Source organism: Streptomyces cirratus (assembly GCF_014650775.1).
Classification (GTDB): Bacteria; Actinomycetota; Actinomycetes; order Streptomycetales; family Streptomycetaceae; genus Streptomyces; species Streptomyces cirratus.
The window spans coordinates 57,672-98,430 of sequence record NZ_BMVP01000018.1; the positions used below are offsets into that span (position 1 = coordinate 57,672).

Here is a 40,759-nt window from a genome sequence, read left to right on the forward strand (position 1 = left end):
CCTGACGGCCGCGCTCGACGCCCGCACCTTCGACGTCGTGGTGGACCAGATCTGCTACACCCCGGTACAGGCCGCCATCGCCGCCCGCGCCTTTGCCGGCCGCACCCGGCGCTATGTCATGACCTCCACGATCGAGGTCTACGACCCCGCGACCGCCGCCCTGCCGGCCGTGCCCTCGGGGACGCCCGTGTCAGAGGAGAGCGTGGACCCGAGCACCTGGCAGGTAGCCATGGACCTGCCGTGGCACGACGACGCCTACCTGGAGGCGCACTACGCCGAGGGCAAGCGGCAGGCCGAGGCGGTCTTCGCCCGCGCCGGCAGCTTCGCCTTCGCCACGGTGCGCAGCGCCCACGTGCTCGGCGGCGGCGCGCAGGAGTTCACCGGCCGGCTGGCGCACTATGCCGGGCGCATCGCCCGGGGCGAAGAGGTCACCGTGCACGCGAAGGCGCTGCCCACGGTCTTCATCCACTACGAGGAGCTGGCGGACCTGCTGTCGTGGGCGACCACTGCCGACTTCACCGGCCCGGTCAACGCCTGCTCCGACGGCCCGCTCGATGTGTACGGCCTCGCCGGGATCGTCGCCGCGCCGGCCGGCCGGGAGGCCGTCTACCGGACCGTCCCGGCGGGCGAGGAGGCTTCGCCGTTCTCCTTCGACCGCCATTACGCCATGAGCAACGCCCGTGCGAAGGTGCTGGGTTTCTCCTTCTCCCGCACCGCCGACTGGCTGCCCGGCGCCGTCGCCGAAGCCCTCGCCCTATCCGTCGCTCCCACCGACTGAGGAACAAGGCCACCATGCAGTACCGCACCATCGCCAGCACCGCCGTCAGCGCCATCGGTCTGGGCGCCATGCCGCTGTCCATCGAGCACCGCCCGGACCAGACGCGGGCCGTCGCCACCGTCCACGCCGCGCTCGACGCCGGTGTCACCCTTGTCGACACCGCCGACAGCTACCACTGGCACGCCGACGAAGCGGGTCACAACGAGCTGCTGATCGCCCGCGCCCTGGCCCGCTACGGCGGCGACACCTCCCATGTCCTGGTGGCCACCAAGGGTGGCCGCGGCCGTCCCGGCGACGGCAGCTGGACCGTCACCGCCACACCCGCCCACCTCAAGCAGGCCGCCGAAGCCTCCGCCAAGCGCCTGGGCGTCGAGGCGATCGGCCTGTACCAGCTGCACAAGCCGGACCCGACCGTACCCTGGGCGGAATCCGTCGGCGCGCTGCGCGAGCTCCTCGACGCCGGCACCATCCGCGCCGCCGGTATCTCCAACGTCACCACCACCCAGATCCGCCAGGCACATCAGATCCTCGGCGAAGGGCTCGTCTCCGTACAGAACCGGTACTCGCCCGCCGTCCGCGACAGCGAGCCGGAGCTGCGGCTGAGTGAACAGCTGGGGCTGGCCTTCCTGCCGTGGGGCCCACTCGGCGGCATCTCCCGCAGTTCCCTCGACGGTCCCTCCGGTCCCACCTCCATCGGCACACCCTTCCACCGCATCGCCGCCGAACGCGGCGTCAGCCCGCAGCAGATCGCGCTGGCTTGGCTGCTCGCCCGCTCGCCGGCAGTGATCCCGCTACCGGGAGCCAGCCGCCCGACCTCCATCACCGACTCCGCCAGGGCCGTGGAGCTCACGCTGAACGCGCAGGAACTGGAGGAACTCGAGGACGCTCTGCCGTGTCAGTTGGGGCTCTAGGGACCGGCTGGGGCAGGACTTGCCGGACCCCCAACCGGCCGCAGTTCCCAGTGGGGAACTGCGGCCGGGCGCGGTGTACCGCTCGGAGACGGTGTACGGCTTCGGCGTCCGCGGCTGCCGACCGCGCACGCCCCGCCCCACTACAGGTCGTCGGAGAGCACCGTGTCTTGCGCCTTGCGGCGGCGTCCCCAGCGCTTGTTCGCCATTTGGACGTCGGCCTGCGCCGATGACGACTCCTCCAGGGGGGTGAGCGTGAGGACCTCCGTCTTCGCGAGCGGCTCCGGGGACGAGGAGGCAGCGGTAGCCGTGGGTGCCGATACGGCCGAGGATCCCGAGGGGATGTCCACGATGAGCGGTACCAGACGTTCGCCGCGAGCCTTGGCGTCACTACTGGCATCGCCCCTGGCGTCGTTCTGGCCCTTGGCCTCGCTCTGGTTCTTGCCCTTGCGCACCCGCCACAGCCCCCGGGACTGGAGGGCGGTGCCGAGGTTGTTCAGGACCCGGCCCTCGTCGTCGCTCATCTCGGCGAACCGGGCGGCGGCCTGCTGGTGTGCGTCGATGGCCTCGTCGAACCGCCGCACCTGCTGCAGGGCCATGCCCAGGTTGTTCAGGGCCCGGCCCTCGCCCTCGTGGTCACCGAGTTCCGTGAACCGGGCGGCGGCCTGCTGGTGCGCGTCGATGGCTTCCTCGAACCGCCGCACCTGCTGCAAAGCCGTACCCAGGTTGTTCAGGGCCCGGCCCTCACCGTCATGGTCACCCAGCTCGGCGAACCGGGCGGCGGCCTGCTGGTGAGCGTCGATGGCTTCCTCGAACCGCCGCACCTGCTGCAAAGCCGTACCCAGGTTGTTCAGGGCCCGGCCCTCACCGTCATGGTCACCCAGCTCGGCGAACCGGGCGGCGGCCTGCTGGTGAGCGTCGATGGCCTCGTCGAACCGCCGCACCTGCTGCGAAGCCGTGCCGAGGTTGTTCAGGGCCTGCCCCTCGCGGTGGTGGTCGCCCAGCGCGGTGAACCGGGCGGCGGCCTGCTGGTGTGCGTCGATGGCTTCCTCGAACCGCCGCACCTGCTGCGAAGCCGTCCCCAGGTTGTTCAGGGCCTGCCCCTCGCGGTGGTGGTCGCCCAGCTCGGCGAACCGGGCGGCGGCCTGCTGGTGTGCGTCGATGGCCTCGTCGAACCGCTGCACCTGCTGCAAAGCCGTGCCGAGGTTGTTCAGGGCCTGCCCTTCGGCATGGGGCTCGCCCAGCTCGCGGCATGTGACGAGGTCCTGCTGGTGGGCCTCGATGGCCTCGTCGAACCGCTGCACCTGCTGCAAGGCGACGCCGAGGCTGTTCAGCGCCCGGCTCTCGCCATGGCGTTCGCCCAGTTCGCGGCAAATTATCAGATCCTGCTGATAGCTCATGGTGCCTCCCAGGAGTCGCGCCGTTCTTGGCGACACTCTCAGCAACCAGCCAAACGCGGACGACCGCAACCGGTTCGGGGCCGGTGGCACCCAACCGAATGGTGCTTTCGCCTGTCTGGCGGAGGCGGCTGCCCCCAACTGCCCAGCCGGCTCCCTGCCGGCCCCGCGTCCGGACGGAGGCGGCGATCACGGCGCGCCGGGAGGGCAGCCGGAGGTCAGCGCATGCGGACGGTGATCCCGGGGAGCGGTATGTCGGACAGGTCGAGCTGGAGCCCCGTCACGGTCAGGTAGGTCTGGGAGTCACTGAGGGTGTCGGACGGTGCCTGGGTCTTCCCGCGGGTGCTCACCAGCAGGTACCAGCCCCCGCGCTTGTAGCTGCGTGAGGCGTCGGCGCTGTCGCCGTTCGGGTTCAGCACCCAGCCCTGGCGCTCCAGGTCGGCGCAGATCGCGTGCATCTCCGACTGTGCGGCGGTCTTCTCGCGGACGGCCGTCCAGCCCGTCCTGTTCGAGTCGGCGCCGGCCGCGACGGTCGGACGGCCCTGTGCGGGATCCAGGCCCGCCGCGCTGACCGCGGTCCGGATCACCTCGTCCACGGCCTCCCGTGTGAGGGGCGGTGACGTGGACTCCGGTGTGGGCGCCGCCGTGGACGGGCGGGGCGTGGAATCGGGCGCGCCCAGGTGAACGCGCCCGTCGTCGTCTATCTGGATGTGGTCCGGCAGGGCCACGGCGGCCAGACTCACGATCAAGGTCGCGGCCAGCCCGATCCACACCCTCCTCAACAGCGCGTTCAACGCGAGACTCCCCCCCGAGTGATCATTCAGAGGAAGTCTCACACATACTGCTCGGCGCCCGGCGGCCGTTGCAGGTGCCCTTCGCTTCAAGGTGGCCGACAGCAACGCGAGGGCGGCACGTTCAACTGCCGTGGGGATACGCGCTGTTCGAAGAGCCGGCCGCGAAGTCCGGCAATGCTGCTGATCGCGGACCAGCACGCCTCCACCGGCGCCTTGCCCCTGGCCATCGGCGGGGATTGCCGGCTGCCCGCAGCACGCGTGAGAAAGGCAAGGAGGTCATTGCCCACTCCTTGCCACTACCAACATATAGCGCACAGGGGGTCTTGCGGCAAGGCCCCGGTGATGCCGCAGAATCTGCGACCGCCCCGGAAACTGCCGGTCGGCGGCCACACAGCAGCCGGGCGTTGCAACACGCTCGATGGGGGTTTCTCATGACGAACACAGACATGGCCGTGAACGCAGACCTGGACGCAGAAGTGATCGTGGCCGGTGGAGGCCCGACCGGCCTGATGTTGGCGGGCGAGCTGCGCCTGCACGGCGTGCGGGTGCTCGTACTGGAGAAGGAGACGGAGCCGATCAGGCAGTCCCGCGCCCAGGGGCTCCACGCCCGCAGCATCGAGGTCATGGCACAGCGCGGTCTGCTGGACCGGTTCCTCGCGCTCGGCAAGCAGTACACGGTCGGCGGCTTCTTCGCCGGGCTCGCCAAGTCCTGGCCGGAGCGGATGGACACCGCGCATCCGTACGTCCTGCACATCCCGCAGACCACCACCGAGCGGCTGCTGACCGAGCACGCCGTCGAGGCCGGCGCAGAGATCCGGCGCGGCTGCGAGGTGACCGGGCTGGAGCAGGACGACCAAGGGGTGAGCGTCGAGCTGGCCGACGGTACGTGGCTGCGCTCGCGCTACGTCGTCGGCTGCGACGGCGGCCGCAGCACGGTGCGCAAGCTGCTCGGTGTCGCCTTCCCCGGCGAGCCGTCCCGGGTCGAGACGCTGCTGGGCGTGATGAAGCTGGACGTGGAGCCGCAGACGCTGGCCGCCGTGACGGCCGAAGTGCGAAAGACCCAGCTGCGGTTCGGTGCCATGCCCATGGAGGACGGGGAGTACCGGGTCATCGTGCCCGCCGAGGGGGTGGCGGAGGACCGTGTCGCCGCGCCGACCCTGGGGGAGTTCAAACAGCAGCTGCGGGCGTACGGCGGCACCGATTTCGGCGCACACTCGCCACGCTGGCTCTCCCGCTTCGGCGACGCGACCCGGCAGGCCGAGCAGTACCGGGTCGGCCGGGTGCTGCTGGCCGGCGACGCGGCGCACATCCACCCGCCGACCGGCGGCCAGGGCCTCAACCTCGGCATCCAGGACGCGTTCAACCTGGGCTGGAAGCTGGCCGCGGAGGTCTGCGGCTGGGCACCGGAAGGCCTGCTCGACAGCTACCACGGCGAACGGCACCCGGTGGCGGCCGACGTGCTGGACAACACCCGCGCGCAGATCCAGCTGATGTCGTCCGAGCCGGGGGCGCAGGCGGTGCGCCGGCTGATGGCGGAACTGGTGGAGTTCGAGGAGGTGAACCGGTACCTCATCGAGAAGATCAGCGCGATCGCGATCCGCTACGACTTCGGTCCTGGCCACGACCTCCTCGGCCGTCGGCTGCGGGACGTCCGGCTGAAGCGGGGCCGTCTGTACGACCTGACGCACGAGGGCCGCGGCCTGCTCCTCGACCAGAGCGGCCGCCTCTCGGTGGCCGGCTGGGCGGACCGCGTCGACCACGTCGTCGACGTCAGCGAAGAACTCGACGCGCCCGCGGTACTGCTGCGACCGGACGGCCACGTCGCCTGGGTCGGCGAGGACCAGCAGGATCTCCTCGCCCACCTCCCCGCATGGTTCGGCACTGCCACGACCTGACCCGCACCGCCGCACGCCTCCCAGGTTCGTGGCCGCCGCCGGCCGGATCATGCGCTCTCCTCTCACCGCGTGGGGGTTTTCGACGACGACCGCACGTGCCGGGGCGGTCACGCTGCGCGTTCCGCGCCGTTGCCGCGCCGCCGGGGCCGGTCGGCCGGACGCCGGGAGGGCCGGAAATCGTGTGCCCACGCCACCTGCCCGCGGTTACCCTGCTTCGTCGGAACAGGCCGCGGAGGAACCCATCATGACCAGCACGAAGTCGTCGTTTCCGGAGCGGATCGAGCTCAAGGGAGAAGGTCTCGTCCTGCGGGACTGGACGGAGGCGGACCTGGCCGCGATGCCGGGACTCTTCGATCACCCCGACATCGCCTACTGGACACCGATCGTCTCCCCCTTCGACGACGCGGCCGCCCGCGCGCGCCTGGACCGGGACCGGAAGCTGCGGGCGGAGGGCACGACGATCCTCCTCGCCATCACCGTCGACGGCGGAGCCCCGCTCGGCGAGGTGATGCTGAGGCGTGCCCCGGAGGGAACCGAGATCGGTTACGCGGTGGGCCCGGCGCACCGCGGCCGAGGCCTGGCGGCGCGAGCCGTCCGGGTCATGTGCGCCTACGCCTTCGAGCAACTGGGCGCGGAGCAGGTGATCCTGGAACTGGAGGCGGAGAACGCCGCCAGCGTCGCCGTGGCCACCAAGGCGGGTTTCCGACTGCTCGACGTGCCGCTGATCACCGGTGAGGAGAAGGGACGGCCCTTCAGCCTGCAGACATGGGGACGCACCCGCTCCTGAGGTCTCCCCGCCGCGATCGACGCCGTACAGCCGGCGACCGTCACCGCCCCTGCGTCCGGCTCCCGCGCCGTTGTCCTACCCGTTCCGTACGCTGGCAGCATGCGTACGCGCCCCACTCTGAGCTGGACGCCCACCGAGGACCCGCCACCCGGCACCACGGAGCCGGCGCCGGTCGTCGACGCGCTGAGGAGCGGTGGTGTGCTGGTGCTCAGCGGGGCCGGCATCTCCACGGAGTCGGGCATCCCCGACTATCGGGGAGAGGGCGGGAGCCTGAGTCGGCACACCCCGATGACCTATCAGGAATTCGCCGCCAGTGCCCGTGCCCGGCGCCGGTACTGGGCACGCAGCCACCTCGGCTGGCGCACGTTCGGTCGGGCCCTGCCCAACGCCGGGCACCGGGCGGTGGCGGCGTTCGGGCGGCAGGGCCTGCTCGCGGGTGTGATCACCCAGAACGTCGACGGGCTGCACCAGGCCGCCGGAAGCGAGGGCGTGGTGGAACTCCACGGCAGCCTGGAGCGCGTGGTCTGCCTTTCCTGCGGCGCCCTCACCTCGCGCCGTGAGCTCGCCCGCCGGCTGGAGGAGGCCAACGCGGGCTTCGGGCCGGTGGCGGCGGCACTTAACCCGGACGGCGACGCCGACCTCACCGACGAGCAGGTCGGGGACTTCTGCGTGGCGCCCTGCCACGCGTGCGGGGGCGTCCTCAAACCGGACGTGGTGTTCTTCGGCGAGAGCGTTCCGCCGCCCCGGGTCGAGCACTGCCGCGACCTGGTCGAGGCGGCCACGTCGCTGCTGGTCCTGGGGTCCTCGCTGACGGTGATGTCGGGCTTGCGGTTCGTCCGCCAGGCGGCCCGGGCCGGGAAGCCCGTCCTGATCGTCAACCGGGATCCGACCCGGGGTGACCGGCACGCCGTCACCCGGGTCGCGCTGCCCTTGGGGGCCACCCTCACCACGGTGGCCGAGCGTTTGGACGTCCCCGTGGACGTCGGATCGGAGGGACCGGCACGGCGGCCTTGAGGGGGAACTCAAGGCCGCCGGCCCCGGCCCCGCGCGGCACGGCACGAGGCCGGCGGCTCGGCCGGGAACGGACTGCCGCAGCGTGGTGAGGGTTGTCGTCGCGCCCCGTCTCGTCAGGGCGCCATCTCGTACGCCCCTGCCAGTGCCTGCACGCGCGCCCAGACGCGCGCCGAGCGGTCGGCGTCGACGACCGGGCGCCGAACCGCCCCGAGCGCCCAGCTCTGCTGGTCCGCCGTCGCGGAGTCCTTGCCGTACAGCTCCACCGCGTGGGCGGAGAAGTCCCGCACGAGGACGGCGAACAGTTCGTCGAGCACGTCCTCGTCCAGGCCCGACAGACGTGCCTGCTCCAGGATCAGCTGGCCGTGGACGACCAGGGCGAAGAGCTGGCCCACGGCCAGGAGGAGGTCGAGGTCACGGCTCTGCTCCTCGTCGGGGGCGGCCGTCTTGACGAACTCGCACAGGGCGTCGGCCTGCTCGCGGAAACGGCCGACGTTGGGCAGGGAGGCGTACGCGTCGAAGGCAGGCCGCCAGTCGTGGAAACGTACGGAGCCCAGGCCGCGCGCGGGCCCCTGGCGGAAGAGGAACGCGTCGTCGGCCGCGTCGAGGCGGGTCGGCACGGGCGCGTAGTCGGCGGACTCCAGCAGGTGGTTGCGCATGAACTTGAGGATCAGCGCGAGGTTGACGTGGACCGTGCCCTCCAGCTTCGGCAGGCTGCGGATCTCCACGGCCGCCTGGGCGAAGTAGGTGTCCTTCTCGAAGCCCTTGGCGGCGATGACGTCCCACATGAGGTCGATGACCTTCTCGCCCTCCGTGGTCACCTTCATCTTGGTCATCGGGTTGAAGAGCAGGTAACGGCGGTCGTCGGGGCCGGCGGAGCGGAAGTAGTCGACGGCACGGTCGCTGAACAGCTTCATGCCGACGAGTCGGACATAGGCATCGGCCAGCTCACGGCGCACGTGCGGAAAGGCGGTGACGGGGCGGCCGTAGAGGATCCGGTTGTCCGCATGGGTGACGGCCTCGTACATCGCGTGCTCGCAGATGCCGATCGAGGCGGTGCAGAGGTTGAACTTGCCGACGTTGACGGTGTTGAGCGCGGCGTCGAAGGCGGCCCGGCCGGTGTGCAGGACGTCCTCGGACCGGACGGGGTAGTCGTCGAGGCGGAACTCGCTGACGTACTTGGACGAGTCGACGACGTTCTTCACCAGGTGGTACGCCGGGTGACGGCTGTCGGCGGCGAAGAAGACGTACCCCTCGGGCCCCTCGACGTCGGTGCGGCGTCCGAAGACGGACACGAGGCCGGCGGCGTTGCCGTTGCCGATGTAGTACTTGGACCCGCGGGCGCGGAAGCCGCCTTCGCCGTCGGGGTCCAGGAGCATGTCGGTGGAGTAGATGTCGGCGCCGTGGGTCTTCTCGGACAGGCCGAACGCGAACACCTCGCCCTCGCCCAGGAGTTGCCCCGCCCGGGCGCGGGCGGCGGCGTTGTCGCTCTGCCAGACCGGGCCGAGACCGAGGATCGTCACCTGCCAGGCGTACCAGTAGTCGAGACCGTAGAAACCGAAGATCTCGTTGAGGGCGGCGATCCGCGCGGTGTCCCAGCGCTTGTCCGGATCGTCGTCGCCGGCCTCGGGCGCCGGGGTCAGGAAGGTCGCGAAGAGGCCCTCCTTCGCGGAGAACGCGAGGAAGTCCGCCAGCCAGGCCCGCGAGCGGTAGTCCTCGATCAGCTTGCGCTTGCCGCGGTCCTCGAACCAGTCGACGGTGGCGCGGAGCAGCCTGCGGGTCTCGGGGTCGAAGTGGGCGGGGTCATAGGTGCGCGGGTTGAACAGCAGCGTGTCGGTCATGAGGGTTCGCCTTTCGGGCCCGGGTGCGGTCCGGGCTCTGTCGGGGTCTGGCACACGGGGGTACGGAAGTGTCGGGGAAGTCGCGTCGGGCGGTTGCGGCGTCGCGGGAACGGTGGCGAGGGGGGCGGGCCGGCGAGGGGGCGCCGGAGCGGCCTGGTGGGGCGGACGGCTCGCGCGCCCGGTCGGCGGACTAGGCGATCCGGCGGAGCGTGGCAAGGACGTCCTCGAGCCAGGCGAGCATCATCCGCTCGTAGGCGATACCACCTCGCAACACGACGTGTTGCAGTTCCTCACCGGCATCCGGCGCGGCGGGAGCCTCGGGGCCGGTGAAGTCCCGCAGCTCCCCCGCGAGGTAGTGGGTCAGCCGGTCGGCGTGCGCCTGGTGGTGCCTCTCGACCTCGGTGATCAGCGCGGACGGGTCGTCGAAGGCCGCGCCGCGGATCTTCACGGCGATCTCGTGGCGCACGCTGTCGGGCTGGACGGGGTCGCGCAGCCAGGCCGAGAGCGCGGCGCGGCCGGCCGGGGTGACCGAGTGTTCCTTCTTGTCCGGTCTGGCCTGCTGTTGAACAGCGCGGACCTCGATCCAGCCGTCGTTCTCCATGCGCCTCAGCACGCGGTAGATCTGCTGGTGGGTCGCGGTCCAGAAGTAGCCGATGGACCGGTCGAACCGCCGGGCCAGCTCATAGCCGGAGCCCGGCTGCTCCAGCAGGGAGACGAGGATCGCGTGCTCAAGCGCCATGCCCCGATCTTTGTATGCAACTCGTTTCATAGACAAGCGTCACCGGCCGGATGAGACACGCCTCACCCCCGGGCCCGCCCGCGCCGGGCTCTCCCCTACTGGCTCAGCCCCACGTCCCGCAGCTCGGCATGGACCATGTCCCCTTCTGGGACAGCCGGCCTCGGCGGCCAGGGTGACCACGCGCTGCCCACACGCTTTTCGACACCCTGTGGCGTCCGTGACTTGCCCAGTTCCGCCGGCGCCCCGGTGAGCTCGCCTGGGCCCACGACGAAGAGCACGTCGATGCCCTCGCCGCCCACGTCGGCGCCCGGCTGCGCGAACGTCAGGCCCCCCGCGAGGTCCACGTACGGCAGCCTGCCGTTCCGGTCGGAGTCCGCAGGGAGGCCGTAGCGAGGTACCGGCCGGCGCTGGCGCCCTCCCTCGGCGAAGACCGGGGAGTCGCACCCACCGCGCCGGCACCGAGCCGGCGCCCACCGGTATCGCCCGGCTGCGTAGCCCGTCGTCCGTGGGGTAAGCGCGGCGTAACGCCGGCGAGTAGAGGAGGTCCCGCATGTCGACGCGTCCGACTTCGGCCCACGCAGTGCAGACCCCACTCGGCTCCCTGCTCGGAGGCCGCTACCGGCTTCGAGCCCTCATCGGTTCCGGCGGGACGGCGGACGTGTTCCGCGGTGTCGATCAGGTCCTGGAACGAGAGGTGGCGGTCAAACTCTTCCGCCCCGGAGCCGACACCGTCACAGCCGACCACTTCTGTGACGAGGCACAGACCCTGGCCCGGCTCTCTCACCGCGCCCTCGTCACCGTGTACGACATCGGCCGCCACGGGCAAGTGGCCTACATGGTGACGGAGTTGATACCCGGCATCACGCTGCGCACCCGCATAGACGCCGGCCCTCTGAGCCCCGTACACGTCATCCGGCTCGGTACCGAGATCGCGTCGGCCCTCGACCACGTCCATGCGCACGGCATCATCCACCACGACATCAAGCCGTCCAACGTCCTGCTCAGCGACGACGGCTCTCCCTTCCTGGCCGACTTCGGGCTGGCCCGTGCCGTCGACGACCGTACCCGCAGCGAACCGGAAACGCTCGTCGGAACCCTCGCCTACATGGCTCCCGAGCAACTGCGCGGCCACGGGGCGGGCATGGCGAGCGACGTCTACGCCTTGGGCTTGACACTTCTGGAGGCACTCACCGGCGTCCGCGAGTACGTGGGCACGCCCGCCGAGATCGGCGTCGCCCCGCTGTTGCGTGCCCCTGAGGTGCCCGAGCAGATACCCGACGCTCTGGGGAGGCTGCTGAGAGCGATGACGGATCCGGACCCGCAGGCACGGCCCGACGCCGCCCGCATACACCAGACCCTGCACAGCCTCGGGGCGGCGAAAAAGCCGCCCCTGGGCACCGCGTCTGGCCCGGCTCCCGCCGCCGTTCCGGCGAACCCGGCGTCGGACACGCACCGCGCCCCCGCCCCGCTCGGTCACCTCCCGCGCGTTCCCGGTCCGCAGAAGCGCCCGCGCCGCCCGTCCCCCCGTACCGCGGGAGTCGTCGTGATGGCCGCGAGCGTGGTCGGCGCGTCCGTGCTCCTGGTAGGGGCTACCGACTCCTCCCACGCGCCCTCCGGCAGCCGGCCGACGACGCCCCAGGCGGCCGCGCGTCCGTCGCTCACACCCACGACGCCGGCAACGCCGGCCCCCTCCGCACCCGGGGCCACGAGCTCGGGCGCCACCACCCCGGTCCCCGCGACCCAGGGCACCGCGACCCAGGCCGGCGCGACCCAGGCCGGCGCGACCCAGGCCGGCGCGACCCAGGCCGGCGCGACCCAGGCCGGCGAGGCCCGGGTTGCCGAGGCCCAGGTTGCCGGGGCCCGGAACCGGACATCCGGTCCCGGTACTGCTGCCTCGCCCCCCGCCGCCCCCCCTCCAACGGACCACGGGCCGGCGGCCAAGAACAAGGAGCAGCAGGCCGGAAACAAGGGAAACAACGGGAAGAAGGAAAAGGAGAAGGGCAAGGAGAAGGAGAAGGAGAAGGCCCCGTCGAGATGAGGTGATCCGGCGCTCGGGGTCGGACGCCGGGACGGCCCGGTTCTCGTCCCCACGCTGATGTGCGGGGGTGAAGCCCGGCGCCGGCCCACTTATCCAGTGGGCCGGCGCCGGTAGTGAATCCGTACAGGTCAGCGCGTGGCGTCTCTCCGTCGGCGGCGCGCGTACACCACCGCACCGCCGGTCGCCGCCAGGGCCGCAGCCCCGGTTGCGGCTGCCGGCTGCCAGGACGCGTCGGCTGCCGGTCCCGCGAACGCGGCTACGGGCTCGGCCGGCTGGTCCCCCACCAGACCGTCGTACCCACCGGCCAGGCCCTTCCGGTCGTACTCCGAGCCGGGCAGCTTGTCACCGTATCGGGTGGTGACCAGCTTCTGGTAGGCAGTGAGGGTGAGTGAGCGCTTTCCGCCGAGGCCGGTGGTCGCCTCATCGTTGAGAGGTTCGACCAGGCCTTCGGCGGTGAGCCGGTACCAGGCGTGGATCTGCGGCTCGGTGAAGGTGCGGGCCTGAGGGGTGCCGCGTTCGGCAAGGCTGAGCTCGGTGTCCCCGTCCCTGATGCCGGCCAGTTGCCAGCCCTCGGCGCCGACGGCCTGCCCGCCGTTTGCCGGTGCAGCCGGGTTTCCCTGAGGCGAGAGCAGGACGGCTGCCTGGTGGCCGTCGGAGGCGGTCACCCGTGAGGCCAGATAGGAGAGCCGCAGCGCGGTCTGCGGGGTCGCCTGGGTCTTGCCGGCCACGAACTCGGGGCTGACCTCGAACATCGGCACCGGGTCCTTGAGATCGAACTTCGGCGGCGCGGCGACTGCGGAGGGGGCGTTTCGGGGAGTGCCGACGGCGCCGCCGTCCGCGGCGGCGGCACTGCCGGGCGGCCGGGCCGAGACCAGGAAGCGGGAGACGGTGCCTCGGAGCTGGTCGCTCCGGAGCGTCTGCTGGGCGGACTGGTAGCCCGCGATGCCGTCGCCGTCCGCACCCTGCGCGGAAACGTTTCCGCACAGGGTGGCGGCGAGAGCGGTGGTAGCGAGGACAGCGGCACGGACTGCCGCGCGCCTGGTGCGTCGCATGCTCTGCATGGTCGGTCTTCTCCTCAGCCCTGGATGCCGACGCGGGAGTGCGTCCACTGGAACGAGTTGTTGTTCGCGTAGGTGGAGTAGTTCCACCAGGTATAGGTCTGGGTGGTCTGCCACGGGTCGCCCACCGCGATCATGCTGCTGGCGCTGTCGTAGCCGTAGATGACGTTCATGTGGCCGCCGCCACTGCGCCAGCCGATCCGTACGGCGAACGGCCGGCCCGCGGCGATCTCGGTGGTCGACTCGCTGAACGAGGCGTTGCGGTACAGGCTGCGGCCGCTGTTGCCCAGCCCCACCCCGGCCAGGCCGTTGGCCATGTCTTCCAACGTCGCGGGCTGGTTGTTGCAGTCCACCCAGCTGCCCTGGGCGGCGAGTTGGCAGAACCGCTCCTGGCTGACCGTGCGGCCCCAGTATTTGGCGATGGTCACCCCGGAGGCGTCCCAGCACCACTGGGTCCTGACCTGCTTCTGCATGTCGATCTGGAGCGTCTTCGCGGTCGTGGGAGTCGGCTTCGGGTTCGAGCCGCAGACCGGCAGGGCGGTGGTGTTCTCCCGGATGAACGCGTCCGCGATGTAGTACGAGCCGGTGTAGATCCACCGCGGGTCGTTCTCCACCGTGTCGCCGGTGGTCCGGCAGGACATCTGGATCCTGTCACCGACCCTGGAGGAGCCGTTGACCTGGGCCGACAGGGACGGCTTCGTGCGGTGGTTGACGGTGCTGTAGTTGCCCTGCCCGCCGATGACCGTGCCGCTGACCACATCGGCCTGGGCGAGGGCACCGAAGCCGAACAGCAGACCGCCGGAGAGTGTGGCGGTGAGTGCGGCTATCAGCGCCTTCTTCCGGCGGGACGTGCGACGTTTGTGCATCATGCTCCTTGATTCGGGAAGTTCCGGAACTCGCTCGCTCGGCACCCGGCCCCGGCCCCGGCCCCCGGTTCCGGGCTGGGGGCGCGTACGGACCGTAAGTGCCGGCCGTGGCCGTGGCCTGCACCCGGGAGGCCGGCGCGGCACTCCCCCGGATCCGCCCGCCACCGGGCGTAGAGCGGACGCCGCTGCGGCGTCGCCCGGAGAGGCGTGAGCCGGGGAAGCGCCTCGTTCGGCGGTGAAGGCGGTTACAGCCGACGGCGCACGGGTGCCGTACTGCGGCTTGACGCGCTTCTGCGAGCAGGCATAACCACATCGCTTCCTCAAGTGGATTGGGTGCGGGAATCCTGCCAGACGGATAAGGAGAGATTTAAACGCCGTCGCTCTACGCGCAAAGATGTCTCTAGTTCAACTACATGAGAGATTCCTGACGGTCTCTCAATTCACCTGGCGATAGGCACACTTGAGTGCCGTGCAACCATTGGTCCAGGCCATCCCGATGGTTCGACGGACGCGCGGACTTTGCAGAAACTTGACAGTTGATCACTTCATTAGACGCGGCGTCAAATAGCCGAAATAGCCCAGCGTATAGCGCATGTGACTGTCAATCATTTCACGAGTAGACAATCGCGAACCCCCGCATGCGTGCAAGAGGGCTGTAAGCGAAGATGCCCCGCGGCGAATACCGACCGCTCTCACCGCGGACGTGGGGGTGGATCGCGCCGGTCGGCCGTCGGTCGCGGGATGGGTGCCTGCGTCCGGCCGTGCCCGATCCTCGGACGCACACCCCGCACGCCCGCGCGGGGGAATGTGGGCCGCGGGCTGCTCGGAACGCGCGGCGCCGTTCCCGCGTCAGTGGACGCGGCGGATACGGATCGGACCGCGGGTCTTCGTCGGCTCCACGGCGCGGCCGCCCTGGGTGATCTCCACCTCACCTGACTCCACGAGCCGCCGGGCCGCACGCCGGACCGGTTCCATGAGGGCGCGCCAGCCGTCGTCGTCCCCGTCGTACACCGCACGCGCGGCGTCGGAGGGACAGATCGTCGCGGTCGGACCGCGACGATCCAGCAGCTGCAGGATGACCCGTTCCAGGTGTCGGTCCGTCTGCCGTTCGCTGTCCGTCACTCCGCCAGTGTCGCACCGCTGCTACGAGCCGACGGCCCGCGACGCAGGAAGATCACCGCACAGGCCTGTCCATACCGGTGTCAAGGACGGCGTGGGCGGAATCGGCGGTCTGGCAGTCACCGTGCAGCGCGGTGCTCGGAGGTCGCTGTGGATGAGCGCCGGCCCCTCCTCGTAGTCGACTGCCCGCCGACGGCGGTGTGCGCGTACGGCCTCGCTGCAAGCCGGGGGGGTCGGGTACTGCGTGCCGGCTGCGATCCGGGCCTGGAGCACGGCCGGGTGCTGTGCAGGACAAGGGGGTGGAAGGGGCCGGTCTCGCGCCGCGGGTCGAAGAGCGCGGCGGCGTAGGCGGCGTAGCGGTGTTGAGGACGGTCATGGGAACGATTACGGCCCGCCGGTGTACCGGGCGATCCCGTCGGTGCAGGCGGGGTCGGGTGCCGCGAGGGTCGCAATGGTTCTGGTGGTCACGCAGTCTGCCGGGTCTCCCGTCCAGGGCGCGGCGCGGAAGGTCGCCGATGTCTTCCCCGTCGGCGATCACCGCACCGTCCGGGGCCTGGTTCAACCCGGCTGCGCGTGCTCTTCCTACCGGGCAGGCCCCTCCCTGCCGCCGTACACACGTGCAGAGCAGCGCGTCCTGGGGCACCGCGGCGGGAAGCGCGGGTCACGCGCCAGGGACGTTCGATGCTGCGACCCTGGGCGAGAGGATCGGTCGGCTTCCTCGCCGCGTGGGCGGACGGGCCCGGAGCCCGGTGTGTCAGCCAAGGCGGCGCCCCTCCCCGTGTGGTGCCATGAGGTGTCTTCCCCCTCGGGCTCCGCGCCCCGCAATGCCGCGGACCCGGGTGCCACCTCTTGGAGGAAAGCATGCCGCAGCGCAATCCCTTGGCGGGCCGCACAGCCGTTGTCACGGGTGCTGCACGCGGGCTGGGAGAGGGGTTGTGCAGGCAATTGGCGAAGCGGGGTATGCGGATCGCCTTGCTCGGGCGTGAGGCCGAAACGCTCGAGCGGGTGGCGCGCTCGCTGCCGGTGGAGTCCCGCTGCTACGAGGCGGACGTCACAGATGACGAGGTGATGGGCCGCACCGCGCTGCGTGTCTCCCGCGACATGGGAGACCCGGCGGTCGTCATCGCGAACGCGGGAGTCGCCGAAGGCGGACCGTTCGGGGCGTCGAATCCGAAGACGTGGCGTCGTGTCATCGAGGTCAACCTCGTCGGCAGCGCCGTGACGGCACGGGTCTTCCTTCCGGCGCTCTTGAGGTCACGGGGCTATTTTCTCCAGGTGGCCTCGACAGCCGCGTTCGGAGCGGCTCCCATGATGAGCGCCTACTGCGCCTCGAAGGCGGGAGTGGAGTCCTTCGCCCAGTCCCTGCGTGCCGAACTCGGTCACCAGGGAGTGGGCGTGGGTATCGCCTATCTGCATTGGACGGACACCGACATGGTTCGCGACGTCGACGCCCACGATGTCCTACGCGAACTGCGTGCACACATGCCCGCTCCGGCACGGAAGGTGTATTCGGTCGAACAGGTGGCCGCGTGGCTGGCCAAGGCGGTGCACCACCGGGCGGCGACCGTGTACGCGCCGCCCTGGCTCCGGCTCGCGCAGCCCGTCCGCCCGGTGCTGCCCCTTCTTGTGGCGAGGGCCTCGGCCAGAACGCTGCCCCGTCTCGCACGCCACGGCCCCCTGAACCCGACCGGGTTGCTCGGCGCCGGCGGCCTGGCCGACACCCAGGCGCACGACCGGAAGAACGCCCCCTGACAGGAAGCCGGGCCGCTCGCCGCGTCCACGGAGATCGACGTACTGCGAGAGCCGGCCGACGACGGGCTCACCGGGTTCATGCCGTCGGCGCTGCCCGACGCGGCCTGGGTGCTCCACACCAGGGCGCGCCTCGCGGTTTGCCCGAGCGCCGGCCCCGCCCGCCCGGAGCCGAGCGGCACGTTCGGAGCGCTGCCTCCGCCTCCGGCCGGTGACAGGCCGTACGCGCGGCGACTGCCGCCCGACCATGCCGGTCAACCCCCGTCCGGGCGCGCCTCCCGCTCCCGCAGGCCACGGCACTGGCGCGAGATCGAGCTGACACAACCGCTGTGACCTGCGACGATCTGCGCTGCTGCGGTACATCCCCTGCCCAAGCCGGCCCTGAACCGCAGACTGCGACGTGTTTGCCGATACGGACAGGATCGCGACGGGCACCCGCTATCACCTCCGGAGCGGCCTTCGCCCGGCGCCCGGCAGGGCGGCGCCGATCGCGACGGATGCACCTTGACCTCAAGTTGGCTTGAGGTAGGAGACTTCCGTCATGGATACCGACGAAATGCAGCGACAAGTGCGGGCCCTGACCGACCGTGCGGCGATCACCGATCTGATGGACCGCTACCTGCGTTCGCTCGACGACAGGGTCTTCGACGAAGCGTGGGCACGTGCCTTCCACACCGAGGACGTCACCGCGGAGATGCCCATAGGCCCCGTCCGTGGCCGCACTGCCCTGCTGGGCCGTATCCGGCGTGGAATGGCACTGTTCGACCGGACCGTTCACATGGGCAGCAACAACGTCATCGAGGTCGACGGTGACCGGGCGACCGTCCGCGGCGCCCAGTTGAGCACCCACGTCCTGGCCGGCGACCCCGGTGGTGTCTTCGTCTCCGCCGGTCATACCGAGACGGAACTGACCAGGACCGCCGACGGCTGGCGGATCTCCGCCTCGGCACTGCGAGTGGTGTGGACCCAGGGCACCCCGCCCCGGCTTCCGGAGGACCTGACCGCGGTCTCCGCGGAGTAGGCGTATCGACCCGCAGGGGCGGGTCAGAGGTTTGAGGGAGGCGGCACCGGATCCTGATGCCCGAACAACTCCGGCAGGACCCCCGGGCACAAGGAACGAGCCCCCGCTCTGCACGGGGACGCCCCGGAGGAGTTCCGCACGGCTTCGGCGCCGAACCGGCCGACCCTGGCCCACGCACGGTGCGAGCCGACGCCGCTTCGTCTACCGGCACGTCAACAGGACGGTGACGGCGCGGTGCTCGGGGAGCTCGGGGCCCGGCGCGGCCGGATCTCGGGATCCGCGTCCGGGTCGGGGACGGCGCTGGTCACGGCGGTCGTGCCGCTGGCCGGCCTGTTCGGCTACGCGCCCCGGCTGCGCGGGCGGACTCAGGGCTGCGGCACCTTCACCACCGGCCCGTGGTCCGAGCGCCGGTTCCGCCTTCGGTCACCGCCACGGCGTCGACCCGCAAACCGGAGGGCTCCCGCTCCACTCCGTGGCACCGGGGCGGAGCGGGGACGCGGACCGGCCTCTGTGGCCGGATCGAGGGCTCGTGGGGCGGGACGGGGACGGCCATGATGGCCCGATGGACAGACGGGTGGACATACGACCGGCCGAACGCGAAGCGCCGCCGGAGCACTGTGGCCGCCCCGGCGTCCCCGGCGTCCCGGGGGCATATGGCCATTCCGGGCTCCCCGGCCCTTCCGGGGAGGGGCGGGGTGAGGCGTACGCCGTGTCGGCCGAGTTCTACGACCTGTTGCACGCCCGTGCCTACCACCGGCACGCGCTCGCCCTCGCCGCTCCGGCAGCCGCCGCTCGGCTGGGGATCGTCGAGGTCGGCGCGGGGACGGGCCTGGTCACCGGGGTGCTGATCGGCGCTTCGAACGTCCCCGTCCACGCGGTGGAGCCCTCGCCCGCGATGCGGACCGTACTGCTCTCCCGACTACACCCCCCGGTGGGCGGTTCCGCGGGGGAACGGGTGACGGTGCACGCCTGCTCCGCCCTCGATTTGTCGCTGGACGGGCCGGCCGACCTGGCCGTCTGCCTGCGGTTGGTGCCCTGTCTGCCGCCCGTCGAGCGGCGCGCGCTGTGGCGGGTGCTGGCGGGACTGCTGGTGCCGGGCGGTCTGCTGTTCCTGGACCGGCCGCCGTCGGAAATTCCCGCGCAGCCGGTGCGGCGCGGGCTGGGGCAGGTCCGGCTGGGCATGGACACCTACCACGGGCTGCTCACCCAAAGCGCCGAGGACGCCCGCATCCGCTACGACTACTCCTATCTGGTGTGCCGTCAGGGGCGGGTCCTGCGCCACGCCCGGGAGTCCTTCCTCCTGTGGCCGCTGCCGAGGCGGGAGCTGCGCCGGGAGCTCGCGGCGGCCGGCCTCGTACTGGAGGACGACCTGACGCAGGACGTGCTCCGGGCCCGCCGAGGTGCCTGACGGTGCGTGCCCCCTGCCCAAAGCCGCTGCCACACGCCGGACGCGTGCACCGGTACCGCCGCCAGTTGGCAGCTTCTGGAGCCACCGTCACCCGGAAGGCACGATGGACTCCTGCACCGAGCCCGGCGGGGTCGGACGCCGGCTGGCCGCCGTGATCGACGACAGCGCAGGCCGCGTCGGCGGGCAGGTCGCGGTGCAGGCTCCGCCTCCCGGATCGGGTCTGCGGACGCTGCCGACGGACAGCGCTCCAGGACGCGCTCTCCCGCGAGGTCGGCGCGCACGAGGTCGCAGGCTGCGACCCGGCGAGAGGACCGTTCAGTCGACGGGCCAGGTGTGGACCGGGGCGTTCATGTGCATGAAGTCCATGTACTGGCACGTCATCCGGCGCAACGACTCGTGGCGGCGCAGGTTGTCGTCGAGGTGGTGGAACATCTCCGACTGCCAGGTGGCGCCGTTGCGCCCGGCCACGCAGCGCTGTTCGATCACGCCCAGCAGTTGTTCGCGCCACATGTCGTCCATGCCCGTGGCTTCCAGGCCCCGGTGCGCCAGCGGCAGCAGTCGGCGCAGGACGAGTTCGGCGGCCGGTACCTCGCCCATGCCGGGCCAGTAGAGCGAGGCGTCGATGCCGTGCCGGGCGGCAAGGTGCAGGTTCTCTTCCGCGGCGGAGAAGGACATGCGGGACCACACCGGGCGCTCCTCCTCGACCAGCGCCCGGGTCAGGCCGAAGTAGAAGGCGCCGTTGGCGAGGATGTCGGCCACGGTCGGCCCGGCCGGCAGGACCCGGTTCTCCACGCGCAGGTGCGGTTTGCCGTGGGCGACGGCGTACACGGGCCGGTTCCACCTGTAGATGGTTCCGTTGTGCAGACTCAGTTCTGCCAGCTCGGGCACGTTCCCCGCTTCGAGGGTGGCGTGCGGGTCCTCGTCCTCGCAGAGGGGCAGCAGCGCGGGGAAGTAGCGCTGGTTCTCCTCGAAGAGGTCGAACACGCTGGTGATCCAGCGCTCCCCGAACCACACCCTGGGCCGCACGCCCTGCACCTTGATCTCCTCGGGACGGGTGTCGGTGGCCTGCTCGAACAGCGGGATACGGGTCTCGCGCCACAGTTCCTTGCCGAACAGGAAGGGCGCATTGGCGGCGAGGGCGACCTGGACCCCCGCGATGGCCTGGGCCGCGTTCCAGTAGGGGGCGAAGTCACCGGGAGCGACCTGGAGATGGAACTGGACGCTGGTGCAGGCCGCCTCGGGGGTGATCGTGTCGGCGTACGCCCGCAGCCTCTCGACCCCGTCGACCGCAATCCGCAGGTCCTCGCCGCGGGCCGCGAACACCTGCTCGTTCAGGAGGTGGTAGCGCGGGTTCTCCGAGAGGGCGTGCCCTCCCACGTCCTTCTGCTGGAGCGTCGGCAGGATGCCGATCATGACGAGGTGGGCGCCGACCGTCGCGGCCCTTTCCTCGGCGTGATTGAGCGCGTCACGGATCTCACGCTCCCAGGCATCGGGGCCGCCCTCGGCCAGCCGCCGGGGCGGCAGGTTGATCTCCAGGTTGAAACGGCCCAGCTCAGTCGACCAGGCGGGGTCTGCGATGGCGGCGAGAACGTCGCTGTTGCGCATGGCCGGCTCGCCGGAACCGTCGACCAGGTTGAGCTCGATCTCGAGGCCGACCTGGGGCCGCTCATAGTCGAACCGGGCCTCGCGCAGCATGCGGGCGAACGCGTCGAGGCAGGACTGCGTCTTGTTCCGGTAGCGGCGCCGGTCCTCCCGGGTGAACATCAACGCCGGGACATCCCGTCCCATCGGACCTCCCGCGTCCCCCGGCGCTCGGGTCCGGGTGCTCGTGGGCGTTCTCCCTCCAGCGTCGCACGCCGCGCGCGGCAGCGCCCGCGGCGCCGGGAATCCACGAGCTGTCGCTGTCCCTGTGCGGGAGGATCTCGTCGAGAATCACCTCTGCGCTCAGGCCGGGCTGAGGGCCGACGGCGGGCGCCGCTCGACCAGGCGGTGTGCCGCACCGTCCCGGTCCGGGCTCGTTGGTGTGGATACCGGAGCAGTCAGATACGGGACCGGCACCGAGGCTGCGACGGACGGCCAAGGTCCCGGCCGCCGTAGGCGGGATGGGCTGCCGCCGGTCCTCACCGCGCGGCGCCGGGCGGCGCCGGGCGGCGCCGGGCGCGTCGAGGGTGCCAGATATGCGCGGTATCCGGGCTGGTCCGGCAGGCTGGGCAGCGGATGGGGGCGCCAGTTGCGGGCCCAATGCGGCGGTTGAAGGTCTCCTGGCACGAGCACTGCCGTCGGCCGGGTCCGCGCCAGGGCCATGAGCCCGTCGGCGGTGATGCTGCCGTCATGGCCCCCGTACACCTGCCGGGCAGCGCATCCGGTGGCGAACGCGGCACGGACCGCCTCCGTGCCACTGAGGATGCAGGGCGGCCGCACGCCCAGGCGGCGTAGTTCGCCGGCTACTGCGGTGAACGCCACTCGCTCCGCGCGGCTGCGGGCCGCCGCACCCCCAGCGATCGTGAACTGCAGCGCCAGATGGGCGACCAGGACGGCACAGAGCGCGCCCAGGGCGAGCGGGCGGGTTCGCCACGCAGCGATCAGCTGTGTCAGGCACAGTCCGACCGGGATGGCGAGCAGCGCGTATGCGGGCAGCAGAAAGCGCGGAGCCGCATATCCGATCATCAAGAGGTAGGGCAGGGCAAGGAACAGCGCGACCGCAGTGGGCACGGCGACCAGCTGCACCCTTCCCTTGCGGTATGCGGCGAAGAGCGCGCCCGCGGTCAGCGGTGGCAAGGCGAACCACCACAGGGCCGTGTAAGGCCGTGACCACGGCCCATCGCACGGACGGCACAGGGTCCGGCCGCCGAGCGAGCGCATCTGGTCGGCGAACGCCGGGTTCCAGCCCAGACCGCCTTGGATCTCACTCGCCCTTCGGAGCCTGGGCAGGAGGCCGCCGTACCGAAGGTGGGCCTCGACGGCCCATTCCGCGCCGCCCACGACGAGCCCGACAACCAGAGCCGCCGCAAGCGCGGGTCGCCGCCAAGGGGGAACGGCCAACGCGGCGCAGAGCAGAGATATGACCAGCCATACCGCGTCACCGGGACGCATGAGTGCGGCGAACGCCACCCCCGAGGCGACGCCGGCCAGCGCGATGCGGTCCCCGGGATTCCGGGCGGCCCTCAGGAAGCACCCGACGGTGAAGAGCGCCCCGAAGGCCACCCAGAGATTCGGCATGGCCTGGGGACCGTAGAACACGGTGATCCACAGCCCCGCGAACAGGCCGCCCGCCAGAGCGAGCGCGGGGGTGGGAAGCAGCCGCCTCCACACCCACAGGGAGAGCAGTAGTGCCGCTGCCGACAGAACCGCCAGATAGACCCGTAGTACCGGCACGGAGGAGGTGATCGCGGCGACCGGGGCCACCAAGTAGGTGATTCCGCGGGCGCGCGGGGCGCTGAAGAACGCGGCCGGAGAGGCACGGGAGACCTGGCTGACGTACACCGTCTCGTCCCACCCCAGGCCGGTCCCCGGTACGACGAGGAAAAGCTGGACCACGGCGTACCCGGCGGCGACGGCGCCCAGCCGAATCAGGTCTCCTGAGCGGCCCCGGACCGTGATGGAGCCGGCCCGGGCGTTCGGCGGCGGACTCAGCACCACGAATGCCTTGTCGGGCATCGGCGTACCTCCGGGGCAAGGGGCGTGGGCGCACCACCCTGCCCGACCGAGGACGACCACGCCATTTCGGGCGGCAGTCGGCCGAATCAACGGGCATGACGGCCGCACCGGCCGGGGTCCGTGCGCATCGCTCGACTGGTCTGCTGCGGCTTCCGGCGGGGCGCTACGGTCAGTCGGAGGGTGCGTTCCAGTAGGCCCGGCCCGGTGCGGGCCGGCGGGGGGCGAAGAGCTGCGAGACGGTCACGGGGGTGAGGCCGCGCCGCCGCAGGCCGTCGATGATCGCGGGCACAGCGGGAACGGTGCCCGGGTAGACGTCGTGGAGGAGGATGATCCCGTCGCGCTGGGCGCCCTGGAGGACGCGGCTCGTGATGACTTCGGGGTCGTGGTCGCGGTAGTCCTTCGCCGTTACGGTCCACAGGATCTGTGCGAGGCCGAGGGAGCGGCAGACCTCGGCGACACGCGGGTTGGTCAGCCCCTGAGGCGGGCGCATCAAGGTGGGGGTGCGACCGGTGAGTTCCTTGACTCGTTCTTGGAGAAGGACGAGCTCGTGGCGGATCTCCTCTGCTGAGGCCTCGGTCAGGTGTTTGTGCGTCCAGGTGTGGTTGCCCAGTTCATGCCCCTCGGAGGCCTCTCTCCGTACGAGTTCGGGACGGGTCAGCGTGTTCTTTCCCAGGAGGAAGAACGTCACGTTGACACCCTTGGCCCGGAGGATGTCCAGCAGGCGCGCCGTGTCGGGGCCCGGGCCTGCATCGAAAGTCAGAGCGACGCAGTGGATCTTGCGACAGTCGACGGGTACCGGCCGCACGGGAACCGGTGATGGCGTCGCGCTCCGGACCGGCCGTGAAACGCCGGAGGAGGCGGGAGCGGGCTTGGCACTGGGAACCGGAGCCGGCTGCGCGGAGCCACAGGCGCCAATGGCGAAGGCTGCGGCGAGGCCGGTCAACGACCGTACGAGATGGCGGCGAGCGCCCACAGGTCCATCGGTACCGAGTTCACGAGCGTTGTTCGGGGTCAAGAGAACTGCCGCCCCAGGAAGTCGAGCATCGGCTCCGCCGCGACGCTCCAGTAGGACCAGCCGTGGACGCCCCGCTGAAGGACTGCCTCGGGGTTCACTCCGCGGGCCGCGAAGACGGTGCGCAGGTCTTTGGTTCCCGGCAGGAAGTTGGCGTCCTCGGTCCCGCACCCGAGGTACCAGCGGGTGCGCCGCAGCCGCGCGGGCGCGGTGCGCCGGATGACGGCGGCCAGGTTGTAACTCATGAAGCGCTCCGTCAACCGGGCGGTTCCGGCCCGGTCCCTGCCGAAGGCATGGCCGAAGAAGCGGTTCCACTCCTTCATCGGCATCGCGCGGTAGCCCTCGTCGGTGAAGTGTGCCGTGCTCAGCCCGGCGGCGGCGCAGAACAGGCCCTGGTACCGCAGTGCGTACCACAGCGCGCCGTAGCCCCCTATGGAGAGCCCGGCCACGGACCTGTTCCCCGCCCGGCCGCCGAGCCCGTGGGCCCGTTCGACGGTCGGGACGAACTCCTGGATGAACATGTCCTCGTAGCGCAGGGCGTCGGTGCCGGAGCCGGCGTCGTTGATGTAGAACGTCTCGTCCTGGCCTCCCCCGGGCTTGCCGGGGTCGCGCCGGGCATCGGGCATGACGAGGGCGCACGCCGGGATCCGGCCGGCCGCGATGGCCCGTTCCAGGGTGGGCACGATGCCTCCCTTGACGACCCAGTCGGTGTGTTTACCGCTCACCCCGTGCAGCAGGAACAGGACCGGGATCCCGCCGTCCTGCCCGCCGCGCCGGGGCACGGAGCTCACCGCGGCGGGCAGGTAGAGGCTGTACGGGACGTCCCGGCCGAGTAGCCGGCTGTGCACGGTCAGGTCGGTGCGCAGCGAGCCGGTCCCGGAGGCGGACGCCGCGGGCTGGGTGGCGGACGGCGCCGGTCCCGGCGCCCCGGGGCGGCCGCGTAGCAGGAATGCCGCGGCTACGGCCGCGAGCGATCCGCCGGTCCCGGCCGTGAGCAGGGAGCGGCGCGCGGGAAATTTGACCATGGTTCCCTCACCGTCGGCAACGTACGTTCGTCCCGCCGTCCTCGGCCGGTGCCCGGCGGTCCGAATGCGGCGAAACCCACGCCCTGCGCCGGGTGTGCGAACAGCCGGTGCTCGTAGCCGCTCCCAGGCGAGGGAGCCGCGGGGCTCCTTCCCTCGCGCGGCCGGGCGTTCACAGGACGGGAACATGACACGCCCGGCACCCTCATCGGGGCAAGCAGCCACGCCGACCCGTCCGCCGGGGTCATCACCCAGGGGGCTCCTGGCTACGGACGTCGGCGCAACCAGGTCAGCTGTCGCCCACGCCGCGCGGTCGGCGCACAGGTCCTTTCCCCATGGTCCCCCGTCGTCACCCGGTTCGGGAGGCGGCGGGGGCCGTGGTGTCCGTTGTGGAGTCCCAGCCTCGTGCAGGTCGCCCCGCTGCCACAGCGCATACCGGAACCGTCGTTCGCGCCGGAGTGCAGGCCGGTCACGGCGTTCACTTCCTCGGCTTCTGCCACTTCCGCAGTCGCCAAGCAAGGACTTTCCGACGCCGCCTGTCAGGACGCGCTGCCCCGGCCTTGGTGCCGATGTGGTGCCCGAGCTCCCGGTAGGCGTCGAACTGGGCATGATCGAACCACTGGTCGAAGGTGGCCTGGCGGGGAAAGGCCTTCTCCCTGAGGGCGTAACTGAGCAGCTCGTACGGCATGTCGCGGGTCAGACTGGCCTTCACGAAGATGATCGTCCCCTTTGTGTCGGCCGGCGTGCCGGGCGAGAACTGGACCGGCTCGGGATATTCGATCGTGCCGCGCACCACGCTGGTGGCGGAGAACCGGGCGTTCAGCGCGGCCATCGGCGTCTCGGGCGGGAGCGGTGCGGCGCTTCCGGGTACCAGGTCCAGCAGGTTCTGTCCCTCGCCCGTGAAGGTGATCTTCACTCCGAGGTCTTCGTAGGCGAGCGTGACCGCCTGCGCGAGGGTGGTGGCCAGCGGCGGCGTGTCCCCTGAGGAGTCGATGACGTAGATCGTCCGGCAGCGGAGCCGGAGCGTTTCGACCAGACCGAGATTGTCGAAGTGCCCGCCGTCCGTGCACAGCAGCAAGGGAGTGGTGTCCGAGTACCAGCCCACCAGTTCCTGCAGCTGGTACCGCAGCCGCCGCACCCGCGGCAGCCGCGGCATGAACCGGCACGGTGCGTACTTCGCCAGTTCCGCGAGGTAGAGCGGGTTGGGGACCCAGGTGCCCAGCCGCACGTTGGACAGGGCGAGCAGCCGCTCCATGAACATCGTCTGGGTGCCCATCGCGGAGGCGAAGGCCGCTCCTGACACGGCGACGGCGGACTGTACGGTCAGGTCGCGTCCGATCAGCGCGGGGGCCGTTTTCTGCAGGGTCTCGGTGCGGACCCAGCCCGTGTCGGGGCCACCGCAGTAGTCGGAGGCGAAGGTGAAGGGCACTGCGGGGCGCCCGGGGGCGGTCCGGTTGCGCAGCGAGATGGCGGCCGAGGCGGCGAAGATGACCTGGGGGAAGCCCTGCACCCGCTCCGCGTAGGGGTCCAGCGGGGTCGGCTCGTGGTTGTAGTCGTACGGCAGGGCGCCCACCGAGCCGTCCTTCAGCACCGCGCGCCGGACGGCGAAGGCACTCGCGAGGCGTTGGCGGTAGAAGGGGTGCAGGCTGAAGGTGGTCTGGTCGATCACGAGCGACAGCACGACCAGGGCGATCGGGATTCCGGCCTTCCACCAGACGTCCCAACTGCCGGCGTAAACGGCGACCCAGGACATGAGGGCGAGGTAGAAGAACGCGACCAGGAGCAGTACCAGCCAGCACACCAGCAGTTTCACCCAGCCGGCGCCGACCTGAACCACGAGGGACGGACCGCCCTTGCCGAACAGACCCGCTTTCTCGCCGTCCGGCTTCAACTCCTTCACCGTCTTGTGGACGACGGTGAACCAGGTGCCGACCGCAGCCGCCGTCGCCGTGAGCGCGGCGAGCAGCGACAGCCCCCTGCCGTCGTTGTACACCACCCCCTGCTCGTGCGCGAGCCAGGCGAAGAACCAGATCACCGCCGGAAGGACGATGGAGATGAGGGCGACCGCCAGGGCAATGGCCACGATCGTGTTCACGATGCCGCGGAGCCAGGCGGGGCGGGACTTCATGTCCCGCGCCCCTACGAAGGCGGCTCCCACGGACAGCAGACCTGCCAGGCCCAACAGGGCGAGAACGGGATGCCAGGCGTTCGGATACAACTGGAAGGACGGCAGGACCACCTGCGGGGACACGGGACACTTCGCGACGGCCGGTCCTTGACACGTCGGCGCATACGCCTGCACCTGCGGCATGAAGCGGTGCAGGTCGGTCAGTGGAAGGTGCGAGTAGAACGCGTTCAGGAACTGTCCTGTCACGGTGAAGACCAGCGCCAGCATGCCGAAGGAGACGGCCATGCCCCGCAGCACCGCCCCCGCGGCGTGCATCCTCTCCTTGGGCGTATCAGCCAGGTACTTGGCGTGGCGGCGGATGTGGTCTTCCTCGGGGCTGCCCGGCGCGAACGCGTCGGCGGGCTCGGCAAGGCCGGGCCGCACCGAAGGGTTCCCGTCCGCGTCCTTGAGCCGAGCACCGGTCAGGGCCAGCTGGAGGGCTCCGGCTGTGTACCCGCCTCCGGACACGGCCACCAGATAGTCCGCCTTGAGCAGTTGCTCGCGCAGCGCCTGCAGCGCGCCCAGGGTGATCGAGGCCGACCGGATACCTCCACCGGAAACGCAGAAGCCGAGCTCCGCGGGCTTTCGATCCGGCGGCTGGTACGCACGCGTGCGCCAGCGGGTGACCGTGGTGGCGTCGGGCTCCTGAGCCGGGGCCTGGTGTGGATGTGCCGGGTCGGGGGCGGTCCACTCGGGCAGGGGCTCCCAGTCGTGGGGCGCGGCGGGCGGAAGGATCACGTCGGGGTGGGTGCGCTGGCACTCCGTCTCGTCGGCAGGCCGATTGGTGTGGGCGACGACGGGACGGGCATGGCTGTCCCGCGCGCTTTCCAAGAAGGCGGGAGCCTGCACACGACGGCAGTAGAGGGTGACGACGATCAGCGCGGCCGCTGCCACCAGGGGGATGACGAGCGCCCACTTCACTTGGGCGAAGTAGGTCGCCCACTGCAGGTTCCGCTCCAGATCACGCTCCGCGGCGCCCCGCAAGACACCGGCCCAGGGCAGTGCAGGACCGTCCGGGGCGGCCTTGATCCGGTCCAGGGCCTTCCAGAGGAAGATGTTCTCCACACAGTCCGCCGCCAGCGCGACGGGGGTGAGAAGGAGTGCGCGCCAGGCCCACAGGCGGGTGGACTTCCGGTAGAGGAGCAGGTGCCCAAGTCCGAAAGCCCCGGCGAGGGCCGCTCCGTATCCGGGGATGAACCAGCGCCAGTCCAGTACGAGGCCGTCCTGGAAGAGCTTGGACCCGCCTCCGTCCTTGACGATGGCGCGGGCCTTGTCTGCCGTCGCCGCGAACTGCAGCAGCAGTTCGCCGTCCTCCGAGGGTCTTGCCCGGAACGGCGGATCTGCCCCGTACCAGAGGATCATGAAGAGACCGGCGGCGAGCCCGAACAGGCACAACCCCACCGCCCAGCCCGGAACGTCTCTCAGTTTCAACGGCGTCTGAGCACTCGACATGCAGGCAAAGTAGTCACCGGAGCGCGATTCGTAATCGATGCGCGCCCTACGCAAGGCAGCGCAGACCCACTCAGCGCACCCGTGCCCGCCGGAGCACGGTCGGACGCTCGCGTCCGGGGCACAGGCCGACGCTGCGTGAATTCGTCGGGGTCGTACCCCCGGTCGGCGTACAGACGACGGGCTTGCGTCGGGGCCGCGCCCAAGCCCCCGGCTCGGTGGGGCCGTCCAGCACGGGCACCAGACCGGGGCCTCATGCGCGGGGCCGGAGCGTCTTCCAAGGAGTGAAGGCGTTGTCCACGGCCCGCAGCGACGAGCGCAGTTCCGGGAAATGACGCAGCATCACGCTGGTCATGCCGTTGTTCTCGATCCAGTCCAGGCCGGTCTGCGTGTACACCTGTGGTGTGTAGTCCCTGGTCAGGAATCGGTCGCTGTTGAGCCGGCGGGAGGCCATCAGGACGAATATCCGAAAGGCCGTGTCGCTGAAGGCGAAGCCCTCGGGGCGGGGCTCTGCGTACATGCCCACCATCAGGTCAACGCGTTCGATGTCGTCGTCGTAGATGCGACGCATCTCCTCGGCCCAGACCGGGTTGTCCGTCAGCGCGGCGAAGTCGGCGGCGGGCTCCAGGTGGAGCCGGCGCCGGAACTCGTTGTACCTGGGCACGCCCATCTCGCGAATGCGCAGCACGTCGACGGCCGCCAGGTCCATGAGCTTGTCGTCCGGGCGCTGGAACTCCTGCAGGAACCTGGGGTAGTTGTGCAGGGTCACCAGGCCGGGGTGCGAGGTGCCGAAGGAGTAGAAGAGGTCCGGCAGCTCGTGGCCGGCGAACACCTCGTACGCGCGCCGGCCGGTCAGCTCCCGGAAATCCGTCTCCTGGAGCAGCGAGTCGTCCACGGCCGAGCGGAAGCTCCAGTCGTCGGGCACCAGGGGGTGCATCCGGTAGACCGCCACGAACTCCTCGGTGAGGGCGTACGGGACGCCGAAGTGGTCGGTGTCGCCGCCCACGATGCCGCTGAGCAGCTCGCTCCTGCTGGTCCGGCCGAGCAGCCGTTGCACCCGTTCGCCCAGCAGGCCGTACCAGTTGGCGCGCAGCGCCGCCACGGTCGTCGGGTGGCTGATGACGGCGGGGGTCCACTCCACGGTGTGGATCTTGGCGATGAGCGCGGCGTTGATCAGGCGCGCCCGCTGGAAGAGCTGTTCGTCCGACCAGGCGGGGAACTCCCGGCCCAGCCGGTCGCAGATGGCGTTGTGCTCCAGGATGAACACGTGTTGCATCATCAGCAGGCCCAGCCAGAAGCCGGGAGTGTTCGCGGGATCCAGCTCCGGGGCGTCGGGGAACAGCCTGCCGTCGCGGGCGACTCTGAGTTTGCCGTGCGCGCCCGAGCGCAGCCGTCGTTGGGTCGCGAGGTCGCTCCCGTAGAGCTGGGAGGCGTCCCACCAGTGCGAGTTCTCGTTGATGTGCGTCGGCGGCAGGCCGTCGCCGCCTTCACTGCGGGTGGTGTCGGGAAGGGTCCGGGGCACGAGCATCGGTGAGGTCGGCCAGGGGTCGTCGCCCTCGAGTTCGATCCGCCAAGGGTCGTCGACGGCACCCTGTCCGTGGCTGATCCAGTCGCGGATCATGAACTGCAGCCATGCGGCGACCAGTGCGTTGACGGACGTGGCCGGGATGAACTCGTCCCGGGTGAGGAGCGTACGGCTGACCTCCCTCGGGCTCGGAGTGAGGATCTGCGGCTGCGGCTCGGGAAAGGTCACCTCAGGCGGGACGTTGCGGCCGAAGCGGGAGCGCGCCATGCCCATGCGCGGGTTGTCGAGGTCGTTGTAGGAGCCGTCGGCGGTGCGCTCGGTGAGGTGCCGTGCGGCCGGCGGCTCGATGTCGGGCATCCCCTGCGCCGGGTAGCCGCTGGTGTCGTGGAGGTTCTTGCGGCGCAGGTTGTCGCGCAGCCCCATGAGGGTCAGCAGGCCGAGCGGCTTCGGCAGACGCTGCCAGCCGACCTTGCGGTCGACGGCCAGCGCCAGATGGTCGTGCAGGCGCACGAACGGCGAGCAGGCGCCATTGCCGTCGGCGTGAACCGGCGGGTGCGCGCGAGTACGCGCAGAGAAGGGGCCTTTTCGCATCGTGGGGTTCCTTTCGGGACCAATTCGGTCGAAGGATCAGTTCGGACCTCGTCGCGGCCACTGGGCCACCAGGGTGAGGGCGACGTTCACCGTGGAGATCGCCGTGGCGGCCGCCGCCGCCCGGGGCCGGAGCGTGCCGCACCGGCCGGCTGCGGCTGCCGACAGCGCGTCGCTGGTGTGGATGACCGTGCCGACGCGCATGGCCCGGGCGATCCGGCCCGGGTCCTTGAGGAACAGCAGCTCGGCGCCGATGAACACTGTTCGCACCCCGAACATGCGCAGGACGTGGACGAGGGCCGGCTGCGTCTCGTCCGCCCCCAGCCGGCGGGCCACGAGCTGCGGGGCCAGCAGCGCCGCCACACCGTTCACCAGCCGGATTCCGGCGAGGCTGTATCGCGCAGAGCATCGCGCGTCCATGGCCATACCCTTCCATGGGGACAGTGCGGGAAACAGGCGATGCGTAAACTTCCGGGATACAAACGATGATAGTGGACATTCCACTCGTTCGCGCGTCATGCGGCTGTCGTGCCAGGATCCGTGTGCGGCGTCCCGTTCATCGCCTGCCTGAGGTGTGAGAGGCGCAGGTAGACGGCCCGGCGGGCGCGGTTCTGGTTACCGAGCGGGCGGTGCTCGGGCAGGGCGTGCCAAGGGTTGAAGGTCAGCCGGTCGGCGAGGGCGAACTGCTCCGCGTCGGCGAACTCCTGGTGCGGCAGCCGCAGTGTGGCCACGGGCACGAAGGGCGACAGACGCTCCGGCCACACCACAGAGGCGTTCTCGATCGGCATCAGGTGGGGGTCCGTCTGCAGTTGGACGAGGAAGTCGAGGACGACGTCACGCTCGCGCAAGGTAGCTGCCAGAGCCTGGCGCAGGTAGTCGTCGCGCGGGTGCCACGGGACCCGGCTTCGCGCCCCGTCGCGTGGGGCGATGGCGTACTGCATGGCCTGGCCTTCGCCGAGCAGGTACGGAACGCAGCTCCAATAGCGCGCCTCCAGTGGGCTGGAATGGGTTCTGGCGTACAGGCCCTGCATGACCATGTCGCACAGGTGCGGGTGGCGGGGGCCGATGAAGTACAGGACGGGTGTGCCCGCGTAGACGTGCTGTTGCAGCTTGAGGTTCTGGGTGATGTCCGGTGTGGTGAACGTCGGCGTGCTGATTCCCGTGAAGTCCTGGGTACCCCGCTCGTCGTCGAGCAATGTCGCACCGTCGACGCCCAGCAGTTTGACGGCGATGCTGAGCACTCCGTTGTCCTGGATGTCGGGTGGTGCGAGGGGGCCGGGACCGGCGAAGCGGACCCAGGCCCGGTAAGTCGCCGGGCGGCGGAACACTCCGTGGCGCAATTGTTCGGGGAGCCCGTCCGGCACTGTGAACTCCCCGCGGACGACGCCGTAGGTCTTGGTGTTTCCGGCTCGCTGGGCGGTGCCCGGGGCGTACTCGCGCACGATGAACTTGGCCATCTGGTGTGCAATGGCCTCGGTGGTCGCCGCTTCGTCGGGCAGTGCCCTCTCCTCGGCGATGCGCAGGTGCTCGTCGGGGCGGCGGACGTTGACGCACCACTGCACCAGGGTCTGGGCCGGCCCGCGGAGGATCCGGTCCGCTGTCGGGCGGATGTAGGGGTCGATGCGCCGCTCAAGCCGGACGCAGGCCAAGACGGCGTTGTTGAGCCGCTGTCGCGCGTTCAACGGTGTCCGCCCGATCGCGTGCCCTCGCACAGGTAGCGCAGCGCCTGGAGGCCGGGCAGGAAGAAGTAGGCGCCGCCCTGGACGGAGACGAACTGCGGCAGGTCGCGGTAGCGGGTGCGGACGGGCCTCGCCTGGACGGTGAACGTCGCATCGTGGTTCTGGCGGGCCGCGACGACCGGGTCCGGACCGTCGTACAGCCCATTGAAGTGGGCGTTGTTCAGCCAGGTGTGCTGGATGAATTCGAACTGGCGGGAGATGTTCGCTCCCAGGCACAGGAAGTGCAAGCCTCTGTCCCCATCACCGTTGCCATCGCCGTTGCCGTTGCCGTCGCCGTCGCCGTACGCGCGGCCGCGGCGCAGGATCCGGTGGCGTCGGCCGATGGCGACCGACCGGGCCGATCCGGGCTGGGGATCCAGCGAATCGCGCGGGTTGGCCCGGCGGACGTGGGCGCCGAGGGGGCAGCTCAGGCCATCCGGATCGGCGGCGAAGTAACCGAAGTCGTTGTCCGAGCCGAGGCTCGGGTCGTCCCGCAGCGGCGCGTGCACCAGTGGTGCGCCGCTGGGCCAGCGGCCCATCATGCGTGCCGCGAGCGCCTCGCGGGCTTCGGGATCGGCGGCTCCGTCGGGGTGTCGCGTCGCCTCTTCGAGGTACCGGTGGAAGCCCGCGACGTCCTGACGGAGCTGCCGGAACACCAGATAGCTTCCATTGCGTCCGAAGTCGGCGGCCCCGCCGCCGTCCGGCGCGCGGGGCAGCAAGCCGAAGGGGTCGCATGCGGCGGGTAGCAGCGGCCGGTCGGTGAGCAGTCCGTATTCGTTGGCGTAGCCGAGGACGAACTCCCCCGCCTTCACCGCGTCGTCGCCGGCGGCGGCCTTCGACAGCCCCTCGACCAGCGGCTGGGAGATGCCGTCGCGGAAGCCGAAGGGCTCGCGATCGGTCAGCCGGGACGTGCCGAGACGGACGGCCTCGGCGAGGCCGCCTCCGGCGAGGGCGTCCTGGCTAACGTGAGACTCCAGCCGGCCCAGGGACCCTGCGTCCCGGGCGTACAACAGTGCGATGACGTCCACGGGCGGGGAGCCCGGGCCACCCCAGCGCCAGCGGCTCGGCGCGTTCTCCCCCACGTCGCCCAGCAGGCGGGAGCGGTTGGGGTCGGTCATGCCCGAGACGAACTCATGTGAAAACCCCTCGAGTTCACGGGTATCCAGTCCGAGGCGGCGCAGGCCGTCCGAGGTGAAGGCCAGGTTCAGGGCCGACTCCGGTGGTTCCGCGCTGCCGTTCGTCGCCATCAGGGCCAGCCGTCCCAGCGCGGAACGCGCGGCAACCGGGTCGTCCACCGTGAGCAGCAGGAAGCAGGCCGACCTCAGGGCGCTGTAGCCGCGTGCGACGAGGCCCTGGATGTCGTCCAGTTCCAGGCGCGCAGCTGCTGCCATCACCGTCACACCCTTCTCTAGAACAAGGCGAGCCACGCCCGGGTCTCGGCCGGGCCGAGTTCTCCGAACAGACCCGCGCGGATACGGGCGTTGGTGTCGAGGTTGCGGGTGGTCAGCACGTCGTACGCGGAGTACCACACCTGCGTCGGCAACTGGTGGCAGCGCAGGTAGTGTTTGAAGGCGAGTTCGTCCTCGGCACCGTCCCGCAGGAGCCACCTGGTGCGCGGATAGCCGTGGCCGTTGCTGAAGACGGCGTTGAGGCCCCAGGCGACCTTGTCGATGAAGTCGTCCATGTAGCTTTCCAGGCTGCCGTCGTAGTTGCTCGCGAAGATCACTCGTCGTTTGTCATCGATGAACAGCCAGCGGGCGAAGTGGATGGTCTTGACCCCGGCGAGGCTGCCCCGGTTGAAGAAGTGGCGCACGCCGTAGTCGACGGCGAACAGCACGCCGGTCAGCGTGGCCCGCCGGAACCGGCCGCACTTGACGAGGCCCACCGCCGTGAACGGGTTCTGCGTGGCGAAGTCCTCGCAGGCCGCCAGCCCGGCCACGTGGTCAGGGGAGGGCCGCTCCCGGCTGGGGACCTCACGCCGCTCGTGCCGGCGCAGCACCACGAGCCAGAGCGGCAGACCGATCAGGATGGCCGGCAGCAGTGCGATCGCGGCCAGCGGTACCCCCACGAGGTGCGCCGCCTCCCGCATCCGCCACCGCAGCGTGGGCGGCGCGGGACCCGACCGCGCCCACGCCAGGTCCGGGCGACCGGTGACGTACCGCTGGATGGCGGCCCGTACCTCCGCCGCATCCGCGGTGGCCCGCTCGGCTGCGAGCTGGTCGAGGAACTCCTGGATCGCCTGGCGCAGCCGGTCCTCCTGCCGGATCCGGTGCAGGCCCCGGCCGACAGTGTTGACGTAGAAGGCCGAGCTGGGCACGGAGTGGGCCCGTAGCCACGCGACCCGCGTGGCATCCGGTTCTCCGGACGGCGGATAGCCCTGGCAGTGCCCGAACACCTTTTCCAGTCCGCTGCGGGCCTTGCCGACGAGGTCGGCGAGGTGTGCGTCCATCGGGGCGTCGACCTCGCTCATGTAGACGATGCTCGCCGGCATCGTCTGCCCGGCGTGGTCCTTCTCCTCCGGAACGAGGACCAGCCGCGCGAAGTGGACGCCCGCCAGCTCGGCGAAGGGCATGAACTCGCCACCGGTCCCCCGGCGATTGGCCTCGGCCAGCACCTCTTGCACCTCAGCCACCCGCTCCGGAGGTACCGTGGCCCCGACCGTGACGGCGACCTGCTGCGACGCGCGGCGGGCCGAGACCGATGCCTGCGAACCGGGGTAGGAGAGGGCGAAGTTGAGGACCTTGCGCCGCCCCCAGTAGACGATGCCGAGATAGACGCCGGGCTTGATCTCCCGGATCTCGTCGCGGATCCAGTGCGCGAGGAGCGACGTCCGGGAGTAGTCCAGTACGGTGCACTCCCCGTCGTCGAGCCGGCTGGCGCCCCGATACACCTTCGCCCGTATCGCGCGCACTCCGAGCGGCGTGACCCTGTTGCGCAGTTCACCCCGTTCGGCGTCGAAGACCTTGCCCTTCCACGCGACGAGCCGTGCCAACCGCGCCGCCAGCTTCGACACCACGGCCCCGCGCCCCACGAGCACCGTGCCGCGCGCGTCGCCGACGGGTATCTCCCCGGCGCGGCTCGTGCGGAACAGATCGTCGAGAGCGGGGCGGGAAAGGGCCATCAGCTGATCGACATCCGCCCCCGTGTCATGGCTCATCACGCACCTCCGTGGGCCACACCACCAGCGTATTTCAGCTCGCACCTCCCGGCATTTCGGCGGGGCACCGCTGCCGGGGCCCTGGGGTCATGACGTGCGCGGCGCCGGCGCCGCCCCGCTGAGGAACGGACCGAAACCGGTGTGGTGTCAGACGCGCTCAGCCGGTCAGCGTGACGAGCCCCATCTCATAGGCGGTGATCACGAGCTGAACCCGGTCCCGGGCGCCCAACTTGGTGAGCAGGCGCGACACGTGGGATTTGGCGGTGGCCACCGTGATGAAGAGGTCCTCCGCGATCTCGGTGTTCGACCGGCCCCGCCCGACCAGAGTGAGGACTTCCCGTTCCCGCTCCGTGATGCCCGCGAGCGGCCGTGGGGGGTGTGCCGGGGTGGCTTCGGGACGCCCGGCGAACTCGGCGATCAGGCGGCGTGTGACACGCGGGGCGATCAACGCGTCGCCGGCGGCGACCACGCGGACGGCCGTGAGGATGTCGTCGAGCGCCATGTCCTTGACCATGAAGCCGCTCGCTCCGGCGCGGAGCGCGCCGTAGACGTGGTCGTCCTCGTCGAAGGTGGTCAGGATGAGGACGCGGGCGGCCGCCGGACCGGCGGTGATCAGTCGAGTGGCCTCGATCCCGTCCATGCCGGGCATCCGAACGTCCATCACCACGACGTCGGGGTGTACGTCCCCGACCAGTTGGACCGCCTCGGCGCCGGTGGCGGCCTCACCCACGACCTCCAGGTCGGGTTGGTCTGCCATGATCACGCGCAAGCCGGACCGCACCAGCGGCTGGTCGTCGGCCAGCAGGATCCGTACGGGACCGGTCATCATCGGGCCCCTGCCGGAACTCCGACGGGCTCGGGCAAGGGCAGCCGCGCCGCCACCCGGAAGCCGCCCTCGGGACGCGGCCCGGCACTGAGGCGGCCGTGCAGCAGAGCGACCCGCTCGCGCATGCCCACGATGCCGAAGCCGTGGGTCGGGCCGTCCTCGGTGGCGCCGCGCCCGTCGTCGATGATTTCCACGAACAGTTCCTCGTCCCCGTACTCGATGCTCACGCGGCAGCGTCCGGTGCCCGCGTGGCGGACCACATTGGTCACAGCCTCCTGGACGATGCGGTAGGCCGACAGGTCGATGTCGGCCGGCAGCGGGCGCTCTTCCCCGTGGCGGCGTACGTCCACACGTACGCCGGCGTCAGTCGTCGCCGTCGCCAGCCGTTCGACGTCGGCCAGGCCGGGCGAAGGCGTGAGCGGTGCCCCGCCCGAAGCCGCCGCGTCCGGGTCAGCCTGACGAAGTGCGACCAGCGTACGCCGAAGGCCCGACAAGGTCTCTCTGCTGGTGGCTTCGATGGCTCGCAGGGCCTCGCGGGCCTCCTCGGGTTGGGTCTGAATGACCCGGCTCCCCATCCCGGCCTGGATGGTGATGATGCCGATGCTGTGCGCGACCATGTCGTGCAACTCCCTTGCGATCCGCAGTCGTTCGGCGACCACTGCCTCAGCCACCTCCTGTGCGCGCAGTTGCACCGCGTGCTCGCGCCGCTCGCGGCTCAATAGGCCGACCGTGCAGGCCGCGGCCATCGCCAGGAGGGCGATCACGAGGTTGACGATCACGCTGTCGCCGTGTGCGAAGCCGCCGACGAGCAGCACTTGGACGACGAGGGATGTAACCGCGGCGACGGTCGAGGCCCGGGGCGCGCGGGTGGCGACGATGAAGCCCAGGACGAGGTCCACCGCCACATAGGGCAGGAACTGGCCCTGGTACGAAGCCGACAGGTCCACGTGGGCGGAGCTCGGGGGGCCCACGACCACGGCGGTGGATCCGAGGAGCGTCATGGACAGGGCCAGGACCGGCCTGCTCCGTAGGACTCCGACGAGCAGGCTCGCTGCCAGCAGTGCCCCGATGCCGTGGACCGTGCCCGAAGCGCGCGGGCCCCCTCCTATGAGCAGACCCACCGCGAGGACGTAGAGGACGCCCCCCGCCCAGGACATGACCTTCGTACTCGTCATCGACGGTGTGCCGTTTCGAGGCGGTGTGCCCACGTCGTGCTGTGCGACGCGGGCGGGAAACGGGGTGGTCGACGTGCCGTTCATCCCGCGAGGTTATCCGGCCGTCGACCCCGCGGCATCGGCCCGTGGGCGTACGTCCACGGGCGAACCCGGCCGCACGATTGCCGCCCACGGCCCCGTGACCGGACGGGGCCCTCCCGGCAGGGTTGTCCACGTGATCGAAGTCAATGAACTCACCAAGCGTTACGGCGGCAAGACCGCCGTCGACCAACTGTCCTTCACCGTGCGGCCGGGCCAGGTCACCGGCTTCCTCGGCCCCAACGGAGCCGGCAAGTCCACCACCCTGCGGTTGATCCTCGGCCTGGAGTCACCCACCGGCGGCGCCGCCACCGTCGGCGGAGTCCCCTTCCACAGCCACCCTCGCGGCCTGCGGCACGTCGGCGCCCTCCTCGATGCAGGCCAGGTCCACGGCGGACGCAGCGCCACGGCCCACTTGTCCGCCCTGGCCCGCAGCAACGGGATCTCCCGTCGCCGGGTGGACGAGGTGCTGCACCAAGTGGGTCTGGCGGAGGCCGCGACCGGCCGCATCGGCGGCTTCTCGCTCGGCATGAAGCAGCGGCTGGGAGTCGCCACCGCCCTGCTCGGCGACCCACCGGTGCTGATGTTCGACGAGCCGGTCAACGGCATGGACCCGGAGGGCGTGCTCTGGATGCGCCGCCTCTTGCGACGCCTCGCGGCGGAGGGCCGCACGGTCTTCCTCTCCAGCCACCTCATGTCGGAGATGGAGAACACCGCCGACCAGCTCGTCGTCATCGGCCGGGGCCGGCTCATCGCCGCCGAGTCGGTACGGGACTTCGCAGCCCGCAGCACCGGTCTCGGCGTGGTGGTTGGCACGCGGCAGGCAGCCGAGCTGACGGCAGTGCTGAGGGCTGCGGGCGCTTTGGTCGAGCCGGAGGGATCGGCGGGATCGGCGGGCGCCGAGAAGCTCGCCGTGACCGGACTGCCGGCGGACCGGATCGCCGCGCTCGCCTTCGAGAACGGGATCCTGCTGAACGAACTGACCACCCGGACCGCCTCGCTGGAGGAGGCCTTCATGGAACTCACCGCCGACAGCGTCGAATACCAGGCAGGACAGCCCCGATGACCACAACCGCCTCCGCCCTCGCAACCGCTGCGGCCGCGCCCCTCGCCGAGCCGCCGGCCCGCTTCCGTGACCTGATCGCCTCCGAGTGGTTCAAGATGCGGTCCCTGCGCTCCACGCCGTGGACCATTGCGCTCATCACCTTGTTCGTCATCGGTTCCGCTGCGGTGGCCACCTTGACGGACAAGTCCGCGGGCTCCGAGCCCGCTGGTTTCCTGGCCTACGACTCCTATCCGGCGACCGGTTACATGACGCTGATCCTCGTCGCCGGCAGCATGGGCGCCCTCACCGTCGTGAGCGAATACAGCAGCGGGATGATCCGCACGACCACCGCGGCCGTCCCCGACCGTGGAGCGGTGGTGCTGGCCAAGGCAGTCGTCACCGCCGTGCTGTGGACCGCGGTCGGCGCGGCCGCCTCCATCGGATCCTTCCTGGTCTCCCAGGCCATCCTGGACGGGCGCGATGCCAGCGTGTCGATCACCCACCCCGATGCCCTCCGGCCGCTGGTGGCATCCGCGTTGCTGGCTCCGGTGTGTGCCCTGGTCGGTCTGGGCCTCGGCGTTCTGCTCCGGCATACCGCCGGGACCATGCTCACCAGCGTATTCGCTCTGCTGATGCTGCCCCCCATGTTCTCGGAGAGCAACCGCTGGTCAGCCGATGCCAGACACCTGATGGTGTCGGCCGCCTGGACCCGCCTGGTCGAGACCTGGGAGCCCGATCCCGGTTCCCTGGGCTACACCGCCACGCTCCCCGGCTCCTGGGTCGTGTACGCCCTCTGGCCGCTGGTAGCGGTCGCCCTCGCCGTGATCGTCGTACGGCATCGCGACGTGTGATCCGCGCCTCCGGAATGGGGCGATCGACCAGGCGGCCGCTGCCCGGCCCCGTGACGCCGCCTGCGGGACGGGCCGTTCCCTCCATCGCTGGACCGAAACCCGCCTGGCCGCGGACGGCGGAGCACCGCCGCTGGCATTCACCGTCACTACGGATCAGGGCTGGTGACGCACCTGCCTTCGAGAGCGTGATGTCGCGCATCCGCGTCGTCCACCGCCTGCGGCGAGGTCGGCAAGGCGGCCACCCACCCGGCTTCGACCGCGAGGCCCACAAGCAGCGGAACAGCGTAGAGGGGGTGCATGAACCAGCTCAAGCAGTGGCGCGGCCCGGCCACACGGACCGACAAGCTCGCCCTCGCCTGCGAAGTCGCCCTCCGCCTTGCCTCCGTCGTTATCCGGATCCGAGGCCTGAACGCTGGCCTGAGGAGGTTGCGACGGCCACGTCGTACTCCACTCGCCTTCCCTGTTCAGGACGGCGATTCCGTCTCGGACCTCGTGGATCTGTGGTGCCAAGAAGATGAGGTGTCCCTCATTGGTGCCGGCAGAGGGATGAGGCCCTGGGCTGTGCCGAAGGTGATGGTCGGAAGGCCGCAGATGACCCGGGGTCGAGATGAGGCTCCACTCCCTGCCTCACCACCTCCTCCTGTGACCACAGCTGGGAGGTACGCCGCATCCAAGTGCCGAGATCCCGCCAGCCATCCATCGGGCGGGCCAGGTAAAGGTGGTGGTTGATCTGGCAGGCCCCGTACATATCGGCGATCGCTTTGTAGTCCGCAGGCAGTGACCGCCCCAGCTCACCCTCCAGCCGCAGCCAGGCGACAGCATCGGTACACGGTCATCCGAGGGGCCGATCATGTCGATGACGGCCCGCGAGTAGTCGGTCTTGGCGCCTCAAACTGATGGAACGGTGCAGGGCGCCCCATCATCGATCATCTCTCGCGTGGCCCGGCTTCCGGGGTCGGCAAGCCAGGCATCTCCTTGGTCAGCATCAGGGCCGGTGCTGACCAAGGAGACAGAACCTACTAAAGGCTGTCCCGTAAGGGCTCGTGTCCTGGGAAGATGTCCCTGATGGTGAGCATGGAG

Annotated in this window: 31 protein-coding genes and 1 pseudogene (1 of these 32 running past the window's edge); 12 read left to right on the top strand and 20 right to left on the bottom strand. The window is 70.7% G+C overall.

Annotated elements, in window-relative coordinates; genetic code table 11:
• Both IE207_RS29165 and IE207_RS29170 read left to right on the top strand, forming a co-directional pair.
• Positions 1-778, top strand: partial view of an NAD-dependent epimerase/dehydratase family protein gene (locus IE207_RS29165; RefSeq protein WP_190187312.1) — the 3' portion only. Its footprint begins 161 nt before the window's first position; only the last 778 of its 939 coding nucleotides appear in the window; the start codon falls outside the window, past its left edge; the stop codon is at positions 776-778.
• Positions 779-792: 14 nt separating this feature from the next.
• On the top strand, positions 793-1,689 hold the full coding sequence (locus IE207_RS29170) for an aldo/keto reductase (protein ID WP_190187313.1): 897 nt from the start codon (positions 793-795) through the stop codon (positions 1,687-1,689).
• 140 nt (positions 1,690-1,829) lie between these two features.
• On the opposite strand, the gene IE207_RS29175 is transcribed toward IE207_RS29170, so the two are convergent.
• Both IE207_RS29175 and IE207_RS29180 read right to left on the bottom strand, forming a co-directional pair.
• Entirely contained in the window at positions 1,830-3,086 is a 1,257-nt protein-coding gene (locus IE207_RS29175) for a tetratricopeptide repeat protein (RefSeq protein ID WP_190187314.1), read from the bottom strand.
• Between the two features lie 215 nt (positions 3,087-3,301).
• Positions 3,302-3,877 carry a hypothetical protein gene (locus IE207_RS29180; RefSeq protein WP_190187315.1) on the bottom strand — a complete coding sequence of 192 codons (576 nt, stop codon included), beginning with the start codon at positions 3,875-3,877 and terminating at the stop codon, positions 3,302-3,304.
• Between the two features lie 431 nt (positions 3,878-4,308).
• On the opposite strand from IE207_RS29180, the gene rox reads away from it, so the two are divergent.
• The 3 genes from rox (at position 4,309) to IE207_RS29195 (ending at position 7,573) form a co-directional block, all read left to right on the top strand.
• A complete protein-coding gene (gene rox / locus IE207_RS29185) occupies positions 4,309-5,772 on the top strand; it encodes a rifampin monooxygenase (protein ID WP_229874120.1) in 1,464 nt (487 codons plus the stop codon).
• A gap of 244 nt (positions 5,773-6,016) precedes the next feature.
• On the top strand, positions 6,017-6,559 hold the full coding sequence (locus IE207_RS29190; RefSeq protein WP_190187316.1) for a GNAT family N-acetyltransferase: 543 nt from the start codon (positions 6,017-6,019) through the stop codon (positions 6,557-6,559).
• Positions 6,560-6,658: 99 nt separating this feature from the next.
• Positions 6,659-7,573, top strand: a complete 915-nt coding sequence (locus IE207_RS29195; protein WP_190187317.1) for an NAD-dependent protein deacetylase — start codon at positions 6,659-6,661, stop codon at positions 7,571-7,573.
• 113 nt (positions 7,574-7,686) lie between these two features.
• On the opposite strand, the gene IE207_RS29200 is transcribed toward IE207_RS29195, so the two are convergent.
• From IE207_RS29200 to IE207_RS29210, 3 genes are all read right to left on the bottom strand, one after another.
• Complete coding sequence (locus tag IE207_RS29200; protein ID WP_190187318.1) at positions 7,687-9,411, bottom strand: acyl-CoA dehydrogenase family protein; 1,725 nt, start codon at positions 9,409-9,411, stop codon at positions 7,687-7,689.
• Positions 9,412-9,601: 190 nt separating this feature from the next.
• Positions 9,602-10,150: a PadR family transcriptional regulator gene (locus IE207_RS29205; RefSeq protein WP_190187319.1), complete on the bottom strand. Its 549-nt coding sequence runs from the start codon at positions 10,148-10,150 to the stop codon at positions 9,602-9,604.
• Between the two features lie 95 nt (positions 10,151-10,245).
• Positions 10,246-10,494, bottom strand: a complete 249-nt coding sequence (locus IE207_RS29210) for a hypothetical protein (protein WP_190187320.1) — start codon at positions 10,492-10,494, stop codon at positions 10,246-10,248.
• A gap of 206 nt (positions 10,495-10,700) precedes the next feature.
• On the opposite strand from IE207_RS29210, the pseudogene IE207_RS34225 reads away from it, so the two are divergent.
• Positions 10,701-11,498: pseudogene (locus tag IE207_RS34225) on the top strand (serine/threonine-protein kinase); the annotation flags it as partial.
• A gap of 818 nt (positions 11,499-12,316) precedes the next feature.
• Here IE207_RS34225 and IE207_RS29220 read toward each other — a convergent pair.
• The 3 genes from IE207_RS29220 to IE207_RS29230 all read right to left on the bottom strand — a co-directional run bounded on the left by IE207_RS29220 (position 12,317) and on the right by IE207_RS29230 (position 15,234).
• On the bottom strand, positions 12,317-13,240 hold the full coding sequence (locus IE207_RS29220) for a hypothetical protein (RefSeq protein WP_190187322.1): 924 nt from the start codon (positions 13,238-13,240) through the stop codon (positions 12,317-12,319).
• A gap of 23 nt (positions 13,241-13,263) precedes the next feature.
• Positions 13,264-14,115 (bottom strand): papain-like cysteine protease family protein, encoded by an 852-nt coding sequence (locus tag IE207_RS29225; protein WP_190187323.1) that lies wholly within the window; start codon positions 14,113-14,115, stop codon positions 13,264-13,266.
• An 846-nt stretch (positions 14,116-14,961) separates the two neighbouring features.
• On the bottom strand, positions 14,962-15,234 hold the full coding sequence (locus IE207_RS29230; RefSeq protein ID WP_190187324.1) for a DUF3253 domain-containing protein: 273 nt from the start codon (positions 15,232-15,234) through the stop codon (positions 14,962-14,964).
• A gap of 858 nt (positions 15,235-16,092) precedes the next feature.
• Between IE207_RS29230 and IE207_RS29235 the strand changes: the two genes are divergently transcribed.
• From IE207_RS29235 to IE207_RS29250, 4 genes are all read left to right on the top strand, one after another.
• The gene (locus tag IE207_RS29235; RefSeq protein ID WP_190187325.1) at positions 16,093-16,983 is read left to right on the top strand and encodes an SDR family oxidoreductase; all 891 of its coding nucleotides are present in this window, start codon (positions 16,093-16,095) and stop codon (positions 16,981-16,983) included.
• A 538-nt stretch (positions 16,984-17,521) separates the two neighbouring features.
• Entirely contained in the window at positions 17,522-18,001 is a 480-nt protein-coding gene (locus IE207_RS29240) for a nuclear transport factor 2 family protein (RefSeq protein ID WP_190187326.1), read from the top strand.
• A 234-nt stretch (positions 18,002-18,235) separates the two neighbouring features.
• A complete protein-coding gene (locus IE207_RS34020; protein ID WP_308433680.1) occupies positions 18,236-18,556 on the top strand; it encodes a hypothetical protein in 321 nt (106 codons plus the stop codon).
• 154 nt (positions 18,557-18,710) lie between these two features.
• A complete protein-coding gene (locus IE207_RS29250) occupies positions 18,711-19,409 on the top strand; it encodes a class I SAM-dependent methyltransferase (protein ID WP_190187327.1) in 699 nt (232 codons plus the stop codon).
• A gap of 315 nt (positions 19,410-19,724) precedes the next feature.
• Here the strand turns inward: IE207_RS29250 and IE207_RS29255 are convergent, their stop codons facing one another.
• The 12 genes from IE207_RS29255 to IE207_RS29315 form a co-directional block, all read right to left on the bottom strand.
• Positions 19,725-21,197, bottom strand: a complete 1,473-nt coding sequence (locus IE207_RS29255) for a glutamate-cysteine ligase family protein (protein ID WP_190187328.1) — start codon at positions 21,195-21,197, stop codon at positions 19,725-19,727.
• A 156-nt stretch (positions 21,198-21,353) separates the two neighbouring features.
• The gene (locus IE207_RS29260; protein ID WP_190187329.1) at positions 21,354-23,066 is read right to left on the bottom strand and encodes a glycosyltransferase family protein; all 1,713 of its coding nucleotides are present in this window, start codon (positions 23,064-23,066) and stop codon (positions 21,354-21,356) included.
• 169 nt (positions 23,067-23,235) lie between these two features.
• A complete protein-coding gene (locus IE207_RS29265) occupies positions 23,236-24,039 on the bottom strand; it encodes a polysaccharide deacetylase family protein (protein WP_308433681.1) in 804 nt (267 codons plus the stop codon).
• Between the two features lie 38 nt (positions 24,040-24,077).
• Positions 24,078-25,103, bottom strand: coding sequence for an alpha/beta hydrolase (locus IE207_RS29270; RefSeq protein WP_190187330.1), 1,026 nt, complete (start codon positions 25,101-25,103; stop codon positions 24,078-24,080).
• 475 nt (positions 25,104-25,578) lie between these two features.
• Positions 25,579-28,719 (bottom strand): patatin-like phospholipase family protein, encoded by a 3,141-nt coding sequence (locus tag IE207_RS29275; RefSeq protein ID WP_190187331.1) that lies wholly within the window; start codon positions 28,717-28,719, stop codon positions 25,579-25,581.
• 250 nt (positions 28,720-28,969) lie between these two features.
• On the bottom strand, positions 28,970-30,751 hold the full coding sequence (locus IE207_RS29280) for a peroxidase family protein (RefSeq protein WP_229874122.1): 1,782 nt from the start codon (positions 30,749-30,751) through the stop codon (positions 28,970-28,972).
• Positions 30,752-30,868: 117 nt separating this feature from the next.
• Positions 30,869-31,249, bottom strand: a complete 381-nt coding sequence (locus IE207_RS29285; protein ID WP_190187333.1) for a hypothetical protein — start codon at positions 31,247-31,249, stop codon at positions 30,869-30,871.
• Positions 31,250-31,344: 95 nt separating this feature from the next.
• Positions 31,345-32,511: a catalase family protein gene (locus tag IE207_RS29290; RefSeq protein ID WP_190187334.1), complete on the bottom strand. Its 1,167-nt coding sequence runs from the start codon at positions 32,509-32,511 to the stop codon at positions 31,345-31,347.
• A complete protein-coding gene (locus IE207_RS29295) occupies positions 32,508-33,938 on the bottom strand; it encodes a Dyp-type peroxidase (RefSeq protein WP_190187335.1) in 1,431 nt (476 codons plus the stop codon). Before IE207_RS29295 ends, IE207_RS29290 begins: the two co-directional genes overlap by 4 nt.
• Positions 33,939-33,955: 17 nt before the next feature.
• The gene (locus IE207_RS29300) at positions 33,956-35,704 is read right to left on the bottom strand and encodes a hypothetical protein (RefSeq protein WP_229874124.1); all 1,749 of its coding nucleotides are present in this window, start codon (positions 35,702-35,704) and stop codon (positions 33,956-33,958) included.
• A gap of 157 nt (positions 35,705-35,861) precedes the next feature.
• Positions 35,862-36,533 (bottom strand): response regulator, encoded by a 672-nt coding sequence (locus tag IE207_RS29310; protein ID WP_373304788.1) that lies wholly within the window; start codon positions 36,531-36,533, stop codon positions 35,862-35,864.
• Positions 36,530-37,789, bottom strand: a complete 1,260-nt coding sequence (locus tag IE207_RS29315) for a sensor histidine kinase (RefSeq protein WP_229874125.1) — start codon at positions 37,787-37,789, stop codon at positions 36,530-36,532. Before IE207_RS29315 ends, IE207_RS29310 begins: the two co-directional genes overlap by 4 nt.
• A 130-nt stretch (positions 37,790-37,919) precedes the next feature.
• Here IE207_RS29315 and IE207_RS29320 point away from each other — a divergent pair, with 130 nt between their 5' ends.
• Positions 37,920-38,849, top strand: a complete 930-nt coding sequence (locus IE207_RS29320; protein ID WP_190187336.1) for an ABC transporter ATP-binding protein — start codon at positions 37,920-37,922, stop codon at positions 38,847-38,849.
• Positions 38,846-39,679, top strand: coding sequence for an ABC transporter permease (locus IE207_RS29325; RefSeq protein WP_190187337.1), 834 nt, complete (start codon positions 38,846-38,848; stop codon positions 39,677-39,679). The genes IE207_RS29320 and IE207_RS29325 overlap by 4 nt, the downstream gene beginning before the upstream one ends.
• The last annotated feature ends 1,080 nt before the right edge of the window (positions 39,680-40,759 follow it).

Coding starts and splice junctions, on each gene's coding strand:
- IE207_RS29170 (WP_190187313.1), top strand. CDS start 793: ATGCAGTACCGCACCATCGCCAGCACCGCCGTCAGCGCCATCGGTCTG.
- IE207_RS29175 (WP_190187314.1), bottom strand. CDS start 3,086: ATGAGCTATCAGCAGGATCTGATAATTTGCCGCGAACTGGGCGAACGC.
- rox (WP_229874120.1), top strand. CDS start 4,309: ATGACGAACACAGACATGGCCGTGAACGCAGACCTGGACGCAGAAGTG.
- IE207_RS29190 (WP_190187316.1), top strand. CDS start 6,017: ATGACCAGCACGAAGTCGTCGTTTCCGGAGCGGATCGAGCTCAAGGGA.
- IE207_RS29195 (WP_190187317.1), top strand. CDS start 6,659: ATGCGTACGCGCCCCACTCTGAGCTGGACGCCCACCGAGGACCCGCCA.
- IE207_RS29200 (WP_190187318.1), bottom strand. CDS start 9,411: ATGACCGACACGCTGCTGTTCAACCCGCGCACCTATGACCCCGCCCAC.
- IE207_RS29205 (WP_190187319.1), bottom strand. CDS start 10,150: ATGGCGCTTGAGCACGCGATCCTCGTCTCCCTGCTGGAGCAGCCGGGC.
- IE207_RS29220 (WP_190187322.1), bottom strand. CDS start 13,240: ATGCGACGCACCAGGCGCGCGGCAGTCCGTGCCGCTGTCCTCGCTACC.
- IE207_RS29225 (WP_190187323.1), bottom strand. CDS start 14,115: ATGATGCACAAACGTCGCACGTCCCGCCGGAAGAAGGCGCTGATAGCC.
- IE207_RS29235 (WP_190187325.1), top strand. CDS start 16,093: ATGCCGCAGCGCAATCCCTTGGCGGGCCGCACAGCCGTTGTCACGGGT.
- IE207_RS29240 (WP_190187326.1), top strand. CDS start 17,522: ATGGATACCGACGAAATGCAGCGACAAGTGCGGGCCCTGACCGACCGT.
- IE207_RS29255 (WP_190187328.1), bottom strand. CDS start 21,197: ATGGGACGGGATGTCCCGGCGTTGATGTTCACCCGGGAGGACCGGCGC.
- IE207_RS29260 (WP_190187329.1), bottom strand. CDS start 23,066: ATGCCCGACAAGGCATTCGTGGTGCTGAGTCCGCCGCCGAACGCCCGG.
- IE207_RS29270 (WP_190187330.1), bottom strand. CDS start 25,103: ATGGTCAAATTTCCCGCGCGCCGCTCCCTGCTCACGGCCGGGACCGGC.
- IE207_RS29275 (WP_190187331.1), bottom strand. CDS start 28,719: ATGTCGAGTGCTCAGACGCCGTTGAAACTGAGAGACGTTCCGGGCTGG.
- IE207_RS29285 (WP_190187333.1), bottom strand. CDS start 31,249: ATGGACGCGCGATGCTCTGCGCGATACAGCCTCGCCGGAATCCGGCTG.
- IE207_RS29295 (WP_190187335.1), bottom strand. CDS start 33,938: ATGGCAGCAGCTGCGCGCCTGGAACTGGACGACATCCAGGGCCTCGTC.
- IE207_RS29300 (WP_229874124.1), bottom strand. CDS start 35,704: ATGAGCCATGACACGGGGGCGGATGTCGATCAGCTGATGGCCCTTTCC.
- IE207_RS29310 (WP_373304788.1), bottom strand. CDS start 36,533: ATGATGACCGGTCCCGTACGGATCCTGCTGGCCGACGACCAGCCGCTG.
- IE207_RS29315 (WP_229874125.1), bottom strand. CDS start 37,789: ATGAACGGCACGTCGACCACCCCGTTTCCCGCCCGCGTCGCACAGCAC.
- IE207_RS29325 (WP_190187337.1), top strand. CDS start 38,846: ATGACCACAACCGCCTCCGCCCTCGCAACCGCTGCGGCCGCGCCCCTC.